This is a genomic window from Klebsiella sp. GW_Kp181, from assembly GCF_040062315.1.
GTDB lineage: Bacteria > Pseudomonadota > Gammaproteobacteria > Enterobacterales > Enterobacteriaceae > Klebsiella > Klebsiella oxytoca.
In genome coordinates this window covers 1-48,600 of sequence record NZ_JBEAFR010000069.1, presented here as the reverse complement: position 1 = coordinate 48,600, position 48,600 = coordinate 1, and the positions used below count along the sequence as shown (strand labels likewise).

The 48,600-nt window shown below is 56.0% G+C and carries 48 protein-coding genes and 2 pseudogenes; 22 read left to right on the top strand and 28 right to left on the bottom strand.

The genetic code is table 11. The annotated features are described in order from the left end of the window. Positions 1–381 precede the first annotated feature (381 nt). The 6 genes from ABLV11_RS18160 (at position 382) to ABLV11_RS18135 (ending at position 4,941) form a co-directional block, all read left to right on the top strand. Positions 382–696, top strand: a complete 315-nt coding sequence (locus ABLV11_RS18160; protein ID WP_004104803.1) for a BON domain-containing protein — start codon at positions 382–384, stop codon at positions 694–696. A gap of 127 nt (positions 697–823) precedes the next feature. Beyond that, positions 824–1,390: a fructose-1-phosphate/6-phosphogluconate phosphatase gene (gene yqaB / locus ABLV11_RS18155; protein ID WP_004104801.1), complete on the top strand. Its 567-nt coding sequence runs from the start codon at positions 824–826 to the stop codon at positions 1,388–1,390. Next, positions 1,387–1,815 carry a YqaA family protein gene (locus ABLV11_RS18150; protein WP_004104799.1) on the top strand — a complete coding sequence of 143 codons (429 nt, stop codon included), beginning with the start codon at positions 1,387–1,389 and terminating at the stop codon, positions 1,813–1,815. The genes yqaB and ABLV11_RS18150 overlap by 4 nt, the downstream gene beginning before the upstream one ends. A gap of 66 nt (positions 1,816–1,881) precedes the next feature. Then, positions 1,882–3,438 (top strand): glutamate--cysteine ligase, encoded by a 1,557-nt coding sequence (gene gshA / locus ABLV11_RS18145; RefSeq protein WP_016809453.1) that lies wholly within the window; start codon positions 1,882–1,884, stop codon positions 3,436–3,438. Positions 3,439–3,603: 165 nt separating this feature from the next. Further along, positions 3,604–4,119, top strand: a complete 516-nt coding sequence (luxS, locus tag ABLV11_RS18140) for an S-ribosylhomocysteine lyase (RefSeq protein WP_126489453.1) — start codon at positions 3,604–3,606, stop codon at positions 4,117–4,119. A 54-nt stretch (positions 4,120–4,173) separates the two neighbouring features. Then, the gene (locus tag ABLV11_RS18135; RefSeq protein ID WP_126489452.1) at positions 4,174–4,941 is read left to right on the top strand and encodes a helix-turn-helix transcriptional regulator; all 768 of its coding nucleotides are present in this window, start codon (positions 4,174–4,176) and stop codon (positions 4,939–4,941) included. Here ABLV11_RS18135 and leuA read toward each other — a convergent pair. The 14 genes from leuA to ABLV11_RS18065 all read right to left on the bottom strand — a co-directional run bounded on the left by leuA (position 4,920) and on the right by ABLV11_RS18065 (position 19,591). After that, the gene (gene leuA, locus ABLV11_RS18130) at positions 4,920–6,596 is read right to left on the bottom strand and encodes a 2-isopropylmalate synthase (RefSeq protein WP_126489451.1); all 1,677 of its coding nucleotides are present in this window, start codon (positions 6,594–6,596) and stop codon (positions 4,920–4,922) included. The two genes, ABLV11_RS18135 and leuA, sit on opposite strands and share 22 nt — an antisense overlap. Positions 6,597–6,740: 144 nt before the next feature. Then, complete coding sequence (gene emrB / locus ABLV11_RS18125) at positions 6,741–8,279, bottom strand: multidrug efflux MFS transporter permease subunit EmrB (protein ID WP_004104788.1); 1,539 nt, start codon at positions 8,277–8,279, stop codon at positions 6,741–6,743. 15 nt (positions 8,280–8,294) lie between these two features. Continuing rightward, a complete protein-coding gene (gene emrA / locus ABLV11_RS18120; RefSeq protein WP_004104787.1) occupies positions 8,295–9,467 on the bottom strand; it encodes a multidrug efflux MFS transporter periplasmic adaptor subunit EmrA in 1,173 nt (390 codons plus the stop codon). Between the two features lie 133 nt (positions 9,468–9,600). Continuing rightward, complete coding sequence (gene mprA / locus ABLV11_RS18115; RefSeq protein ID WP_004104785.1) at positions 9,601–10,131, bottom strand: transcriptional repressor MprA; 531 nt, start codon at positions 10,129–10,131, stop codon at positions 9,601–9,603. 91 nt (positions 10,132–10,222) lie between these two features. Further along, a complete protein-coding gene (gene ygaH, locus ABLV11_RS18110; protein WP_004104783.1) occupies positions 10,223–10,558 on the bottom strand; it encodes an L-valine transporter subunit YgaH in 336 nt (111 codons plus the stop codon). Beyond that, positions 10,548–11,273, bottom strand: coding sequence for an AzlC family ABC transporter permease (locus ABLV11_RS18105; RefSeq protein WP_085955735.1), 726 nt, complete (start codon positions 11,271–11,273; stop codon positions 10,548–10,550). Before ABLV11_RS18105 ends, ygaH begins: the two co-directional genes overlap by 11 nt. Before the next feature lie 299 nt (positions 11,274–11,572). Continuing rightward, positions 11,573–12,568 (bottom strand): glycine betaine/L-proline ABC transporter substrate-binding protein ProX, encoded by a 996-nt coding sequence (gene proX / locus ABLV11_RS18100; RefSeq protein ID WP_016810036.1) that lies wholly within the window; start codon positions 12,566–12,568, stop codon positions 11,573–11,575. 60 nt (positions 12,569–12,628) lie between these two features. Continuing rightward, the gene (gene proW / locus ABLV11_RS18095) at positions 12,629–13,693 is read right to left on the bottom strand and encodes a glycine betaine/L-proline ABC transporter permease ProW (protein ID WP_105890643.1); all 1,065 of its coding nucleotides are present in this window, start codon (positions 13,691–13,693) and stop codon (positions 12,629–12,631) included. Continuing rightward, the gene (gene proV, locus ABLV11_RS18090; protein ID WP_004104775.1) at positions 13,686–14,888 is read right to left on the bottom strand and encodes a glycine betaine/L-proline ABC transporter ATP-binding protein ProV; all 1,203 of its coding nucleotides are present in this window, start codon (positions 14,886–14,888) and stop codon (positions 13,686–13,688) included. Before proV ends, proW begins: the two co-directional genes overlap by 8 nt. Positions 14,889–15,233: 345 nt before the next feature. Continuing rightward, entirely contained in the window at positions 15,234–16,196 is a 963-nt protein-coding gene (gene nrdF, locus ABLV11_RS18085; protein ID WP_004104773.1) for a class 1b ribonucleoside-diphosphate reductase subunit beta, read from the bottom strand. 10 nt (positions 16,197–16,206) lie between these two features. After that, positions 16,207–18,351: a class 1b ribonucleoside-diphosphate reductase subunit alpha gene (gene nrdE / locus ABLV11_RS18080; protein ID WP_126489450.1), complete on the bottom strand. Its 2,145-nt coding sequence runs from the start codon at positions 18,349–18,351 to the stop codon at positions 16,207–16,209. After that, on the bottom strand, positions 18,324–18,734 hold the full coding sequence (gene nrdI / locus ABLV11_RS18075) for a class Ib ribonucleoside-diphosphate reductase assembly flavoprotein NrdI (protein ID WP_016810039.1): 411 nt from the start codon (positions 18,732–18,734) through the stop codon (positions 18,324–18,326). Before nrdI ends, nrdE begins: the two co-directional genes overlap by 28 nt. Next, entirely contained in the window at positions 18,731–18,976 is a 246-nt protein-coding gene (nrdH, locus tag ABLV11_RS18070; RefSeq protein WP_004104766.1) for a glutaredoxin-like protein NrdH, read from the bottom strand. Before nrdH ends, nrdI begins: the two co-directional genes overlap by 4 nt. A gap of 183 nt (positions 18,977–19,159) precedes the next feature. Continuing rightward, positions 19,160–19,591 carry a carboxymuconolactone decarboxylase family protein gene (locus ABLV11_RS18065; RefSeq protein WP_004104764.1) on the bottom strand — a complete coding sequence of 144 codons (432 nt, stop codon included), beginning with the start codon at positions 19,589–19,591 and terminating at the stop codon, positions 19,160–19,162. A gap of 87 nt (positions 19,592–19,678) precedes the next feature. Between ABLV11_RS18065 and ABLV11_RS18060 the strand changes: the two genes are divergently transcribed. Beyond that, the gene (locus ABLV11_RS18060) at positions 19,679–21,040 is read left to right on the top strand and encodes a PLP-dependent aminotransferase family protein (protein ID WP_004104761.1); all 1,362 of its coding nucleotides are present in this window, start codon (positions 19,679–19,681) and stop codon (positions 21,038–21,040) included. 69 nt (positions 21,041–21,109) lie between these two features. On the opposite strand, the gene ABLV11_RS18055 is transcribed toward ABLV11_RS18060, so the two are convergent. Beyond that, the gene (locus ABLV11_RS18055; protein WP_004104759.1) at positions 21,110–21,436 is read right to left on the bottom strand and encodes a DUF883 family protein; all 327 of its coding nucleotides are present in this window, start codon (positions 21,434–21,436) and stop codon (positions 21,110–21,112) included. Between the two features lie 149 nt (positions 21,437–21,585). On the opposite strand from ABLV11_RS18055, the gene ABLV11_RS18050 reads away from it, so the two are divergent. Further along, complete coding sequence (locus ABLV11_RS18050) at positions 21,586–21,936, top strand: DUF2002 family protein (RefSeq protein WP_004104757.1); 351 nt, start codon at positions 21,586–21,588, stop codon at positions 21,934–21,936. Positions 21,937–21,977: 41 nt separating this feature from the next. Here ABLV11_RS18050 and alaE read toward each other — a convergent pair whose 3' ends face one another. Continuing rightward, the gene (alaE, locus tag ABLV11_RS18045) at positions 21,978–22,427 is read right to left on the bottom strand and encodes an L-alanine exporter AlaE (protein WP_004104747.1); all 450 of its coding nucleotides are present in this window, start codon (positions 22,425–22,427) and stop codon (positions 21,978–21,980) included. A gap of 704 nt (positions 22,428–23,131) precedes the next feature. On the opposite strand from alaE, the gene stpA reads away from it, so the two are divergent. Continuing rightward, positions 23,132–23,533, top strand: a complete 402-nt coding sequence (gene stpA / locus ABLV11_RS18040) for a DNA-binding protein StpA (RefSeq protein WP_004104745.1) — start codon at positions 23,132–23,134, stop codon at positions 23,531–23,533. A 46-nt stretch (positions 23,534–23,579) separates the two neighbouring features. Here the strand turns inward: stpA and ABLV11_RS18035 are convergent, their stop codons facing one another. From ABLV11_RS18035 to ABLV11_RS18025, 3 genes are all read right to left on the bottom strand, one after another. After that, positions 23,580–23,759, bottom strand: coding sequence for a hypothetical protein (locus ABLV11_RS18035; RefSeq protein WP_004104744.1), 180 nt, complete (start codon positions 23,757–23,759; stop codon positions 23,580–23,582). A gap of 92 nt (positions 23,760–23,851) precedes the next feature. Continuing rightward, on the bottom strand, positions 23,852–24,373 hold the full coding sequence (locus ABLV11_RS18030) for a rhodanese family protein (RefSeq protein ID WP_126489449.1): 522 nt from the start codon (positions 24,371–24,373) through the stop codon (positions 23,852–23,854). Between the two features lie 9 nt (positions 24,374–24,382). After that, positions 24,383–24,682 carry a metalloregulator ArsR/SmtB family transcription factor gene (locus tag ABLV11_RS18025; RefSeq protein ID WP_004104742.1) on the bottom strand — a complete coding sequence of 100 codons (300 nt, stop codon included), beginning with the start codon at positions 24,680–24,682 and terminating at the stop codon, positions 24,383–24,385. A 180-nt stretch (positions 24,683–24,862) separates the two neighbouring features. Between ABLV11_RS18025 and ABLV11_RS18020 the strand changes: the two genes are divergently transcribed. Beyond that, positions 24,863–25,459: a phosphatase PAP2 family protein gene (locus ABLV11_RS18020; protein WP_126489738.1), complete on the top strand. Its 597-nt coding sequence runs from the start codon at positions 24,863–24,865 to the stop codon at positions 25,457–25,459. 19 nt (positions 25,460–25,478) lie between these two features. Here the strand turns inward: ABLV11_RS18020 and ABLV11_RS18015 are convergent, their stop codons facing one another. Next, positions 25,479–27,254 (bottom strand): sigma-54-dependent Fis family transcriptional regulator, encoded by a 1,776-nt coding sequence (locus tag ABLV11_RS18015; protein ID WP_126489448.1) that lies wholly within the window; start codon positions 27,252–27,254, stop codon positions 25,479–25,481. Between the two features lie 251 nt (positions 27,255–27,505). On the opposite strand from ABLV11_RS18015, the gene ABLV11_RS18010 reads away from it, so the two are divergent. From ABLV11_RS18010 to ABLV11_RS17970, 9 genes and pseudogenes are all read left to right on the top strand, one after another. Next, complete coding sequence (locus ABLV11_RS18010) at positions 27,506–29,026, top strand: aldehyde dehydrogenase family protein (RefSeq protein WP_004114686.1); 1,521 nt, start codon at positions 27,506–27,508, stop codon at positions 29,024–29,026. Positions 29,027–29,689: 663 nt separating this feature from the next. Then, positions 29,690–30,286 carry a fimbrial protein gene (locus ABLV11_RS18005; RefSeq protein ID WP_224330229.1) on the top strand — a complete coding sequence of 199 codons (597 nt, stop codon included), beginning with the start codon at positions 29,690–29,692 and terminating at the stop codon, positions 30,284–30,286. A gap of 160 nt (positions 30,287–30,446) precedes the next feature. Beyond that, positions 30,447–31,106, top strand: coding sequence for a molecular chaperone (locus ABLV11_RS18000; RefSeq protein ID WP_172598522.1), 660 nt, complete (start codon positions 30,447–30,449; stop codon positions 31,104–31,106). Between the two features lie 25 nt (positions 31,107–31,131). Continuing rightward, positions 31,132–33,675 carry a fimbria/pilus outer membrane usher protein gene (locus tag ABLV11_RS17995; protein WP_126489445.1) on the top strand — a complete coding sequence of 848 codons (2,544 nt, stop codon included), beginning with the start codon at positions 31,132–31,134 and terminating at the stop codon, positions 33,673–33,675. Positions 33,676–33,693: 18 nt separating this feature from the next. Further along, positions 33,694–34,788 (top strand): fimbrial protein, encoded by a 1,095-nt coding sequence (locus tag ABLV11_RS17990; RefSeq protein ID WP_142477595.1) that lies wholly within the window; start codon positions 33,694–33,696, stop codon positions 34,786–34,788. Between the two features lie 154 nt (positions 34,789–34,942). Then, a complete protein-coding gene (locus tag ABLV11_RS17985) occupies positions 34,943–35,737 on the top strand; it encodes a CatB-related O-acetyltransferase (protein WP_004104728.1) in 795 nt (264 codons plus the stop codon). A gap of 36 nt (positions 35,738–35,773) precedes the next feature. Then, a complete protein-coding gene (locus ABLV11_RS17980; protein WP_064351580.1) occupies positions 35,774–36,547 on the top strand; it encodes a transporter substrate-binding domain-containing protein in 774 nt (257 codons plus the stop codon). Positions 36,548–36,638: 91 nt separating this feature from the next. Next, positions 36,639–36,833, top strand: a pseudogene (locus ABLV11_RS17975) (SDR family oxidoreductase); the annotation flags it as partial. A gap of 65 nt (positions 36,834–36,898) precedes the next feature. Next, positions 36,899–38,089, top strand: a complete 1,191-nt coding sequence (locus ABLV11_RS17970; RefSeq protein ID WP_126489443.1) for an MFS transporter — start codon at positions 36,899–36,901, stop codon at positions 38,087–38,089. Between the two features lie 56 nt (positions 38,090–38,145). On the opposite strand, the gene ABLV11_RS17965 is transcribed toward ABLV11_RS17970, so the two are convergent. The 8 genes from ABLV11_RS17965 to speB form a co-directional block, all read right to left on the bottom strand. Then, entirely contained in the window at positions 38,146–38,940 is a 795-nt protein-coding gene (locus ABLV11_RS17965; RefSeq protein WP_064372457.1) for an SDR family oxidoreductase, read from the bottom strand. A 74-nt stretch (positions 38,941–39,014) separates the two neighbouring features. Further along, positions 39,015–39,947: a glyoxylate/hydroxypyruvate reductase A gene (locus ABLV11_RS17960; protein WP_016810051.1), complete on the bottom strand. Its 933-nt coding sequence runs from the start codon at positions 39,945–39,947 to the stop codon at positions 39,015–39,017. Positions 39,948–39,952: 5 nt separating this feature from the next. Then, a complete protein-coding gene (locus ABLV11_RS17955; RefSeq protein ID WP_016810052.1) occupies positions 39,953–40,681 on the bottom strand; it encodes a class II aldolase/adducin family protein in 729 nt (242 codons plus the stop codon). Positions 40,682–40,684: 3 nt separating this feature from the next. Beyond that, positions 40,685–42,202 (bottom strand): amino acid ABC transporter permease/ATP-binding protein, encoded by a 1,518-nt coding sequence (locus ABLV11_RS17950; protein WP_004104714.1) that lies wholly within the window; start codon positions 42,200–42,202, stop codon positions 40,685–40,687. Positions 42,203–42,226: 24 nt separating this feature from the next. After that, entirely contained in the window at positions 42,227–43,030 is an 804-nt protein-coding gene (locus ABLV11_RS17945) for an ABC transporter substrate-binding protein (protein ID WP_348855600.1), read from the bottom strand. Between the two features lie 9 nt (positions 43,031–43,039). Beyond that, positions 43,040–44,116, bottom strand: coding sequence for a 2-oxoglutarate and iron-dependent oxygenase domain-containing protein (locus ABLV11_RS17940; RefSeq protein WP_023321475.1), 1,077 nt, complete (start codon positions 44,114–44,116; stop codon positions 43,040–43,042). A gap of 12 nt (positions 44,117–44,128) precedes the next feature. Further along, the gene (locus ABLV11_RS17935; protein WP_126489442.1) at positions 44,129–44,977 is read right to left on the bottom strand and encodes a TIM barrel protein; all 849 of its coding nucleotides are present in this window, start codon (positions 44,975–44,977) and stop codon (positions 44,129–44,131) included. A gap of 10 nt (positions 44,978–44,987) precedes the next feature. Next, positions 44,988–45,938, bottom strand: a complete 951-nt coding sequence (speB, locus tag ABLV11_RS17930) for an agmatinase (protein WP_126489441.1) — start codon at positions 45,936–45,938, stop codon at positions 44,988–44,990. Between the two features lie 115 nt (positions 45,939–46,053). On the opposite strand from speB, the gene ABLV11_RS17925 reads away from it, so the two are divergent. From ABLV11_RS17925 to ABLV11_RS17915, 3 genes and pseudogenes are all read left to right on the top strand, one after another. Next, positions 46,054–46,965, top strand: a complete 912-nt coding sequence (locus ABLV11_RS17925; protein WP_020476661.1) for a LysR family transcriptional regulator — start codon at positions 46,054–46,056, stop codon at positions 46,963–46,965. Positions 46,966–47,262: 297 nt separating this feature from the next. Beyond that, positions 47,263–47,667, top strand: coding sequence for a hypothetical protein (locus tag ABLV11_RS17920; RefSeq protein ID WP_004104699.1), 405 nt, complete (start codon positions 47,263–47,265; stop codon positions 47,665–47,667). A 215-nt stretch (positions 47,668–47,882) separates the two neighbouring features. Then, positions 47,883–48,600: pseudogene (locus ABLV11_RS17915) on the top strand (cell envelope biogenesis protein TolA); the annotation flags it as partial.

Genomic DNA, 48,600 nt, shown 5'->3' with positions numbered 1-48,600 from the left:
GGCTACGAACCGAGCGGTCGGAGGTTCGAATCCTCCCGGATGCACCATATTCTCCATATCTTCAGCAACGAAGGTGTGGATGAGGTGGCGGTATTAGCCGCAAGCACCAGAGAGGATAACGTTGCTTTAGCAACGGCTCGAAGGGCGAACCGAGTGAGTCATCCTCCCGGATGCACCATATTCTCCGCGATAACAGCCGCGCTGCTGTTTCATGATCTGCGAGATAATCGCCAGCCACTCTCCTTGCCTCAAAACCCCTTAAGCGCAATAATTCACCTTATTCTTCAGCACTTTTTTCATTGGCAACTCCCTCTTTCCACTATAATTTATTCCTGTATATCGATCTGATTTTGGGTGAGATAAGTGCAAGGAGAGAAATCCATGAAATGGTTCAAAGCAATAACCGCGTTTTGCGCGACGCTGCTGGTGGCCGTATCGCTGGCGGGTTGTGCCGGTTCGTCCACAAAGGAGAGTACCGGTGGTTACATTGACGATACCGTCATTACGACTAAAGTAAAAACCGCGCTCTTCAATGACAAAGAGATAAAGTCTTCAGAAATTAGCGTCCAGACCTTTAAAGGTCGCGTACAGCTCAGCGGCTTTGTCTCATCCGCAGACAGCGCTAAACGTGCGGTCGAAGTCACGAGAAAAGTGCAGGGCGTTCGCGTGGTTGAGAACGATTTAAGAATCAAATAATCGCAGCAGACTGCACTGTTATTAGCAAGGGCGCCACAGAGCGCCCTTGTTGCATCTACCGCTGGCAGCGACAAACCTGACCTTTTGCGTTACAGTAACACCTCCTTAACCGGTTGGTGAGAAGACGATGTACGAACGTTATGCAGGACTGATTTTTGATATGGATGGCACGATCCTCGATACCGAGCCGACGCATCGTAAGGCATGGGACGAGGTTCTGGGACGTTACGGCATGCGTTTCGATATGCAGGCCATGGTCGCGCTTAACGGATCTCCAACCTGGCGGATTGCTCAGGCCATTATTGAATTAAATCAGGCTGATTTAGATCCTCATCTTCTGGCGCAGGAAAAAACTGCCGCTGTGAAAGCGATGCTGCTTGATAGCGTCCGTCCTTTACCGCTTATTGAGGTGGTCAAAGAGTGGCACGGTCGTCGTCCGATGTCAGTCGGTACCGGCAGCGAGAGCGCCGTTGCTGAAGCGCTGCTGGCTCATCTGGGTCTGCGTCACTACTTCTCGGCGGTGGTTGCCGCCGATCATGTCGCCAACCATAAACCCGCACCTGATACTTTCCTACTTTGCGCAGAGCGCATGGGCGTTGCGGCGGAGAAGTGCGTGGTCTTTGAAGATGCGGACTTCGGGCTGCAGGCGGCGAAGCGCGCCGGAATGGATGCCGTGGACGTGCGATTGCTGTGAGCGACTCGCTGTCGCTGATATCGCTGTTTGCCAGTAGCTTTCTAAGCGCAACGCTGCTTCCCGGCAACTCGGAAGTGGTGTTGATCGCCATGCTGCTGGCGGGGGTTAGCCAGCCGTGGTTACTGGTTTTAATAGCAATAATCGGTAATAGCCTTGGAGGGGTAACTAACGTTATTCTGGGGCGCCTGTTTCCGCTGCGCAAGACATCGCGCTGGCAGGAGAAGGCGACCGGCTGGCTGAGGCGTTACGGCGCGGTCACGCTATTATTAAGCTGGGCGCCTGTTATAGGCGATTTGCTGTGTTTACTGGCGGGATGGATGCGCATTTCCTGGGGACCAGTGCTCTTTTTTTTATGCCTTGGCAAAGCATTACGCTATATCGTCGTTGCGGCGATAACGCTTCAGGGCATGACGTGGTGGCACTAATTGGACTGATTGTTCAACCATTACAATTATGCTAATTCAAACGATTTCGACAGGCGGGAGGTCAAATTGATCCCGGACGTATCACAGGCGCTGGCCTGGCTGGAAAAAAATCCGCAGGCGCTGCAGGGTATTCAACGCGGTCTGGAGCGCGAAACGCTGCGCGTCAACGCTGATGGCACGCTGGCCACTACCGGCCATCCGGAAGCACTGGGTTCAGCGCTGACTCATAAATGGATTACCACCGATTTTGCCGAAGCTTTGCTGGAGTTTATTACGCCGGTTGATGGCGATATTCAGCATATGCTCACCTTCATGCGCGATGTTCATCGCTATACCGCGCGCCATATTGGCGACGAGCGGATGTGGCCGCTGAGCATGCCGTGCTATATCGCGCCCGGCCAGGATATTGAGCTGGCGCAGTACGGCAGCTCAAATATCGGCCGTCTGAAAACGCTGTATCGCGAAGGATTGAAGAATCGCTACGGCGCGCTTATGCAAACGATCTCCGGCGTGCATTATAACTTCTCTCTGCCGATGGCTTTCTGGCAGGCCAGGTGCGGCGTCGAGGATGCTGAAAGCGGGAAAGAGGCCATTTCTGCCGGCTATTTCCGATCTATTCGCAACTACTATCGTTTTGGGTGGGTCATCCCGTACCTGTTCGGCGCTTCCCCGGCTATTTGTTCGTCGTTCCTGCAAGGGAAGCCGACCACGCTGCCGTTTGAGAAAGCCGGCAACGGCATGTACTACCTGCCTTATGCGACCTCATTGCGCCTGAGCGACCTCGGCTATACCAATAAGTCGCAAAGCAATCTCGGAATTACGTTTAACGATCTGCATGAGTATGTGGCAGGATTGAAGCGGGCGATTAAAACGCCATCCGAAGAGTACGAGAATATCGGGCTGGAGAAAGACGGCAAGCGTCTGCAAATTAACAGCAACGTGCTACAGATCGAAAACGAGCTGTACGCGCCGATTCGGCCGAAACGCGTGACCCGCAGCGGTGAAACGCCTTCCGACGCGCTGCTGCGCGGCGGCATTGAATATATCGAAGTCCGCTCCCTGGATATCAACCCGTTCTCACCGATTGGCGTTGACGAACAGCAGGTACGTTTCCTCGATCTATTTATGGTCTGGTGCGTGCTGGCCGATGCGCCGGAAATGAGCAGCGACGAGCTGCTGTGCACGCGCACTAACTGGAATCGGGTGATTCTGGAAGGCCGCAAGCCGGGCCTGACGTTGGGTATTGGCTGCGAAACCGCCCAGTACCCGCTGGCTCAGGTCGGCAAAGATCTGTTCCGCGATTTACGCCGCGTGGCGCAAACGCTGGATAGCATCCACGGATGTCAGGCTTATCAGCAGGCCTGCGATGAGCTGGTCGCCTGCTTTGACAACCCGGAATTAACCTTCTCGGCGCGCGTTCTGCGTTCTATGCTTGAAGAGGGGATTGGCGGTACCGGCAGAGAGCTGGCCGATCGGTATCGGACGTTGCTGCGCGAAGAGCCGCTGGAAATTTTAAGCGAAGCGGATTTTGCTGCCGAACGCGAAGCGTCGGTACAGCGTCAGAAGAAGGTGGAAGCGGCGGACAGCGAGTCGTTTGAAGCGCTACTGGCGAGGCATGCGTAGTTTTACGAGCCGTAAAAAAGAAAACGGCCACATCACTGTGGCCAAACTTTCATCTCTGATTCAGGGATGATGATGATAATAAATGCGCGTCTTTCATATACTCAGACTCGCTGCCTCAAAAAGAGTTCATTTTATTTTTAAAAAAATCACTATCGGAGGTGAAGAATGCCGTTGTTAGATAGTTTCACAGTCGACCATACCCGAATGGAAGCCCCTGCGGTGCGCGTGGCGAAGAAAATGAACACGCCTCACGGCGATGAAATCACCGTTTTCGATCTGCGATTCTGCGTACCAAACCAGGAAGTGATGCCGGAAAAAGGTATTCACACCCTTGAGCACCTGTTTGCCGGCTTTATGCGCGATCACCTGAACGGCAATGGTGTGGAAATTATCGACATCTCTCCGATGGGCTGCCGTACCGGGTTCTATATGAGCCTGATCGGTACGCCGGACGAGCAGCGCGTCGCGGATGCCTGGAAAGCGGCGATGGCCGACGTGCTGAAGGTGAAAGATCAGAACCAGATCCCGGAGCTGAACGTTTACCAGTGCGGGACCTACACCATGCACTCGCTGGAAGAAGCCCAGGAAATCGCTCGCCATATCATTGAGCGTGATGTCCGCGTCAACAGCAACGACGAGCTGGCGCTGCCGAAAGAAAAACTGCAAGAGCTGCACATCTAGTGCTTTCGCTACGGCCCGGCGAACGCTGCCGGGCCGCAATTCATCAACGCCGCAATGTCGACGACTTTAACCCTCAACTTCCAGCATCGTTCACTGGTGCCTTTTGCCCATGATTATGCCCATGGCGATAGCGAACCCTGGCATCAGCACGATTGCGCTCAGCTGTTACATATCCTCAGCGGCGTAGTACGGGTGGAAACCGCGCAGGGTTATTGGGTTGTACCGCCGGGGCGAGGCGTCTGGCTGCCCGCCGGTACGCCGCATACGCTACGGATTACCGGCGCGGCGGCTGCGCGAACCCTGTTTATCGATCCCCTTGCCCGCGCCGATCTCCCTTCAACCTGCCAGATAGTACAGATCACTCCGCTGCTGCGTGAACTGATTGTCGCGTCGCTGACGCTGGCGGAATCTTACGCGCCGGGCAGCCGCGATGAACGAATCTACGAACTGATCCTCGATGAGATTCGCGGTATGGCGGTGCTGCCGTTTGGCCTGCCGGAGCCGCAAAGCGAAGCGCTGCGCCGTTTATGCCAGAAGGTACGAGAAGCGCCAGGAGAGCCGTGGGGCAGCGCCGCGGCGGCGAAAGAGTGCAGCATGAGCGAGCGCACGCTGAATCGCCATTTTCAGCAGCAGACCACGCTCACCTGGAGCGAGTGGGTGCGCCGGGCGAAGCTGATGGAAGCGCTGGTTCGCCTGGCGCAGGGGCATTCGGTACTGCGGGTGGCGCTGGATCTCGGCTACGGCAGCCACAGCGCTTTTAGCGCCATGTTTCGCCGGGTGTTAGGCGTGACCCCCAGCGATTACTTCCGCTCGCCGGAGTGATGGTTTTCGCTCATCGCGTTGCACAGCGCCTGCAGCGAGGCACGCGCCACGTCGTTATCAATTCCGACCCCCCAACGGCTCTCGCCATTCGGGAAGATGCAGCGAATATAGGCCACTGAACGGCTGTCGCTGCGTTCACCCAGGGTGTGCTCATGATAATCTTTAATCACGAAGTTTTGCCTTAACAGGACGCTCAGCCCGGCGGCGGCAGCGGACAGCAGGCCGTTGCCGCGGCTCTGCATTCGCCGCGTTTCACCGGCGATGCGCAGGGTAGCCTGCAGAGAAAGCTGGCCGTCCTGCTGGCTATCGCTTTGGTAATCCAGCAGCGCAAGCGGCGGCTGGGGGAGCAGTCCGTAGCGCGCGCGAAACAGCTGCCATAGCGCATTCTGGGTCATCTCTTTCCCGTGAGCGTCGGTTTCGTGCTGGACGTGCAGGCTAAAATCCTGCTGCAGCGCACGCGGAAGCTTGAGGCCATGATTCTGTTCAATCAGCCATGCGCTCCCGCTTTTGCCGGACTGGCTGTTAACGCGGATCACCGCCTCGTAGCTGCAGCCGATATCCTGCGGATCGATAGGCAGGTAGGGCATTTCCCAGCGTTCGCCGGGCCGGCGGGCATCGAATCCCTTTTTAATGGCATCCTGATGCGAGCCGGAAAAGGCGGTGTAGGCCAGACTGCCCGCCCAGGGATGGCGCGGATGAACCGGGATCTGATTGCAGCTTTCGACGATTTCGACCACCCGCTTCATCCCGGAGAATTTGAGCCGGGGATCGACGCCCTGGCTGTAGAGATTCATCGCCAGCGTCACCAGGCAGACGTTACCGGTGCGCTCGCCGTTGCCGAACAGGCAGCCTTCGACGCGGTCGGCGCCTGCCATCACCGCCAGCTCCGCGCTGGCAACGCCGGTACCCCGATCGTTATGCGGATGGACGCTGATGCACACATCGGCGCGGCGCGAAAAGTGACGGCAAAAATGCTCAATTTGATCGGCATATACGTTGGGCGTGCTCACCTCTACCGTCGCGGGCAGATTGATAATCATCGGCCGTTCGGCGCAGGGCTGCCAGATTTCCGCCACCGCCTCGCAAATCTCCAGCGCGAATTCCGGCTCGGTGAAGCAAAAGGTTTCCGGAGAGTACTCGTATTGCCAGCGGGTCAGCGGATGCTGCTCGCACTGCTGACGGATAAGCCGGGTCGCGCGGGTCGCCAGGTCGATCACCTGCGCTTTGTCCATTCCAAAAACCAGCTCGCGAAACAGCGGCGCGGTGGCGTTATAGAGGTGTACGGTAGCGCAGTGGGCATCGCGCAGAGCGGCAAACGTACGCAGGATCAAATCTTCCCGCGCCTGGGTCAGTACCTGAATCGTCACATCCTGCGGAATGCGCTGCTCTTCAATCAGTTGACGTACAAAGTTGAAGTCGGTTTGTGAGGCGGAGGGAAAGGCGACCTCAATCTCTTTAAAACCACACTCCAGTAGTAAATCCCAGAACTGCAGCTTGCGCGCGCTATCCATCGGCTCGGCCAGCGCCTGGTTGCCGTCGCGCAGATCGGTAGAGAGCCAGCGAGGGGCGCGGGTTATTTGCTGCTCTGGCCAGCGGCGGTCAGGCAGGGCGATCGGCGGATAGGGGCGGTATTTTTCACCGGGTTGAGTCAGCATGATTTTCTCCTTCTTAGCGGATCTTCATCGTGCATGAGGTGGGCAAAAGCGATCTCCAGCAAACCGGACATCGACTAGCGCAAACTGGACAATCTGCGTTTTGGGCAATAAAAAAGGGATCCGCAGATCCCTTCAGGGTAAATCTTAATGCGCGCCGCCGCCGCCGCCCCCGGCGCTAAACGGCGGTCTGGCAAACCATACCAGCCCGAGCAGAAGGATAAACACCGCCGCCGAGAACCAGAAAATTTCGTTGGCGGAGATAATCAGCCCCTGGTTGGTAATCTGCTGCGCTATCCAGCCGGATGCCTGCTGTTGCGTCATTCCTAATCCCTGTAGCTGGTCGTACATCTGCTGGGCGTTGGGATTGTATGGCGTCACCGACTCGGTAAGCTGCGCATGGTGCAGCGCCTCGCGGTTCGTCCACATGGTGGTGGTAATCGAGGTGCCGATAGACCCCGCCAGCGTACGCGTGAAGTTCGACAGGCTCGACGCCGCCGCCAGCCTTTCCGGCGGCAGGCCGGACAGGGTGATGGTGGTCAACGGCATAAAGAAGCAGGCCACCGCGAAGCCCTGGATAAACTGCGGCCACGCCGAGGCGCCAAAGTCCATTCCCGGTTCGAAGGTCCATGCGCGCCAGTAGAAACAGACCGCGTACATGATAAAGCTAAAGGTGACCAGCCGACGCATATCCAGCTTATGCGCAAAGCGGCCGATAATCGGCGACAGGATAACCGGGATCACCCCGACCGGCGCCGAAGCCAGACCGGCCCAGGTCGCGGTATAGCCGTATACCTCCTGCAATAGCTGCGGCAACAGCACGATAGCGCCGAAGTAGAGCATATAGGCGAGGCTGATGCACAGGCAGCCGATGGTAAAGTTTCGCGACTTGAAGAGCGACAGATCGACGATGGGGTTGTCGTCGGTTAGCTCCCAGACGATCAGGAAACTTATCGCCACCACCGCGACAATCGTCAGGATGATGATCTCGTTGGAGGCGAACCAGTCCAGCTCTTTACCCCGGTCGAGCATTACCTGCAGGCTACCGATACCGATAATCAGCAGCGCCAGGCCCACGCCGTCGATCCGCCGCTGTTCGGTGCGGGTTTCCCGGTTGCGCAGCGTTTGCAGCGTCATCACCACCACGGCGATGCCAATCGGCACGTTGATGAAGAAGATCCAGCCCCAGTGGTAGTTGTCGCTGATATAGCCGCCGAGAATCGGGCCGCAAATCGGCGCGACGATCACCGTCATTGACCACAGCGCCAGCGCGATTGACCGCTTGGCGGGCGGGTAGTTGCTGAGCAGCAGACTTTGCGACAGCGGAATCAGCGGACCGGCGACGATCCCCTGTATCACGCGGAAGAAAATCAGCATCGTCAGGCTGTTGGAGACGCCGCAGGCCCAGGAGGCGATAGCGAACGCCACCGTCGACCAGAGGAATAGCTTCACTTCGCCAACGCGCTTTGCCAGCCAGCCGGTAATCGGAATGGAGATAGCGTTCGCCACCCCAAACGAGGTGATAACCCAGGTCCCCTGGCTCAACGATGAGCCAAGGTTACCGGCGATGGTGGGGATGGCCACGTTGGCGATGGTGGAGTCCAGCACCTGCATAAAGGTCGCGAGCGACAGCGCAATGGTCATAATGACCAGCTGCGCGCCTTCCAGCGGTTTTTGCTGTTGCATTACGCTCACCCCGAATTATCCGGCGTTGGCCTGGATGATGTCGTTTATCAGCTTATTGACCGGCTCAAGGCCGATTTCACGGGCATTGCTTTCGTAAACCGGAGCGCTACGTACCTGGCTTGCCAGCATCTCGCCGCCGCGGTCGGTGGTGTTCACTTCAACCAGCGTCGAAAGGCCGATGCGCAGCGGGTGCTCTGCCAGCTGTTTTTCATCCAGCTCGATACGTACCGGCAGGCGCTGAACCACTTTGATCCAGTTGCCGGTAGCGTTCTGCGCAGGCAGCAGCGAGAAGGCGCTCCCGGTCCCCATATCGAGACCGACGACTTTACCGGTGTATTTCACATCATCACCATAAATGTCGCTGATCACGGTGGCAGGCTGACCAATACGCATGTGCGCCAGCTGCGTTTCTTTGAAGTTGGCGTCAATCCACAGGTTGGTCGCCGGAACGACGGCCATCAGCGGGGTAGTGGTGGTGATTTGCGCGCCGGGCTGAACGGAACGGCGAGAAACGTAGCCGCTAATTGGGCTGACGATCTTCGTCCGCTGCAGGGCCAGCCAGGCGTTACGCACTTCGGTGGCCGCTTGCAGGACCGCAGGCTGTTGTTCCAGCTTCGTGCCCAGAACGATCGCCTGGTTGGCGTTGTATTGCTGAATCGCCACGTCCAGTTCGGCCTGCGCGCTGGCAACCGTGTCGCGCGCATGCTGCAGCTCTTCGCGGCCAATCAGGTTGGCCGCGCCCAGCGGAATACGACGGTTAAGGTCGGTTTGCGCCTGGGAAAGCGCGGTTTTTTTCACTTCGATGCTGGCCTGCAGCTGCTTGCTGTTGATCATCTGCTGGCGCGTTTGACGTACGCTGGCGGCCAGCTGGGTTTGCGCTTTTTCAAATGCCTGCTGGGCGTCGGTCTGGTCGAGGGTGACCAGCGGATCGCCTTTTTGCACGTAGTCGGTGTTGTCGGCCCAGACTTTCGTCACGCTGCCGGACACCTGGGCCATAATCTGTACCTGATTCCCTGCCACGTACGCGTCGTCGGTCTCTTCGTAGTGACGCAGTACCAAAAACCAATAAATCCCGTATGCCACGGCAACAATAATAAAGAGCAAGGTCAGCAGCAGGAGGGCGCCTTTACGCTTCCCTTTTTTGCTGCCCGGTTGCTGCGGGGTTTGGCTCTCCGCATTTGCGCTCATGTTATTCTCCACGATCTTATTATTTCACATCGGCTGAGCCGACCTGTTTATCAGAAAGGCCAGCAGAAAGATCTGCTGGCCTGTCCGTTTTCCTTGTCAATCCAGAAAAATTGGTGAGCGGTTGGTTCCGCGCTTAGCGCAGAGACTCCGCAAGCACGCCATCCTCTTCCATTTGGTCAAGGCGACCAAGCAGCTTACGGGTGATGTGCTCAAGCTGATCCTTTTCGCTGGTGCTTAAAGAGGACCAGAGCTGATGCAGGCAGTTGTGCTGCGGCGGTAAGACTTCGCGCAGGAACTGATGCCCTTTTTCGGTAAGCTGTAGATGCAGGCAGCGACGATCGTTATCGCTTTCGCGGCGCTCGATCCAGCCGCGTTTTTCCAGCTCGTCGGCAATGCGCGTGGCGTTGGTTCGCGAAGAGCCCAGCGCGCAGCTCAGCTCGGAAGGCTGAATGCTGTGGTTTTCCTGAGACTCAAGCGTGATCAGCGCCATAAACAATGTCTCGTTAATCCCTTGCGCTTTCAGCATCTTGTTACGGTTTTCCAGCAGTTTTCCCTGCATATGCATGCAAAGACGAGTAAGCAGAATTTCCTGAAAAGGGAAGTCTTCGTGACGGCTGGCGCGGAACTTGAGCATTTGCTCAATGGGAGTAAACGAACTATCCATTTTGGTTATGACCTCATTAATTACAGCCGATATAATAACTATTGTGACAAATAAATCAAATCAATTATTGACAAAAACTTATACTTTAAGCTTATAGCCATACGCTGATTTTCCAGACAACACCGTAGGTTAGCGCGCTCAAAAGCGTAGGCGTAATTATGCTGCGTGTTTTCCAAAACGCCAGGCCCAACGCGGCGAAGCCTGCTAATGTGGGCAGCAGGCGGCGGGCGTCATGGAGGATTTCCGGCACGCTGGAGACAACCAGCAGCGCGCAAATGGAGGCGATGCCGATGGTATCGAGCAGGACGCTGACCGGGCCGCGGCGAGTCGGACGCACGTTTCCGGCGCGCAGGCGCAGCGGCAGATAGCGAAAGAGATAGTTCACGCAGCCGACCACGACGCCGAGAATGAAGACATCACTGTTCATCGGGCATCCCCTGAATGCTGGCCTGCACCAGAGCGGTCAGGCAGCCGCAGACAATCCCGGCAAGGATCGCCGCGGGTATGGAAAACAGAATCATGCCAGCCAGCGCGCCTGCCAGCGCGGCGGTAACGCTCAGCGACTGCTTGCGCTGGAATGAGGCGAGTAAAAAGCTCATAAACAGCGCCGGCAGCATAAAGCCCAGCGCCGCTTCCACTGCCGGAAAGTTAGTCAGCAGGCCGCTGCCCGAATAAGCGCCGATCAGCGTGCCGAAGACCCATGAAGCCCAGGACATAAAAGCGATGCCGATCATCCAGTTATCGCTCCAGCGTCGATTGTCGCGGACCAGCTTAGCGGTGGCAGCGGCAAAAACTTCATCGGTCAGGCCGAATGCCCAGAGCGCGGTTTTTTTCTTGCTCATCGCGCGCTGAATGCGGCTGCGCAGGGACGGGCCGTACAGCACATGGCGAACGTCCATCGCCATGACGGTGAGCGCGGCGACCCATAGCGAGCTTCCTGCGGCCAGCATGGCGGTGATCACGAACTGGCTGGCGCCGGCGTAAATAATGCAGGAGAAGAACAGGCTTTCCAGCGGAGTAAAGCCAAGCTTAGTGGCGTTGAGACCGAAGGCGAAGGCGACGGGAATATAGCTGATGACGATCGGCAGGCTGTCCTTAATGCCTTCAGCCAGCGTCGCCTCGTCAGCGGGGGGAGTGTGCATCAATGCGTCAGGGTTTTCCATAGGAGTTGCTTATTAATAACTCACGTGAAAATCACATGATTAATCAGGTGGATTTACCTTAGCAGAGAGCGGCGCGGCTTAACAGTAACGAAAACGTTGATGGCTAAAGTTATGCAGTTTATTTGCATATCAATCCATCATTTAGAACAGGAGATGTCGTGTTGTGCAGGAGGCCGACTTCCCCGGGGGCGGCGCAAAGCGCCTTGCCCGGGCTACGGGTTTTGTAGCCCGGACAGATGTGTAGTATCGCCTCCGGGAATTGGCTATAGATTGGGAGACTATTTCTGCGCGGCCAGCGCTTCTTCCACCCAGCCGTCAAACTGCTGCTGGTGGGCTTTGATCCAGCCATCGACGTGGCCCTGGATATCTGCCTCAGAACCATGTCCCGCGTGCATCATGGCATTTTCGGCGTTGATATCGGCAATCGGCAGCTTCATGATGCTGAACAGTTTCGCCGCCGCCGGGTTTTTCTCGGCCCAGGCTTTGTTGGCGACAATATGCATTGTGTTCACCGGGAAGCCATAGTTCATGCCGTTTGGCAGTTTGGTATCAATATCTTTCTGTTCGCCCGGCAGGGAAGAGAACGGCACCTGCAGCCAGACGACATCTTTACCCGGCTTCAGCACGTCGCTGACCCAGTAAGGCGTCCAGGTGTAGTAGATCACCGGTTTGCCCTCCTTATAGCGGGCGATGGTATCGGCCATCATCGCCGCATAGTTGCCTTGATTGTGCACTACCGTATTGCTCAGGCCGTAGGCATCAAGCTGATGGTTGATGACCGCTTCACAGCCCCAGCCTGGCGTACAGCCGGTCAGATCGGCTTTGCCGTCGCCGTTGGTGTCAAAAAGTTTGGCGATTTTCGGATCTTTTAGCTGGTCGATAGATTTGATGTGGTACTGCTCGGCCGTTTTCTTATCAATCAGGTAGCCCTGCGCCGCCCCATTCACAAACACGCCTTCGCGGTAGAATTTTTGATCACCGCCGGCGGCAGCGTACATATCGTCATGCAGCGGCTGCCAGTTGGTGGCGATGTAGGTGGTATCACCTGCGGCGATCGAGGTGTAGGCGACGTTATAGTCAACTTCGCTCGGCTTATCGACGGTATAGCCGAGCTTTTCCAGCGCGCGGCTGACCAGCAGGGTCTGGAAGGTCTCTTCCGAAATTGTGCTCTGTGCTGGTTTTACGGTAATGCCTTTACCAGGCAGATCCGCCGCGAAGGCGGTGGTGGAAATGAGGGCGGTAAACGCTGTGGCAAGGATCGCTGTATGTCGCATCGTTGTTCCTTTATTTGTCAGAAGGGAAGTCCATCCCCCCGGCAGCGGGGGGATGTGCTCTTATTTACAGAAAGGGCGAGTAATCAGCCCCAGAGGGCCGGTTGCGTACCAGCGGCGGTTGCCGCGGCTGCGCGAGTCCCGTCCTACGGCCTGAGTCAGACGGTCAAGAATAATGGCGAGGATAACAATCCCGACGCCGCCAACGGTGGCCAGACCCATATCAAGGCGACCGATGCCGCGTAGTACCATCTGGCCGAGACCGCCAACGGCAATCATTGAGGCAATCACCACCATCGACAGGGCCAGCATTAGCGTCTGGTTAACCCCGGCCATAATGGTCGGCATGGCCAGCGGCAGCTGAACTTTAAACAGCATCTGACGCGGGCTGGCGCCGAAGGAGCGCGAAGCTTCAATCAGATCCGCCGGCACCTGGTTAATCCCCAGAATAGTCAGACGAACAATCGGCGGCAGGGCGAAGATAATGGTCACTACCACGCCCGGAACGTTACCGATACCGAACAGCATGACGATGGGCACGAGATAAACGAACGCCGGGGTGGTTTGCATCGCATCCAACAGCGGACGGATAATCTTCGCCGCCCGCGGGCTCCGCGCCAGCCATATCCCAAGCGGCAGGCCGATCAGCATACAAAACAGCAGCGCGGTCAGCACCAGCGCCAGGGTTACCATCGCCTGCGACCAGGCGCCGATAGCGCCGATGGCGATCAGCGAAATCAGCGTCGCCGCGCCCATGCCGATGCTGGAAATCTGCCAGGCAATCAGCGAGAAAATAATAATCGCCACCGGCGCCGGCATGCCCAGCAGCAGCTGCTGGAAGGCGCTCAGGATGTAATCCACCGGTACGCGGATCCCCTGGAAAATCGGACGGAAATGCATCACTACCCAGTCGATGCCGTGCGTGACCCAGCTATCGAGCGGAATCAGCGTTTTATGGAACGGGTCCATTATATTGAAGTGTTCCTGCTGCGGCGCAGGCGCGCTGCTTAGCCAGTCGGCACCGCCGCCATCGGCCGGTGCTGGCGTAGAAGTGCCCCACGCATCGGCGGATTGCGCGGCGCTATCCGCCGCCGGTGCGGTGTCCCACGGGTTAGATTGATCAGCCATTGTTTGCCCCCTCGCGATCTAAAGCCTGCAGCAGCATGCGTTTTGAAATGATGCCGATGTACTGGTGCCCTTCATCGACAACCGGCACCGCGCACGGTGCATGGCCGACGTGAGAGAGCAGCTCGCTGAGCGGCGTTTGCGCATCCACCGCCTGTGGGGAGTCGATTAACGCCGCATCAATTCCCTGACCCTCGCTCAGCGCGGCTTTCAGGGAATCGATGGAAACAATGCCAACAAACTTATTCCCGCGTTCAATGACGTAGCCATATTCGCGGTCTTCATCCTGCAGTAATTTCAGCGCGGAACGCGGGCCGAAACCTGGCGTTTTACGAATCAGTCCAACCGGACTACGGCGGGCAATATCTTTGGCACTGAATACCTGGCTAATATCGACGCCGCGGAAGAAGGTTCGAACATAATCATTGGCAGGATTATTGAGTATTTCATCCGGCGTACCGACCTGAACCACTTCACCATTTTGCATAATGGCAATGCGATCGCCAATTCGCATGGCTTCATCAAGGTCGTGGGAAATAAATACCACGGTGCGCTGATGTCTGGCCTGTAATTTAGTTAGCTCATCCTGCATTTCCGTACGAATTAAGGGATCGAGCGCCGAGAAGGCTTCATCCATTAACAGAATATCGGGGTTGATCGCCAGCGCGCGGGCGAGACCAACGCGCTGACGCATGCCGCCGGAGAGCTCGTCCGGCCAGGCGTGAGCGTAGTTTTCCAGACCTACCTGACGCAGCGCCTCCAGCGCTTTCTCCTGGCGTTCCTGAGTCGGCACGCCGGCCAGCTCCATGCCGAAAGCGGCATTATCCAGTACGGTCATGTGCGGCATAAGGGCAAATGATTGAAAAACCATTGCAATCTTTTTCCTGCGCACTTCGCGAAGCTCGGCCTCAGAGATTTTAGCGATATCGACACCGTCGATCAGAACCTGGCCGCGGGTGGGTTCAATCAGGCGATTGAGAAGGCGAACCATGGTCGATTTCCCCGATCCGGAGAGCCCCATGATGACGAATATCTCGCCTTCTTCAATGGTCAGACTGGCGTTCTTTACGCCAAGCGACAACCCCGTCTTTTCCAGTATTTGTTCTTTCGATAGTCCTTTTTCGATATATTTGAAAGCCCGCTGCGGGTGCTCGCCAAATATCTTATAGAGATTCTTGATTTCTAATTTAATTGCCATGCAATAGAGCGTTTCCTGTTATTTATTAATATCGATATGGTACCCGGTGGTGATAATTGCTTTTTTACACCCTAACATACTGAGAATCTGTGACAACCCTTTATGGCGAATTACTGCGGGAATGCACAAGGGACAATTCCGGTACATCCCCCGTGATATAAGGGCTGAGCGGGAATTGCTCATGGTTGATATTTTTTAGTTATGTTAGCTTAATTCGGGCGGAAATCGATGGCATTCTGTTGAATATGACGCAGTGATGACCGAAAGATATTGAGTGGGATGAAAATGAATAATGTGAAATAAATCACCAGGAAATATGCAGATATATTCCTGGTGAAAGTAAGGCTAAAAGTCCCAATCGCTATCGACGGTTTCTTCCGCTTTTCCCATGACATACGACGAACCCGAGCCGGAGAAGAAGTCGTGGTTTTCGTCGGCATTCGGCGAAAGCGCAGCGAGGATCGCCGGGTTGACGGCAGCCATTTCCGCCGGGAACAGCGCCTCGTAGCCGAGATTCATCAGCGCCTTGTTGGCGTTATAGCACAGGAAGGCGTTAACCTCTTCAACCCAGCCGCTATCGCCATACAGCTCGCGGGTATAGGCCAGCTCGTTGTCATACAGATCCATCAGCAGATCGAGGGCGAAGTTTTTCATCTCTTCACGCTTCTCGGCGCTGACTATTTCCAGCCCTTTCTGGAATTTGTAGCCAATGTAATAACCGTGTACCGCTTCATCGCGGATGATCAGGCGAATCAGATCGGCGGTGTTGGTCATCTTCCCCCGGCTGGAGAAGTACATCGGCAGCCAGAAGCCGGAATAGAAAAGGAATGATTCGAGAAAAACGCTGGCGATTTTTTTCTTCAGCGGTTCATCAGCCTGGTAGTACTCCAGCATCAGCTGCGCTTTACGCTGCAGCGGCGCGTTTTGTTCGCTCCAGGCGTAAGCGGCATCGACGTCTTTAGTCTGGCAGAGAGTAGAGAAAATGGAGCTGTAGGAGCGAGCGTGTACCGCCTCCATAAAGCTGACGTTCGACAGTACCGCCTCCTCGTGCGGGGTGAGAGCGTCGGCCATCAGCGCCGGGGCGCCAACGGTATTCTGGATGGTATCAAGCAGCGTCAGGCCGGTGAAGACGCGGATTGTCAGCTGCTGCTCCGCCGGGGAAAGCGTTTGCCAGGCGGGGATATCGTTAGACAGCGGCACCTTCTCCGGTAGCCAGAAGTTGCTGGTCAGCCGATTCCAGACCTCCAGATCCTTATCGTCTTCAATTTTGTTCCAGTTGATGGCGCTGACGCGCGATAAATGGGTCATCCTGTTCTCCTTACAGCGCGCAGGACACGCAGCCTTCGATTTCGGTACCTTCCAGCGCCAGCTGGCGCAGACGGATGTAATAGAGCGTTTTGATGCCTTTCTTCCACGCGTAAATTTGCGCTTTATTGATATCGCGCGTGGTCGCGGTATCGGGGAAGAACAGAGTCAGCGACAGCCCCTGATCGACATGACGCGTCGCCTCGGCGTAGGTGTCGATGATCTTCTGCGGGCCGATTTCGTAAGCATCCTGATACAGCGCCAGGTTGTCGTTGGTCATAAACGGCGCCGGATAATAGACGCGTCCGGTTTTCCCCTCCTTGCGGATCTCTATCTTCGACACGATCGGATGGATGCTGGAGGTCGCGTGGTTGATGTACGAAATAGACCCGGTGGGCGGCACCGCCTGTAGGTTGCGGTTATAGATGCCGTAGCGCATCACGTCATCGCGCAGCTGCCGCCACATATCGCGGTCGGGCAGGGTAATCGCGGAGCGGGCAAACAGCGCGCGGACTTTTGCCGTTTTCGGCTGCCAGTCGCCTTCCAGGTAGGGCCGGAAATAGTCGCCGCTGGCGTACCGCGACTGCTCGAATCCGGCAAAACGGGTCCCTCTTTCACGTGCTATCAGCATTGAAGTGCGCAGCGCGTGCCAGGTAATGGTATAGAAATAGAAATTGGTGAAATCCAGCCCTTCCTCGCTACCGTAGGCGATGCCCTCGCGCGCCAGATAGCCGTGCAGATTCATCTGTCCGAGGCCGATGGCGTGTGAAGCGGCATTGCCCGCCGCGACCGACGGCACCGAACGGATATCGCTCATATCGGACACCGCCGTCAGACCGCGCACGGCAACTTCGACCGTGCGGGCAAAGTCGGGAGAGTCCATGGTGTGGGCGATATTCAGCGAGCCGAGGTTGCAGGAGATATCCTGGCCGATGCTGGCGTAATCCAGGTTTTCATCAAAGGTGGAAGGCGCGTTGACCTGCAGGATCTCCGAACACAGGTTGCTCATATTGATGCGCCCGGCAATTGGGTTCGCGCGGTTAACCGTGTCTTCAAACATGATGTACGGGTAGCCGGATTCAAATTGAATTTCCGCCAGCCGCTGGAACAGATCGCGGGCGCGGATCCAGCGCTTGCATACCCGCTCGTCGGCCACCAGTTGCGCATACATTTCGCTTACCGCGATATCGCCGAACGGTTTACCGTACAGACGTTCGACGTCGTAGGGTGAGAACAGCGCCATCTGCGCGTCTTCCTTCGCTAGCTGAAAGGTAATATCCGGAATGACGACCCCGAGCGAGAGCGTTTTTATGCGGATTTTTTCATCGGCATTCTCGCGTTTGGTATCGAGGAAACGCAGGATATCGGGATGATGGGCATGCAGATAGACCGCGCCGGCCCCCTGACGCGCGCCGAGCTGGTTGGCATAGGAGAAGGCATCTTCGAGCATTTTCATCACCGGTACGACGCCGGAGGACTGATTTTCGATACGCTTGATCGGCGCCCCGGCTTCGCGAAGATTAGAGAGCAGAAACGCCACGCCGCCACCGCGTTTCGATAGCTGTAGCGCCGAATTCACCGCCCGGCCAATCGATTCCATATTATCTTCGATACGCAGCAGGAAGCAGGAGACCAATTCGCCGCGCTGCTGTTTACCGGCGTTGAGGAACGTCGGCGTAGCGGGCTGGAAACGCCCGGAGAGGATCTCATCGGTTAGCTGGTGGGCCAGCGACTCGTTACCCTGCGCCAGGCTCAGGGCCACCATGCAGGTGCGGTCGGCAAAGCCTTCAAGGTAGCGCTTACCATCAAAGGTTTTCAGCGCGTAACTGGTATAAAACTTCCATGCGCCGAGAAAGGTCTGGAAGCGAAAACCGCCGTTTTGCGCATAGGTAAACAGCTCAAGAATAAACTGACGATCGTAGCGCGCCAGAACCCTGGCATCGTAATAGCCTTCGGCGACCAGCCACGTCAGCTTGTCGTCCAGACTGGCGAAGGGCACGGTATTCGGCTCAACGTGGTTGGCCATAAACGCCGCCACCGCCTGGCGATCTTTGTCAAACGGGATGCGACCATTGCTGTCGTAGAGATTCAGCATCGCGTTGAGGGCATGGAAATCCGGCGCCTCGGTGGTTATACGTTCTGCGGTTGTCGTTGCCAAAATTCGCTTACTCCTTTACGCACGTTGTCGACATCTTGCGGGGTGCCCATCAGCTCAAAGCGATAGAGGTACGGTACGCCGCATTTCTGCTTGATGACGTCACCCGCCCGACCGTAGGCCTCGCCGAAATTGCGGTTGCCCGCAGCGATGACGCCGCGAATGCGCTGGCGGTTATGCGGATCGTTGAGAAAACGGATCGCCTGACGGGGGACTGCGCCCGCCGTGCCGCCGCCGCCATAGCTGGGGACGATAAGAATGTAGGGTTCGTCTACCTGAATGCGCTCGCGTTCGTTAAGCGGTATACGCACGGCGGGCAGCCCCAGACGCTGGACGAACCGATGCGTGTTTTCGGAACTGCTGGAGAAGTAGACGATCAGGCTCATAGGCTGGCCGCTGAGGCTGTTGGACGCAGGCGGTTAATCATATCGGGACGGAAGCCGGACCAGCGGGTCTCCCCGGCAATCACCACCGGTAGCTGGCGGAAGCCTTGCTCGCGCAGCATATCGACGGCTTCAGGATGATGGTCAATATTGACCATGTCGAACTCAAACCCGCGGGTTTCCATGGCCCGTTTCGTGGCATGGCATTGCACGCAGTCATTTTTAGTGTAAATAGTAATGCGCATGATTCGTATTTCCATTTAAGATAACAGCACGACGCAAAAACTGGCGCCGCGTGCTATGGGTTATCGTTGAAGGAAATACTAGATGTAGTTATTTAAAAGTTCAACAACTCAATATATATGGTTTTTGTAAAGACTGGCCCCCGAGGAAAGATCCGCCGGGGGACGGGATTTCTTACCGAAAAATTACAGACGCATGCTTACCGCCAGGCGGTTAAAGGCGTTCATCAGGCTGATGGCGAAAGTCAGATCGCTAATCTGCCGGGCGTTAAAATGATCGAGGAGCGGTAGATAAACAGCGTCTTCCGCATGGCTTTCGGCGATATGGGTGACCGATTCAGCCCACGCCAGCGCCGCGCGTTCCGCATCGCTGAAATGGGCGCTCACCCGCCAGCCTGCCAGGGCGTCCAGTTTGTTTTGCGCCACGCCGGATTGACGCAGGGCTTTGCTGTGCATCTCCAGGCAGAAGGCGCAGCCGTTGATTTGCGATACCCGCAAATACACCAGTTCTATCAGCGCGCCGTCCAGCTCGCTTTTTTCCAGCGTAATCTTGGCCTTAACCAGAGCGTTATAGACTTCCGGGCTCAGTTCATTGTACGGCTGACGTAGTGTGTTCATTTTACTCTCCTCATTAAGACGCGAGGAAAATAGCACTATAATGGACTGCATAAGATAGCCATATTGTGATGAAAAAAGCAGACCATGATGGATGCCAAAAAAATCCCGCATTACCAGCGTATCGCCCGACAGCTCAAGCAGGCAATTGAGCGCGGCGAGCTGGCGCCGGGCAGCAGGCTGCCGGCGAGTCGGGTCTATGCTCAGGAGCTTGGCGTATCGCGAGCAACGATTGAAAACGCCTGGGGAGAGCTGGTAGCGCAGGGCTGGCTGGAGCGGCGCGGGCAGGCGGGAACCTTTGTCAGCGATCGCCTCAGCCCACAGCAAAGCGTGCCTGAACGCTCTGTTACCGGCGATGAACCGACGGCGCCGCTGCCGCTTCAGCTTGGGCTGCCCGCGCTGGATCTGTTTCCACGCGGTCTGTGGACGCGGATCATGGGGCGCCGGCTGCGTACGCAAACGCGTTTCGATCTCGCGCCCGGCGATCCCTGCGGGGACCCGACGCTTCGGCAGGCGATCGTCGATTATTTGCGCCTGTCGCGCAGTATAGAGTGTCGTCCTGAGCAGGTGCTGGTGACGGGTAGCTACGCGGCGTCGATGAGCCTCATTCTGCGAACCCTGTCCCGGCCGGGCCAGCAAATGTGGATGGAGGATCCGGGATTTCCGCTTATCCGGCCGATCGTGAGCGGCGAAGGGGTGGCGATCTGCCCGGTTCCGGTTGACGAAGACGGAATGGATATTGGCTGGGCGCAGCGGCATTACCCAAACGCGAATTTTGCGCTGCTGACGCCGGCTCATCAAAGCCCGCTCGGCGTTGCGCTCTCATTGACCCGGCGCAGACAGCTACTGCTATGGGCGGCGCAGAATAACGCGTGGATTATCGAAGATGATTACGATAGCGAATTCCGCTATCGCGGCAAGCCGCTGCCGCCGCTAAAAAGCCTCGACGCCCCGCAGCGCGTCATCTACGCCGGTGCGTTCAGTAAAACGTTTTTTCCGGCATTACGCGCAGCGTGGCTGGTGGTGCCGGAACCGCTGGTGGCGCAGTTTCGCCAACAGGCGGCGCTGATGAGCTGTAGCGTGCCGACGTTGTGGCAGCAGACGCTGGCTGATTTTATCCGCGAAGGCCATTTCTGGCGCCATCTGAAGAAAATGCGCGCCAGCTATGCTCAGCGTCGTCAGTGGCTTGAATCGGCGCTGCGGGAGCACGGTATCGCGGTGGTTCCGCAAGCGGGCGGCATTCAGATGGTCGTCAGGGTAAGCGGCGACGATCGTCAACTGGCCCTGCGCGGCAGACAGGCCGGTCTGGCCATCCAGGCGTTAAGCGACTGGCGAATGGATAGCCGGGGAGAAGGGGCGCTGCTGATGAGCTTCACCAATTTAACCTCAGCGGAGATGGCGGGCGAGGTGGTACGAAAGCTGACTCGGGCTCTCGCTTCTCAGGACAAATAAAAACCCCTGCATACCGGAGTAGGCAGGGGGGGACGCGTATTTGTTATCTTCATTGGTCTGGCAGTTTTATTATCGACGTAAATTCAACAATACGCCAATAAATACCCCAACGGCTGCTGCAGCGCCAACGCTTTGCCACGGTTTGTCGCGCACGTAGCTGTCAGCGCAGCCCATGGCGTCGCATGCCGCCTGCTGTACGCGGTTGTTGCCGTTAAGGCGCGCGCGGGTCTCTTTCAGCAGCGCCTGCGCTTTTTTACGCGCGGCATCCGCTTCGTCTTTGGCGTCGCTGCCCCATGATTTCAGCACCTCTTCCAGCGTATCCGCTAATTGGCTGACATCGTTATGGATATCTTCAGCGCTCTCTTCTACGTTGTTGCGGTTTGCTCGGTTGGCCATTGGTTTCTCCCTTTATTCCATTGAGTCTATAAGTGTAGGACAAGATTTTGCTTTATGCTGTAAATCGCCCTTTATGGAATATTCCGAAAGCGTTGGCTTTAATGAATAAGGTAAGGTTAACGTGCGGTAAAAGATAATGAGGAATTAGTATGTATTTAAGACCCGATGAGGTGGCGCGAGTTCTTGAAAAAGCCGGCTTCACCATGGATGTTGTGACGCAAAAAGCCTATGGCTATCGCCGTGGCGATAATTATGTTTACGTGAACCGTGAAGCTCGTATGGGGCGTACCGCGTTAATTATTCATCCGGCTTTAAAAGAACGCAGCACTACGCTTGCGGAGCCCGCGTCGGATATCAAAACCTGCGATCATTACGAGCAGTTTCCGCTGTATTTAGCGGGAGACGCTCAGCAGCATTATGGTATTCCACACGGGTTCAGTTCGCGCATGGCGCTTGAGCGTTTTCTGAGTGGCCTGTTTGGCGAAGCGCAATACAGCTGACAAAAAGCGGCTGGCGGAACCAGTCGCTTTTTTGCATTAACTCAGGCTTTGGCCTGCTGGTAGGGACTGACGCGGAAAAGGCGTCGGCAGTAGTCGAGGAAGTAGCCGTACGCTGCGCCCATCATCATCGACACCACGATATTTGAACTTACCGCCGCGGCAATCTGATGCCAGTCAGCGCCGACAACCAGCAAAATCGCCACGTAGACCGGCGACTGGAAAGTCACATAGGCCACCACATCCGCAATGTTCTTCATCCAGCCTGATGTGCTGACGCGGCGCGCCTGGCGCATCGCAAAATCGCGATAAAAACCGTAGGGGACGGCAATAATAATGTTCACCGGAATCGCCACCAGTCTTGAAGATAACGACTGCTCGAAGCTCATTCCGGAGAGAAAGATTTCGATCATCATGTTCACAACGGTGCAGTAAACCACCATCGCAAAGGTGTCTGCTACCGCATGACGCAAGCGGGACTGCGCAGAGAACATCTGTGTGCTCCTCGAAAATGAAGTCGATAATGCCAAAAGATTCGCTTTTGTTTAGCGTTTTGGGTTGCCTGTTTTGATGTGCGTAGAGTATATCTCTGCATTAAAAGTGGCAACTAGCTATAAATTTTTATTTAAAGGCTTTTTGTCGATAAAATACTCTGCAACTGGCTGTTTTTTGTTCATTACGCTACTTTTGTTGTCATTGCTTCATTTTTTATTATTTATCAATGATTTGATTTTATTATGCGCAGAATGGACGATACCTCTGGCAATGGGTAACAGCGTCGTTTCGCGACAGAATCGGGTTCTGATGTGAACGGGGTCACTTTTGGAGTTTTTTACGTATCAAAGAGCATAAAACCAGCATGATATGCTGTATAACTCTCTGGGTGGCTATTCATAACTCATGCATGAATATTCCGTACAGACGCCTGCCGCATTTTGCCTGGCTAAGCGGAATATTCTGATAACTCGCTGAGCCTACAGGTATTACATCAAAGAATGGCCGCTATTCATATTGACCTATCTTTCAGCGCTTATTCATTGCTAATAATTACCCTGTTATCGGTTTGTTTATCATATTTGTTGTCGCTAAGTGAGGATGGATATACAGAATTATCCAGGGCTGGAAATAAATAATCGAATCAATTAAACTATTGCCGTCACTTTTGTTTTATTTGCTATTTGGGAATTTTTTGAAATATATGTCATTACTATTAGAGAAACTGAATAATATTCGTTCACTCCGCGCCATGTCTCGTGAATTCTCCATTGACGTGCTTGAAGATATGCTGGCAAAGCTAAGGACCGTCACTGAAGAAAAACGCGCTGAAGAGCAGGCTGCTCAGGCACAGCAGGCGGAATATCAGGAAAAAATAAACACCTGGCTGGAATTAATGACCGCTGACGGTATCACCCCAGAGGAATTAGTGGGCCACGCGACCGCGACTTCAAAAGGCGGCAAAAAGCGCCAGCCGCGTCCGGCTAAATATCGTTTTACCGATCATACCGGCGCCGAGAAAACCTGGACCGGGCAGGGACGTATGCCGAAGCCGCTCGCTAAAGCCGTCGCTGAGGGTAAATCCCTTGAGAGCTTCCTGATCTAATATTCAGAACGGTGGGGAAACCCACCGTTATTTTTACCCGGCTTAATCAGCACACGCCAAAATCGCCGTCTTCTTTATAAGCCGTTACCTCGGTTGCTTTCAGCGTATATTTCTCCCCCTGCTCGTTACCGGCCTGAACGGCAATAATGCTGTCGCCCTGGACTTCAACGACTTTGAGTTTTGGTCCGCCTGCGCGCGGCTGTACCAGGTCACCGACTGTAAACATACTTCTTCTCCTGTGTGCTGATAAAAATTATCGCTGACAATAACCATAGCTCAGCAAAAGCGTTATCAACAGCTGACCGAAAGAGGTAGGGGTTAACGACGATTCCAGGGCATCAGCGCCAAAAGCCGCGCCATGCCGCAAAAGCCGGTGATACCGGCGAAGGCGAGTCCGGCGCCGACGAATGCGCTAAGCAAAAAAAAGCCGCTGTTAACCGTATAACCTAAAGCGACGCCAAGCAAAATCAGGACGCCTGCGGCGATTTGAACCTGACGCATCAGCGGTAGCGGCTGTGATTTATCCTCTTCCACCGGCAGACCTGCCGCTTTCCAGGCCTGTATTCCACCAGCCAGCAGCCTGGCCTGCGCCGGCGCGGCGGAGGCGGCCAGACGGGCGGCCTTATTCTGAGTGCGCGAACCTGCCTGACAGTGAAAAACAATCGTCTCCTCGGGGCTGGCGTGCAGCGCTGCGCCTTTGTTCAAGGTTTCCAGTGGGACGAGTTGTGCGCCGGGAATATGCTCACGGGCGTATTCATCGGCATCGCGGATATCGACCAGCCGGGCGCCTCTGGCGATGAGCGCCCGGGCTTCGGCGGGAGAAAGTGTAGCGATAGTCATAGACGCTCCTTAAGGACAGTAAATTGACTTTAGCGCGGTGACGATTTGTTGCACCGCTGGCCGCGTAATGAAGTAGTGGATCCGCTGCGCCTGGCGCTCGCAGCCGATCAGCCCTTCATCGCGCATTCGCGCCAGATGTTGAGATGTGGCGGAGGGGCTTAATCCGGTGATCCGCGCCAGCTCGCCGGCGCTGGTGCCCGGCGAATCGCACAGCATGCACAGAATCAAAAGCCTGCTGGGATGGCTCATGGCTTTCAGCAGCGCGGCGGCTTCGCCCGCGCTGGCCTGTAGCTGTTCTGGTGTATTCATTTATTTTAGCTTTTTCTAAATTTAGTAAATTCTAAAATAAAAAAGCGCATTACGCCAGTCATGAATGTTGTGAGGCTAAATAGCCTGGCTGAATCCATGACGATTCTTTGGCTCCGTGTTAAGCGTAACTTAAGCCAGGTCAGCGATAATGACGAAAATATGACCGCACGAGCTACCGCCATGAACGCACTGGAAACCTTAAATCAAAGCCTCTTTTTAGCACTGAATGCCTCGCCCGGCTCACCGGACGCGATCCTGTTATTGGCTCGGGTTGCTGCGAGCGGAACGATCTTCATGGTGCCGGCCGTTCTGCTCTGGCTGTGGTTTTCCGGAGGGCACCAGGGGCATCGACAGGCGCTGTTTTGTAGCTTGAGTATTCTTATCGCGCTGGGGCTGGGAGCCATCTGCGGAATACTGTGGTTTCATCCGCGTCCGTTTATGATCCCTCTGGGCCATACCTGGATAACTCATCCGGCGGATAACGGTTTTCCGAGCGATCACGGTACGGTGATGTTTAGCGCCGCTTTGGCTTTATTGTCGGCGCGCGCACGGGCAGTTGGGATACTGTTGCTGCTGGCGGCGCTGGCCGTGGCCTGGGCGCGGATCTTTCTTGGGGTACATTTCCCGCTGGATATGGTGGGGGCGGTATTTATTTCAGCCTGCGGCGTCGGTAGCGCGCAGCTTGTCTGGCAGGGCGTCGGGCGACGATTAACCTCCCTGTGCGAAACGATAAGTAAACGCCTGTTCGCCTGGCTACCGCCGCGCTTCACGCCCTGACGTAATCTCCATGGCTGGCTCACTGGCCTCCGCGGCGAGCGGCGCGGCGATAGAGCGTACTGCGTGCGACGCCTAAAGCCTGCGCGGCCTTACTGATATTGCCGTTATAGCTTGCCAGGGTGTCGGCAATCAGCTGCGCATCGTGCTGCTGTAGCCCACCCGGCGCGGCGGTCGGGGTTCGGTACTCATGAGGCAAATCATCGACCCCCAGCGTTTCGCCATCTTCGGCAAGCGCCAGCAATACTCTCATCAGGCTTTGCAGCTGGCGCACATTGCCTGGCCAGGGCTGAGCCGCCAGCCGTTGTATAACCTCCGGGGCCAGCGTGATGCGACGTTTCTCTCCGCCCTGCTCGCGCCACAGCCGCTGAATAAACGCAGGCAGTTCAGTCCACTTGCGCAGCGGCGGCAGCGTCAGGGCAAACTCACGCAGGCGGTAGAGCAGGTCTTCGCGGAAGACGCCTTCGGCCACCCGCTGCGCCAGGTTGCGATGGGTCGCGCAAATGACCGCGAAGTTCACCGGCGAGCTCCGGCTGGCGCCTAGCGGCGTGACCTCTTTCTCCTGCAAGACCCGCAGCAGCCGGGTTTGTAGCGCTAACGGCATATCGCCAATTTCATCAAGAAAAAGAATGCCGCCATCGGCCTCGCGGATTTTGCCGATATAGCCGTTTTTGTTTGCCCCGGTAAACGCGCCGGGCTGGTAGCCAAACAGTTCTGATTCAATTAGCGATTCCGGAATAGCGGCGCAGTTGATGGCGACGAATTTGCCGCTGCTCCAGCGGCTGTGCCGGTGCAGCGTGCGGCTGACGTACTCTTTGCCGCAGCCGGTCTCTCCTTCGATACATAAGCCAATCCCGGCATTAAGCAGACGCAGCAGCTTTTCTGATTCATGCGGGCTGGAGAACGGCAGATCGAGTGCCGGGCGCGCGGTCGTCGCCACGCTGGCGGTCGCGGGAGCACGCAGACGGTAATAGTAGTTGTGCCCTCCGACGGCGACCGGCAGCGGGATACTAACGGCGGTTTGCCGCAGCTGCGAAAAAAGCTGCTGGAAAGTGAGATGACCAAACCGGGCGGCGTCGAGGTCGAATTCGCGCATCGCCAGCCGGTTAGCCGCCGTCAGCACGTTATCGGTAAAGACCAGCAGCCGTTCGTCTACGCTGTCGAGTTTTTCCGCCCGGGGATGCAGGCTCATCAGCCACTGCTGCGGGTGCAGACTCTGTTTCACCCATAGATATTCTATTTGCTTCGCGGCGCCTTTTACCCACGCCAGCGTCCGGGCGTGCGGATAGTGGGCCGGGCCGGAGATATCCAGCACCCCGGCTATTTTCCCCTCGGGATTTTGCAGCGGTACGGCGGCGCAATACAGGCCCTGGTTGCTGGTGAGGAAATGCTGACGGCCATCAATTTCGCAGCTGTCGTCTATCGCCAGCGCGGTGCCGATGGCGTTGGTTCCGCGTCCGCTTTCGCTCCACAGGTTGCCCGGGGCTAAAGCGAAGCGCTGCGCTTTCTGCATGGCCTGCGTCTCACCAAAGGTTTGCAAAACCAGTCCGCTGGCGTCAGAGAGGATCACCACCGATTGCAGATCGTTGACCTTGCTGGACAAGGCATTAACCACCGGCTGGGCCAGCTTTTGCAGACGACTATGGCTGGCGAGCCTGTCGGCCAGCTCGCTGGCGTGCAGGCGAGGGAAGTCGTCAGTAGCGGGGTCGATGCCATAGCGCTGGCTGCGGCACCAGGAGTCGCTCAGCAGCGGGCTCGCTTTGATCTCTGGCGTCAGGGCAAATGGATTTCCTGGCACGGGACACCTCGTCATCTCACTAGTGTTGCAATATTGTAGCTACAAGGTTTTGTTAGTGTTGCGATTTGCAACACATAAGGAACATTCAGTGCAACAGAAAGCGAGATTTATAGGCTATCAATATGAAAAATAGAAATATTTTTGGTGGCGAAAAAGGTGGCACGCCCCCTGCAATGGTCTGAAGACGCAGCGAGCCGCCGGACAAAACTAATACGCCGCTGCGCTTCAACCCTACATGAAGGAGATTCGCGATGCGTTATGCACATCCTGGCACGCCGGGCGCTTTGGTTTCACTGAAGTCTGCTTACGGTAACTTTATTGATGGTAAATTTGTCGAGCCGATTGGCGGCGAATTCTTTATGAACACCTCCCCGGTCGACGGTAGCAACATTGGTCAGTTTCCACGATCGGATGCCAAAGATATCGACTTCGCCCTGGATGCGGCGCATCGGGCCGCCGACGCCTGGGGCAAAACGTCGGCTCAGCAGCGCGCCAATCTGCTGCTGCAGGTTGCCGACCGTATTGAGGCCAACCTCGAGTATCTGGCGGTGGCGGAGAGCTGGGATAACGGCAAACCGATCCGCGAAACGCTCAACGCCGACCTGCCGCTGGCGGTCGATCACTTCCGCTACTTCGCCGGCTGCCTGCGCGCGCAGGAAGGGAGCACGGCGGAGATTGATGAAACGACGGTGGCTTACCATTTCCATGAGCCTCTTGGCGTGGTCGGACAAATTATCCCGTGGAACTTTCCGCTGTTAATGGCCGCCTGGAAACTGGCGCCGGCGCTGGCGGCAGGTAACTGCGTGGTACTAAAACCGGCGGAGCAGACGCCGCTCAGCATCACGCTGCTGCTGGAGATTATTGGCGATCTGTTCCCGGCGGGCGTCCTTAACGTGGTTCAGGGTTTTGGCAAGGAGGCGGGCGAAGCGCTGGCCACCAGTAAACGCATTGCCAAAATCGCCTTTACCGGCTCGACGCCGGTTGGCCGCCATATTATGGCCTGCGCGGCGGAAAACATTATCCCTTGCACCGTTGAGCTGGGCGGTAAATCGCCGAACATCTACTTTGCCGACGTGATGGAGGGGGAAGAAGAGTATATCGAGAAGGCGGTGGAAGGCCTGGTGCTGGGCTTCTTTAACCAAGGGGAGGTTTGTACCTGCCCGTCCCGCGCGCTGATTCAGGAGTCTATTTACGAACCCTTTATGGCGCGGGTCATGGACAAAGTGGCGCAAATTCGCCGCGGCGACCCCTTTGACACCGGTACGATGATCGGCGCGCAGGCGTCACGTCAGCAGTTCGATAAAATACTCTCGTATATCAAGATCGCTCGCGATGAAGGCGGTACCATCCTGACCGGCGGCGAACGCGCCAGCATCTCTGCCGAACTGGATAACGGCTACTATATTCAGCCGACGCTGATTCAGGGACGCAACGATATGCGCAGCTTCCAGGAAGAGATTTTCGGCCCGGTGATTGGCGTGACCACCTTTAAGGATGAAGCTGAGGCGCTGTCTATCGCTAATCAGACCCAGTTCGGCCTTGGGGCTGGGGTGTGGACGAGGGATACCAATCTTGCCTATCGCATGGGGCGCGGCATAAAAGCCGGCCGGGTGTGGACCAACTGTTATCACATCTATCCTGCGCACGCCGCATTCGGCGGTTACAAACAGTCCGGCGTAGGGCGTGAAACGCATAAAATGGCCCTCAACGCCTACCAGCAGACGAAAAACCTGCTGGTCAGCTACGGTACCGCGCCGCTGGGCCTGTTCTGATCGAAGCCTGCTATTTATTCATTTTTCAATACCGCCCGCAATCTTGTTTGATTGCGGGTTTTTATTCCATAAAAAAAGCACTGTTATTGCTTTTGCGTCCAGCCGCTTACCGCTTAAAAAAGCTTCTTCCATATTGATTATTAATAATTACTCACGTGATTATTGATTATTCGTTTACGAAAATAAGATCGAACGCAACCTAAGATTAATCCTAATATTTAATAAATGCCGCGCGTGCTCACGGATTTATTGCCGCAAAATAGCGGCTAAATTCGTTGTGTTTGTTAAATTGTGCAATCCAATGTTGCGATTTGATGTTGTTGTATCGTGATTTTTGGTTGCGTTAATTAACAAAATGCGCAATGTCTTTAATATTATTTTTATATGTGAAATAAAACAGCATTTCATTAACATAACAAAATATTGCGATTTGTAATGGGTAGGGATAGTATTTATTTGTTCCCTGAATAAATGGTTAGTCAATTTCGCTAAAAGCACTTTTTATTTTATTACACATGATCAATTGAGTGGCACAGGTTTTTTCCTGATGGCCTGCGGACGGAACGCCAATACTATTAACATGGAGGATCTGTATGCAGATTTGCGCGGCCTTAAGCCTTAGCGCGGAATCTGTAAAAATATAAGTTAGAGATGAGATAAATAATGAAAACGCAATTTCGTATTATGGCAATGTTTGTCGGTGCTCTGGTGTCTGGCAGCGCATTATCCACGCCTTCACAGCCGGCCAGTTCGACAATGACCGTGAATCCCGGCTCGAATGCGGGCACGCAAGGAACGGGCGGTCAGGTGGAATTTACCGGCTCCATTACCGACTCCTCCTGTAATGTTGATAGCACCAGCGCGAATCAAAGCGTCGATCTGGGAAAATGGGCGAGCAGCTATTTTACCGGCACGGGTTCAGAAACCACCAAAACCTCCTTTCATATCAAAGTCAAAGATTGTCCTTCCACCGTCACCACCGTCTCGGTGCTGTTTGACGGTACCCGCGATAGCAACAATAGCGATCTACTGGCGATTAACGGTACCGCAAAAGGGGTAGCGATTAAGCTGTATGAAGATGACAAATCGACGCCGGTTGAGCTTGGCGACGTTTCTCGCGGCCATAGCGTTACCGCCGGTGCCAGCGGCACCACTACCGGAACCGCCGATCTCGAATTCTTTGCTGACTATGTCTCGACCAGTGCGGTTACCGCGGGTTCTGCCAACGGTACAGCTAACTTCAATATGGTTTACAACTAATAAAATAAGAGCGGGTAACGCTACGGTTATTAAAGCTTGCCCGGGCCGGGCAAGGCGTTAGCTTCTGCCTGGCTGAAAGACGGGCGCCCTGGTTTATCCATATTTATTATCAGGCTTTGTTACTGATACCCGCTTTTATTATTCCCGGACGGTAATGATTATGAAACGAACGATCGCCGCGCTAGCCTTGTTAATATTATCCACCGCGGCCCACGCCGGTATTGTCATGGGAGGAACCCGGGTAATCTATCAGGAAGGGAAGCGAGAGGCCGCAATATCAGTTACTAATGCAGATAGCCATTCGCCTTATCTGGTGCAATCGTGGGTGGAAAATTATGCGGAGAATAATAAGAGCCGGGTGCCGTTTATCGTTACGCCGCCGTTATTCCGGCTCGATCCAGAACAGCAGAACGTGTTGCGTATTAATTTCATTGGCGCAACGCTGCCCGCGGATCGGGAATCGGTATTTTGGCTCAATGTAAAAAGTATTGCGCCAACGAAAAAAGATGAAGTGAATAAGCTACAGGTCAATATTAAATCAAAATTTAAGATCTTCTATCGCCCGAATGGCCTGACGGGTGAACCAGCCGATGCATGGCGCAAGCTGACATTTAAAATTGACGGCTCACGGCTGGTAGCACAAAACCCGACGCCCTATTTTGTTTCATTTTTTACCCTTTCGGTGGGCGGCAAGGAGATTACTGAACCCGGCATGATTGGACCCTTTAGCCAGCAAGAGTGGCCGATTCATCGCACCGGCATTATTAAGTGGCGCGCCATTAATGATTTCGGCGGGATGACGGATTTCGCGCAACAGTAATTTTGCTTCGTCTGGTCAGGATATTGTGAAAAATAACCCCTCTGGTATGACTTCCGGTTATACGGCGATCGCTGCGCCAACCGGCGGGATTTCATTATTAGCGACGGTGCCGACGGCGCTTTTCCTGCTTTGTCAAAGCGGCATCGCGCGGGCGGATGAGTACTTCGATCCGGCGGCCTTAGAATTTGCCAATCCGCAGCAAAAGACCGCTGACTTACGCTATTTTGCAAAATCAGGCGGCCAGCAGCCGGGGACTTATTCAGTCAGCATTTGGGTGAATAATCAGGAAATAACCCGGGGCGAGGTGACGTTTATCGACAGCAACGGCGCGCTGCAGCCGCAGTTAACCCCGGCGCAGCTGGCGGAATATGGCGTGAACGTCAGCGCTTTTTCTGCCTTTCAATCGCTGCATGAGGGGCAAGCGTTCACCCACATCGAGCGCTACATTCCTGATGCCAGTAGCCGTTTCGATTTTGCCGATCAGCGCCTGATCTTAAGCATTCCCCAGGCGGCAATGAACGTCCAGAGCCGCGGATACGTGGATCCAGCGCGCTGGGACGACGGTATCCCGGCGGCGTTTGTTAACTACAACCTGACCGGGTCGCAAACCCGGCAGTCGGATGACAATAGCCAATCCAGCTATCTGAACCTACGCAGCGGGGTTAACCTTGGGGCCTGGCGCCTGCGCAACGTATCGTCGATGGAGTACGATCGCACCCGGCGCTGGAATTCGCAGAGCACCTGGCTACAGCGCGATGTGAAATCCCTCAAAAGCCTGCTGCGAATGGGCGATACCTTTACGACCGGCGACGTTTTTGACAGCGTGCAGTTTCGCGGTATTCAGCTAATGTCCGATGATGAAATGCTGCCGGACAGCCAGCGCGGCTTCGCTCCAACGATCCGCGGGATGGCGCATAGTAATGCGAAGGTGACGATATCCCAGCATGGCTACGTGATCTATGAAACGTTCGTCTCGCCGGGGGCGTTTGCAATAAACGATCTCTATCCGACGGCGCAAAGCGGCGACCTCGAAGTCCAGGTGAAAGAGAGCGACGGTTCGGTGCGAACCTTTACGCAACCTTTTTCAGCCGTACCCTTTATGCTGCGCGATGGGCGGGTTAAATACAACCTGAGCGCCGGGCGCTTCCGTTCAGCGCAGCGCCAGGGGCAGTCGCCGACGTTTTTACAGGGCACGCTGTTTTATGGGCTACCGGCTGAATTCACGCTCTACGGCGGTAGCCAGCTGGCGCAGGATTACCAGGCGTGGGCGCTTGGCGTCGGGCGCGGTTTGGGCGAACTGGGGTCGATCGGAGGCGATGCGACGTGGGCAAACACCACAGCGCCGTCGGGAAAGCGCTCGGCAGGTCATTCGGTGCGCGTGCAGTATCAGAAGGATTTTGCCGGCACGGGGACTTCATTCAGTCTCGCCAGCTATCGCTACTCCTCCAGCGGCTACTATGACTTCAGCGAAGCGAATACGCTTGAAAGCCGCAACGGGCTGCTCGACAACAAGCGCAGCCGCGAAGAAATATCGCTTTCTCAGGCCTTTGGCGGTATCAGCAGCCTGGCGATATCTGCCTGGTCGCAGGAGTACTGGCACAGTCATAGCCGCGATGAAACGCTGCATCTCGGATTTTACAGCGCCTGGCGAGGCGTGACGTGGGGCGTGGGTTATTACTACACCCAATCATCCGATCGACAAAAAGCCGATCGTTCGTGGTCCTTTAATCTGAGCGTTCCGCTTTTCGGCCCGCTATCCGAGAGCGCGATCAGCTACAGCACGACCTCCGACAATAGCGGACGTACTTCGCAGCAGGCGTCGCTGTTCGGTTCGCTTCCACATCATCCCAATCTCTACTACTCCCTCCAGCAGGGCTACGTTAACGGCGGCCAGGGCAGTAACAGCAGCGCCGCACTGGATTACCACGGCGGCTACGGAACCGCGCAGCTCGGCTATCGCCACGATAGCGCCAGTCAGCAGCTTACCTGGGGCGCATCGGGCTCCGTTGTCGCCCATCCTCATGGCGTGACGCTCGGGCAGACCGTCGGCGAAAGCTTTGCCATCGTGCGTGCGCCGGGCGCTGCTGAGGTGGCGATTCAGAACGGCAGCAATGTGCATACCGACTGGCGAGGCTATGCGGTGGTGCCTTCGCTGACGGCCTATCGCAAAAATACCATTACGCTTGATACCGAATCGCTGGCCGACGATGCCGATGTCGAACTTGAAGGACAGACGGTGATCCCCGGCGGCGGGGCGGTGGTGCAGGCGAACTACCAGACCCATATCGGCAGCCGCGTGCTGTTTACCCTCAGCGATAGTCACGGGCCGCTGCCGTTCGGCGCCAGCGTTCGCTTGCGGAAAGCTGAAGACGATCCTGGCGGGGCCCCGGGCGGCATGGTGGCCGATGGCGGGCAGGTCTATCTGAGCGGCATTCCGCAGGAAGGGACGCTGGATGTTGCCTGGAATGCCGACAACATCTCACGGAGATGCGCGCTGCATTTCCATCTTACCGATACCGTACAGCAGAGGCAGAGTCCGGTTAAAACCGTCTCTGGCTTCTGCCAGTAGGTCTGCACAGAGGTGATTTTGCGCATAGTATCGTTTTTATTCCTGCTGATAGCGGGCATCTATAGCCACAGCGGCTGGGCGGAAACCTGCAAAGGGGATATCGGCCAGATGACCGTTAACGTCCAGAATATCAAGTACCTGCCAACGCTGCCGCTGAATACGCAGATGACCGGCGTGATGGCGGATAACGGCAGCGGGATTCATTTCTCCTGCGATCTTCAGGTGCCGAAAGCGGCGGCAAAGCGTCTGGTTTATCGGCAGCTAAAAACGGCCTCATCGCCGCTTTCCATCGGCGGTCAGCACGTGTTCCCCTCGGCGCTGGAGGGTATCGGATACTCACTGGGCTTCCAGTGCAGCGGCGGCGCGGTTCGCTTTATTGATGGCAGCCACGCGGCCGATAGTGCGGAATCCGTGACGGTGTGTGACAGCCAGGAGATGGCTAACCTACTGAACCAGCAGCAGATTGTGGTGAAAGTCTTTGTGACGTTTTATAAGACCGGGGACGTCGCCCTGGTCAGCGGTAACCACGCTAACGTTCCGGCGCAGCCGCAGATTGGCGAACTGACGATCCAGCAGCAGGCCGACAGCCGCGCCGGTTTTGTCGCCAGCTCGCCGGTCACGCTCGATATGGCGGCGCTGAACGTCGATATCGGCAGCAGCGGCAGCTGTCAGGTTTCAACCACAAATATTCACGTTAGTTTGGGGACGGTGAATAAAGCGGAGTTCAAGGGCAAAAGCACCACCGGCGGCAGCGCGAAAAGCTTCTCCATACCGGTCTTTTGTTCCACGCCAACCGATATCCGCATCGGCTTTTTTGGCGTCACCTCACCAGGCGGCGGTACGGATACCCTCGCGTTAAGCAAAGCCAACGCCTCTGCGAGCGGGGTGGGCGTCAGGCTCACGTACGGCAATAACAGCGCCCCGGCGCCTGCGGCAGGGACCAGCGTCAAAATCAACGAGGCCAGCAATCTCCCGGTGCTAAAGCGGATTAACGCCAGCAGCGCCGGCAGCGCGGAGAATATCAACTTCAACGCCCAGTACGTCCAGACCGATGATGCGGTGACCGCCGGCACCGCCAATAGCATGGTGACCTTTGCGCTGGAGTATAACTGACGATCGCAGGCGATAACGGCCCAACGCTTTCGCGTTGTAGCTCACAAAAAAGAGATGTCATAGTGATTTTTCGCGCGGCGAGCGGATCGGTACGCTATCAATGATCGAGAGATGAAGCGGCTGACCGGGAATACTTTGGTGCGGGAAATCGATCATGAAAATCACCTTTGGGGAGCTTAAACCCCTGTTGCAGGCGCAGCGAATTTTTGTCGGCGGGCAGAAGCTGGTCTGCGCCCACGCCTTTTACCGTGACGATCTGCCGATCGAGATACCGGAAAATTTAACCACCGAGGCGTATACCACCTACTGGGGGCGCTGCGGCGAACGGCTGGCCTCATTGGGCGCTTTTAGCTATACGCGAACCCTGCTGCCGGCGCTGATTAAAGTGGGGCGCTACACATCGATTGCCGACCGGTTACAGGTACTTGGCGATCGGCATCCCCTGGAGTGGGCCAGCGCCAGCCCGGTTTTTTATGCCCATCACTCCGGCGTGATGGCGACGCTGGCTGCCGATAGCGGCAGGCCCAACCAGTTTTACCCTTTTGAAAAAACTCCCCGACCGATAACCATCGGCAACGATGTCTGGATTGGCCAGAACGTCACACTGGCGCAGGGCATCACTATTGGCGATGGCGCAGTTGTCGCCGCCAACGCGCTGGTGGTCAAAGATGTCGCGCCTTACGCCATTGTCGGCGGTAACCCGGCGAAAGTTATCCGCATGCGCTTTAGCGAGGCGATTATCGAGCAGCTGCTGGCGCTACGGTGGTGGCGTTTTTCCGCCCAGGATATTGCCGGCTGTCCGGTTAATCAGGTTGAGCGCTTTTGCGAGCAGCTCGCCGGGCAAGCGGCCGACGGAACGATCTCGCGTTTTTCGCCGCCGGTATTGACGGCATCCATGATTAAAGATTTTATGAACGATAAACAGAATCCGCTGCGCAGCGCAGGATAATCATAAAACGGTTCACATTTGAACAAGGATATAAAGATGAAGTTGAAGTCAGGTATTGCTTTCGTCATCGCTGCTGTCGCCTTCGGCGCCCAGGCGCGCGACATGAACAGCATTCAACAAAGCGGCGAACTTAAAGTCGGCGTACCGGGAGATTACGCGCCGCTGGCGTTTCATAATAAAGCCGGAGAACTGCTGGGATACGATGTTGATATGGCGAAGGATCTCGGCAAGCGGCTTGGGCTAAAGGTAAGCTTTGTGCCGACCAGCTGGCCAACGCTCTCTGCGGACCTGAAAGCGGATAAGTTTGATATTGCTATGGGCGGGGTGACGGAAACTGCGGCCCGGGCGAAGGAATTTGCCTTAAGCCAGCCGGTCGTGCCGAACGGCAAAATTGCGCTGGCTAACTGCGCGGCGGCGCCCGCTCTCGGCAGCCTGGAAAAAATCGACCAGCCAAACGTGAAGGTGGTAGTGAACCCGGGCGGCACCAATCAAAACTTTGTGGATGAACATCTCAAGCAGGCGCAGATTATTCGGGTGAAAAATAACGTGGATAACCTTGAAGCGCTGCGGCAGAAAACGGCGGATATGATGGTAACCGACCTGATCGAAGGCGTGTATTACCAAAGCAATGAACCGGGCGTGTTTTGCGTGGCCAATGAGCAACCCTTCCCGGGCACCGCCAGCTTCAAAGTCTATATGATGAATAAAGATAACCCGCAACTGCTGGAAAAGGTAAATCAGTGGCTGGATAGCCAGGACAAAAATGTGCTCAAACAGAAGTGGCGCATCCATGACCAGGTCAACCCATAAAACAACAAAGGTTTTCTATGGCGGAGCCAGCGGCAGAAAATCAGCGTTCCCGCTCTCCGCCAGCACATCGTGAAGCAGCCAGTCATGAAACTATCAAGCCTTTATATCTGAAGATGCTGTGAAGGATGTGATGAATAGCTTCGACGGCTTCCATCCTATTGGCCGCGTCGGTACGCCTGACGATATCGCGCAAACCGTAGCGTTTCTGCTTAGCGATAGCACCCGCTGGGTGACCGGCGCGGTATGGGATATTGATGGCGGCGTGATGGCTGGTCGAAATGCCTGATTACGTTCATTATGTCATCCTGGGCGTTGGCATAACGAAAAATGAATTCAGGATAATGAGAATCTATGAGCGCTGAAATGACGTTGCCCGTCAGGCAGCAAAACCAGAATATTGTTCGCCTGGCGACGGCGCAGGCGCTGGCAGGGGCAAACTCGGTGGTGTTCTACGCTACCGGGGCGATTGTTGGCAACGCCATCGCGCCCTCTCCAACCCTGGCCACGCTGCCGATTACCATTTTTGTGCTGGGCATGGCGGCCTGTATTTTGCCGTTTGGCGCGCTGGCCAGAAGGCGCGGACGCAAAACGGTGTTTATGGTCGGGACCGGGGCCGGTATGTTGACGGGGCTGCTGGCGGCGACGGCGGTGGTCATGAGTTCGTTCTGGCTATTCTGCATCGCGGCCTTTTTCGGCGGCGCCTATGCGGCGGTGGCGGTTTCCTTTCGCTTTGCCGCTACTGACGGCGTCAGCGGCGAACGGCGCGCGCGTGCGCTCTCCCTGGTGATGGGGGGCGGAGTGGCGGCAGGGGTCATCGGTCCGATGCTGGTGACCGGCACCATGAATCTTTGGCCGCCGCACACCTTTGCCATGACCTTTATTGCTCAGGGGCTGGTGGCAGCGGTATCGGCGTGGGTATTACTGGGAGTAAAAACCGCCGAACCGGCGGCGCAGGTGAAGTCCGGCGGGCGTCCGCTGGGCGAAATTGTGCGCCAGCCCGGGTTTTCCCGAACGGTATTTAGCGGCGCAATCGCCTACATGGTAATGAACTTCCTGATGACCGCCGCACCGCTTTCCATGCATATGCACGGCCTGTCGCAGCAGGCGTCGAATCTGGGTATCCAGTGGCACGTAATCGCCATGTACGGCCCCGGATTTTTCACCGGCAAATTGATCGCTCGTTTCGGCGCCCGGCGTATTAACGCTGCCGGGTTGATTCTGCTGGCGCTCTCGGTGATGGTTGGCCTGGCCGGTATTGATGTTATGCACTACTGGCTGTTGCTGATCCTGCTGGGCATCGGCTGGAATTTTGGTTTTACCGGCGCGTCGACGCAGATTATGGATTTCCACCGACCGGAAGAGAAAAACCAGGTGCAATCGCTGAACGATTTTATCGTTTTCGGCGTCATGATGATTGGCTCATTTTCCTCGGGCGCGTTGATGAACCTCTTTGGCTGGAACGCCGTATTGTGGGGATCGCTGGTGCCGGTTGTGGTTGCGCTGGCGCTGCTGGTCGGCGAAAGGGCAGCGCGCAGGCGCTAACTTTGCTCAAGATAAACGCCTGCGCGCTGAACGTTTTGTTATCCGCGCACAGTGCGTCAGACGATATCATCCACTACGCCGCCATCCACGCGCAGCGCCGCGCCTGACGTCGCCGAAGCCTGAGTCGAACAGACGTAAACCACCATGCTGGCGACCTCTTCTACCGTGGCCGCGCGCTGAATCACCGAACTGGGGCGGTTTGCCATCACAAACTCTTTGGCCAACTGCTCCAGCGATTTGCCGGTTTTAGCGACTTCGTCTTTCATCATCTCGGCAAAGCCATCCGAAAGGGTCGGTCCCGGCAGGACGCTGTTCACGGTGACGCCGCTGCCGGCAACATATTTCGCCAGCCCGCGGGCCAGCGATAGCTGAGCGGTTTTAGTGACCCCGTAGTGAATCATATCCGCCGGGATGTTGCGTGCCGATTCCGAAGAGATAAAAACCACCCGACCCCAGCCTTTCTGTACCATGGCCGGTAGCAGCGCGCGCGAAAGACGAACCCCGGACATCACGTTGGTTTGCCAGTATCTTTCCCAGGTTGCATCGTCGGTGGCATAGAAATCCTGCGGGCCATAAATACCCGCATTATTCACCAGTATGTCGACGCCGTTTACCGCTTGTATCAGCTGATTCACGCCTTCTGCGTCGCTCAGATCGGCTATCGCCGGTCGGGTCTTCGCGCCGGGAACCTCGCTCTGCAGGCGGGCAATGGCCGCATTCACGCTACGCTCGCTGCGGCCATTCACGATCGCTTCCGCGCCGCTTGCCGCCAGACCTTTGGCGATGGCGAAACCAATGCCGCCGGTGGAGGCGGTAACCAGTGCAACTTTCCCCGATAGATCAATATTCATGCTGCCAGCCTTATTTTTTATTGGACAGACCATTAAGCGTAGCAGCGGATATTATGCTTTTGACGTTTTCGGGCTTAATAACCACTCTGTTTGTTCACCCGGTTTTTCAGCGGCAGCGCCCGATGTAGCCGCTGGATGTTATCCAGCAGCTGGCGGGCAATCACCTCCGTCTGGGCGATGGAGGCCATATGCGGCGTAATTGCTACCTGCGGGTGTTGCCACAGCGGGTCTTCCTGGGGAAGAGGCTCGACGGGGAAGACGTCGAGCACCGCGCCGGATAACTTGCCGCTATCCAGCGCCCGGATCACGTCCTGGTTCACCATATGCTCGCCGCGGCCGCAGTTTATCAACGCCGCGCCGTTGGGGAGCCGATCCAGTAAAGGGTGGGCGAGGATACCTCGCGTCTGCTCGGTTAACGGCAGGACGTTGATAAGCACATCCAGCTGACCAAGAAATTCACCGGCCTGCGCGTCGCCGTGAAAGCAGCGCACGCCGGCAAAGGATTTCTCGCTACGCGCCCAGCCGGAAACCCGATACCCCATCCCGGCGAGCTGCGAGGCGATATAGCCGCCAATTTCACCGAGGCCCATGACGCCAACGTGATAATCGGCCGCCGCGCGCTGCGGATACATCTTCCAGATGCGCTTGCGCTGGTGAGCCAGCGCCCGGTCAAAGCGGCGCTGAAACCACAGCACGCCCCACAGCGCGTATTCAAACATGCCGTGGCGAAAATCATCGTCAACCACCCGGCAGAGCGGAACATCGCTGGCGAAAATGCTGGCCGGGAGATGATCGACGCCGGCGGACGCTGCCTGGATCAGCTTTAGCTGCGGCGATCGCGCCAGGATCTGCGGATCGGGAAACCAGCAGCAGGCGTATTGCGCCTCGCGAGCGGCGGGGTGGTCAGGCAGGACCGCTTTTGCCTGCGGAAATGGCGCGAAAGCGGCGCAAATCTCCTGGGCATATTGAGGATCGTTACAATCCACGACGATAGTGAACGGAGTCATAGGCGTTAACTCTTATAAGAAGTATCAAGACGGTCGAGGCGACGCAGCCACGCCTGCCACACCAGCTGGCGTTCATGTTCGACTCCCATCAGCTGCTCGCAGGCGTGCTGGCTCAGGCGATCGGGGATCGTATGAATGGAGCCGAGCGAAGCCAGCTGCGCGGCGGCCATCTGGATTTCACAGGCGCGGTTCAGGTAATACATGATGTAAAACGCGTCGGCGACGGTGCGGCCGACCGACAGCAGGCCGTGGCTTTGCAGGATCAGGGCGATATTCTCGCCGAGCGAGCGCTGGATCCTCACGCGTTCATCGAGATCGAAGGCCACGCCTTCATAAGGATGATAACCGACGCGTTGATAAAACTCGGTGCTGATCTGGTTGAGCTGCAGCAGCCCTTCCGCACAGGCGGCGACTGCCATCCCGGGCAGCGTGTGGGTATGGATCACGCAGTGGGCGTCTTCGCGAGCCATATGGACCGCGCTGTGGATTGTAAAGCCCGCCGAGTTTGCCGGCGCGCTGCCTTCGACGACCTTGCCCTGCATGTCGACCACGATTAAGTTGCTGGCGGTCACTTCATCAAACATCATGCCGAAGGGGTTAATCAAAAATCGCGGCTCGCCGTCGCCGGGCAGGCGAACGGAGAAGTGGGTATAGAGCGTGTCTTCCCAGCCGAACAGCGCCGCCAGACGATAGGCGCCCGCCAGCTGCTGGCGTAATTCCAGTTCAGTTGTCATTTATTACACTCCCATAAATTCACGAATGCGGGCCAGGGACGGTTCGGCGGCATCGCTGCGAATACGCTGCGGCGGCACATCGCTCTGCACGACGCCGTTTTCCATCATCACCACCCGATCGGAAATCGATAAGGCGAAGTCCATCTCGTGGGTCACGATCAGCATCGTCATGCCTTCACGGGCGAGGGACTGAATGACCTTGAGTACTTCGCCAACCAGCTCCGGGTCCAGCGCCGAGGTGGGTTCATCAAACAGCATGATGTCCGGTTTCAGCGCCAGGGCGCGGGCGATGGCCACGCGCTGCTGCTGACCGCCGGAGAGCTGGTACGGGTATTTTTCGGCGTGCGCCAGCAGACCGACGCGATCCAGCAGCCAGAGCGCCTGCTCTCTGGCAGCGGGGCGGTCAAGGAGCTTGTGATAGAGCGGGGCGAGCATCACGTTATCCAGCACCGTACGATGAGGAAAGAGGTTGAAGCCCTGAAAGACCATGCCGATGCGGCGCACGCCCGCGCGCATTTGCTGTTTATCGATAATGGAGGCGCCCTTCAGATAATCCTCGCCGTAAAGAATGATCTCGCCGCCATCAATGCTTTCCAGAGCGTTGATGGTACGGATCAGGGTGGTTTTGCCGGAGCCGGACGGGCCGATGATGCTGATCACCTCGCCGTTTTCTACTTTCAGGTCAATCCCCTTCAGGACGTGGTGCTGGCCCCAGGATTTTTCGATGCCCTGCAAATCGAGCGCCGGCGGGTTGCCGCGGGCGGACTGCGCTTTTGTTGTCTGCACCGGCGGCTTCAGGTTTTGACGCAGGGTTTCGCATTCCGTTTCATTGAGCGTTTGCGGACGTTTGCGCTGAATATCCAGCAGGTTTTCCAGCGCCCGGAAGAGCCAGGTAAAGGCCGTGACCACCATGACGTAATAGACCGCGACCGCCAGCAGCGTCTCCATTACGAGAAAATTCTGCGCGTACAGGCGCTGGCCGGTCAGCAGCAGTTCCGGCAGCGAAATAACCGACAGAATCGAGCTGAGCTTAATGATAGTGATATATTCGTTGATCAGCGTGGGCAGGGAGATACGAAACGCCTGCGGAATAATAATTAAGCGCTGAATTCCGATAAAGCTAAAGCTTAAGGCATGCCCGGCTTCGCTTTGCCCTTTAGCGACCGAAAGCAGGCCGCCGCGATGGATTTCCGCCATATAAGCCGCTTCGGTCACCGTCATCGATACCAGCCCGGCGATAAACGGAATGCCGAGCAGCGGCTGGGTGGCCGGAAACAGCTGTGGCAGGTTATAGACAAAGACCAGCAGCACCATCAGCGGTACGCTGCGAAAAAACCAAATATAGAGTTCGACGGGAACCTTCAGCCAGCGCGGGCCGGAGAGCTTAGCGCAGGCTAAAAGAAAACCTAATATCAGGCCAATAAACCAGGACAATGAACTGACGACAATGACGGTAATGCACGCCTGCCAGAATGCCCCAACGCTAAATAATGAGAAAAAATATCCCCAATCGAACTCCATAGCGACTCCCGTTTAATTATTGTATTAATTGATGCTTTCTAAGCTGTATTTCTTGATGATGGCGTCATATTTGCCGTTGGCTTTAAGGGTGGCTAACGTTGATTTAATGGCCTCGGCCAGCTCGGTATTGCCTTTGGCGACGTAGATCCCCAGCGGCAGCGGATAGACCAGACGATTTGAGCTAATGGCCAGGCGGCCGCGGCTTTTCTCGACGATAATTTGCGCCGCCGGGGCGATTTCTAACTGGGCGTTGATATTTTTCGACAGCAGGGCCTGGGAGGCTTCCGGCGCGGTGGGGAACTCCTGAACGCTAATCGCCGGTTTACCCTTTTTCAGGCAGTACTCGTCGGAGTGTTTTTTGAGACTGGAAACCCAGGCGGTACCCGCCTGCAGACCGACCTTCACGCCGCACAGCTCATCTTCGGTTTTGGGCTGAATGGTGCTGTTTTTCAGGGCAATAATGGATGCGCCGGACAGGGCGTAAGGAATCGCATCCGCCTGCTTCTGACGCTCGGGAGTCACGTACATTCCGGAAATCACCGCATCGTATTTTTTACCGATACCTAAAATCAGGCTGGTGAATTTCGTGTCGATAAGCTGCGGTTTGGCTTTCAGCTGTTCGGCGATCAGCGCTGCAAATTCCGGGTCGATGCCGACGATATTATTATTGCTGACGTAGGACTCAAACGGCGGATAGGTCACCTCCATCCCGACCTTAAATACGCCCTCGGTCAGCAGCTCTGCGGCCTGAGTCAGCGGTGAAAAACAAGCGGTGACGGCGATGGTCAAAGCCACACGGCGCGAGAGTTTTTTTAGCGTTCTTTTCATCATTTATCCTCACGGGTTATTAACGGTTTTTTGCTGGGCTTGTTTTTTCAGATGGCCAAAGGTGTTGGTGCCGCGGGCGCGTTCGGGGAGCTGGAGCTCGCCGCGGGTGACTTTCTCGCGCAGGTAGCGATAGGTCTGTAACGCCTGGCTCCACATATGTTCACCAATGCTCAGTTCTTGATACTCGCTGGCTTCGCCCGCCTTAAGGAAGCCCGGCAGGGGGCGGATCAGCGTGTGGTAGTCGCAGGCGAAAAACAGCGGGAAGGAGTAACGTTCCTGCGGCACCTTACGTACGCGGTGTGCTGTTGCAACAAATGTGCCAGCGCTCAGCACTTCCAGCATGTCGCCGATATTGATCACGAAAGCCTCTTCTCCGGTCGCGTTCTTCAGCGGTGGGGCGTCGATCCAGGCGCTATCTTCGTTCAACACTTCAAGGCCCGGCTGGTCGGCGAGCAGCAGAGTGAAGCACTCATAGTCGGTATGTGCACCAATACCGGGAACATCTTCGGCGCTGGCGTCAAAGGGGTAGTGGATCAGGCGCAGCTTTGACGGTGGGCAGGTGACCATCGACCTGAAATAACCTTCCGGCAGGCCAAGCGCCAGAGCGAAGGCGTCAAACAGGCGATGTCCAAGGGAGAAGACCGCGTCATACCAGGCCAGTACCCGGGATTGAAATTCGGGTATATCCGGCCATTCGTTGGCGCCAATCAGCGGCGTGTTAGCCACGACCAACGGGTGGTCGTCGGCGGCCTGGAAGCCGATATCAAACGCCTCTTTGCGATCCGGCTTGCCGGAGCCGTAAATCTCTTCGCCTTCGGGAACGTAGCCCTTATGGCTTTTCGACTGTCCGATGTAGTACGCCATCTTGCGCTCCATCGGCAGGGCAAAAATCTCTTTCGCCGCCGCGCGGATGCCGGCAATCAACTCGGGCGCAATGCCGTGTCCGGTGATATAGAAAAAGCCGACCTCGCGGGCCGCCTGACCGATGGCGTCGGCCACCGCCTGGCGTCGGGTGAGATCGGCGCAGGTCAGGTCGCTGATGTCGATGGTCGGTAATTCAGTAAAAGAACTTTTTGCAGCGGTCATCTCTTCCGTTCCTTATGCAGTTAGCGAGGTGAATTCGACAAAATGTTGCTGTTCACGCCGGGCCATCCAGGCGTTCAGCGACCAGAGATCGGCGACCGGAACGTTGGTAAACGGCAGGTGATGCAGATAGCCATCGGGACCAAACTCCGGGGTCAGCGTGGTGTGCTGGTAGCCGCGCCGGCGCTGCGATTGCCAGATTTGCTCCCAGAAGCGCTGTTGAAACCGCAGGGCCGCCTGATATTCCGGCGCGGCCGGGTGTGGCACCTGCGGCCCCTGGTCGTATCCGGCGCGGGCCTGAATATGGTGGACCCGTTCGATAAAGGCGCTGAAGTCATCGTAAGGGTCATCCAGCAGGCGTTCGCTGACCACGATCCAGTGGCTGATATCGGCGGTAAAGCGCAGCTGCGGCAGCTGTTGAATAATCTCCAGCGTCAGCCACGGGCTATACAGCGAGGTGGCGCGATGGGTTTCAAAGCTACAGAGCAGCTCATACTCGGCGGCCAGTTCATGCGCTCTGCCGAGAAAATCCACCTGCTGCGCTAGCGGCCAGCGGTCGTTACCGGCCAGTAGATTGACGAAGCGCGGATTAAGCGCTTTTGCCGCCGCAAAACGTTCTTTTAAGCGCTCCAGATGCTGCGCGGGCGTCTCGGCCTGGGCCGGAATGACGCCGCCGCCGCTGAAGACAATGGCGATATACTGAAGCGCGGACGCTTCGAGGCGCCGGGCCAGCGTTCGCTGCTCTTCTGTCGCCAGCGGCACTCGCGCTTCGATGCCGCAGCAGCCGACGCTCTGGAGTTCGCTAACCGTTTGCTGCCACGGGGTGGTGACGCCCCACAGCGTGCGAAAGACGTTAAGCTGCATGGTTTTTCCTCTATGGATATTTCACGCCCGGGAGAACGCAGAGCATTTCATACAGCAGGTTGGCGGCCAGCTGGGACGTGTTGCCGCTGACGTCATAGGGGGGCGAGACCTCGACCAGGTCGCAGCCAATCAGGTTCAGACCGCGGCAGCCGCGCACAATTTCCAGCGCCTGAATTGACGTCAGGCCGCCTACTTCCGGGGTTCCGGTGCCGGGGGCCCAGATCGGATCGAGGCTATCGATATCAAAACTGAGATAAACCGGGCCATCTCCCATTTGTTGACGCACTTCGGCCATCAGCGGTGCCAGGGATTTGTGCCAGCACTGCTCCGCCTGAACCAGACGAAAGCCCCGATCGACGCCCCACTGGAAGTCGCCGGCGGCGTAGCCCTGCGCGCGCTGGCCTATCTGAACGACGCGTTTAAGATCCAGCAGCCCCTCTTCGACGGCGCGGCGGAAGGTGGTGCCGTGGGCGATCTTTTCGCCGAACATTTCATCGTTGGTATCGGTGTGGGCGTCGACGTGAATCAGACCTACCGGACCGTGCTTTTTGGTCAACGCGCGCAGAATCGGCAGGGTAATGGTGTGATCGCCTCCGAGCGTCAGGGGGATGAGCGAAAAACTATTCAAACCGGTGTAGTAATCCTCGATAATCTGCACCGATTTGAGCAGGCTATAGGTGTTAATCGGTACGTCGCCGATATCCGCCACCGACAGTGAATCAAAAGGCGCGGCGCCGGTAGCCATGTTGTACGGGCGAATCATCACCGATTCGGTACGAATATAGCGCGGTCCGTAGCGCGTTCCGGAACGCTGCGAGGTCCCGATATCCAGAGGGATGCCGACAAATGCGGCATCAAGCTCCTGTAAATCCTCAATAAATGGCAGGCGCATCATCGTGGCGCGGCCGCCAAAACGCGGCATCTCATTGCCACCCTGCGGTTGATGAAAGACGTTATCCATTTCTGCTCCTGAATCTGATATTCAAAACTCAACAGCAGGGATAGTGCGCAAGATGTGCTGGACTTTAAATCGTCCGCCGCAAATACTTAGTTCATTTATCAGTGAAGTAAACGCCATGCTTAACGACGCGACGCTAAACATTCGACAGCTCCAGGTTTTTGAGGCGGTGGCCCGCCTTGAGAGCTATGGCCGGGCCCAGCAGGAGCTGGGGATTTCCGTTTCCGCGATCAGCAACGCGATGTCGCAGCTGGAGGGCCAGCTGGGCTTTAGCCTGTGCCAGCGCGGACGCGGCGGCTTTGCGTTAACGGAGAAAGGGCAGCATTTTTTACAGCAGGCGATCCGCGTGCTGAGTGAACTGAACGAGCTGGAGCGCCAGTCGGCGCTGCTGAAAGGCGAGCATAGCGGCACGATTTGCATCTCAACGCTTGACTCCATCGAAACGGAAACCGCGCTGTCGCTGCCGGTGGTGCTGCGCAGCTTTAGCGATAAGTTTCCTAACGTACACATCAAGCTGATTATTCGCACCCCGGCGGAACAGCTGAACGGCGTACTGAATAACCATATCGATCTCGCCATCGGTAGCTACAATTCGCGGGTGCATAACATCATCAGCGAACCGCTCTACCGTGAGCAGCACTGGCTCTACTGCAGCGACCTGCATCCGATGTTCTTTAGTCGCCAGCTCGATAAAGATCTCATCAGCCAGTGTCCACTGGTGACGCGCAGCTACTGGAATACCAGCGATCTGCGGCGGCGCGGGTTCAGCAAGGGCAGCGCCACGGTTGAAACCGTCGATGCGCAGCTGCTGTTGATCCTGTCCGGGAAATACATCGGCTATCTTCCAGAACACTACGCCTGGCCGTGGATTAAAGAGAATCGCCTGCGCGTGCTGCTACCCAATGAGTTTGGCTTTCAATCTCCCTTCTCGGCGATCTGCAAGCGCGGGCGCAGCAATGAACCTTATCTCAAGGAGTTTCGCAATCTTCTGAAGAAGAATACCGTAGCCAGGCCGAAGTGGAGTGCATGAGTTTAGTAATGAATGAGAAACAGCTTATGCCTGATTTTATTGGGAAATAGACCGCTTAATATCAGGCATATAGCAGACGGCACATCATTAACTATATGTTATTAAGAAAAAAATCAGATAAAAATATCGCCTGGTACCAGGATAATTCCCACTCTGTAATTGGTCAAAAAATAACCTTTTTATGTGTTTTTTCTGAATTACGAGTAAATCCAACCTGTAACGTTGTTTGTTAATTTTTTTTCTGCTGGAATCGAGAAATATATTTTTTTGTGCACTATTTTTCTAATGGATGGGAAAATGATAAGAAATAGCTTATTGGCATTGGTGTGTATTTCTGTGGGTGTATTGCAGGGGTGTACTAATATTAAAAAAACAGATAGCGCACTAATAAAGAAAGATGTGAGTCAAACCGAACAGCCTGCACAAGTTCCTGCTTTACAGCAGTGTATCCAGGATGCGGATGCTTTAGTTAAGCTGGATAACAAGTTCCAGAAAGATTCAAGTGAACTCTATGGCTTAATTAACGACGCTAAGTTTTATGCCTCTGTTTCTGGGCAAACCTCGGCCAGCGTAAAATCAACCATTACCCCGCTTTTTGAATATAAGATAAATGATAAGTGTAATAGTATTTCTCAGAAATTAATCAAAGAGTTCGAAACCCGCGCCCGGAAAGCCGATCTTAAAGATGGGCTGACCAGATGATGAGCCTTAAGGGGAAACTGAAATTATACGATCTCAGAGGTCCTGCGATTGTATTTGCTCTCTCTACCCTTTTTGTTATGCTCCCTGCTCGTTCCGAGGGGGGAGACTTCCTTGATAATATCAAGAAACTTGAAATTAAGAATCCGCCGGCCTCAGGCGCCGCTAGCGCGGAGTCGGCCTCGTCTAATCAGAATAACGAGAGCCGTGATAAAAAAATGCCGCCGAAGCAGGATGGCGTCAGCAAAAGAATAAATCAGAGCAATAAAACGCAAAGTACGATTAACGCTCTGCGCAAACAGAATGCGGAGCTGAGCGCGGCAGCCAAAGCGGCGGAGAAAAAACTCGCTGAAACAACGCGCGAACTATCGGCGCAAATCGCCGCGCTGAAGGCGCAGAGTAGCCAGGGTGTACAGAAAGAGAGTGGCGATCCTGCCGCGGTGAGCGCGCTGACTAAAAAGAACGTCGAACTGGCCGCCACTGCCGAAGCGGTGCAGCAAAAGCTGGATGAAACCACTCGCACGCTGTCGGCGCAGATTGCGGCGTTAAAGGCGCAGCGTGCACAGGACGAAAACGGGCATAAGAGTGCTCTTGAAGCACTGCGCAAAAAGAACGCTGAACTGAACTCCGCTGCCGAAGCGGCGCAGAAAAAGCTGGATGATACGACCCGCACGCTGTCGGTGCAGATCGCCGCGTTGAAAACTCAGAAAGGGCAGAGTGAGAACGCTCAGAAATCAACGATAGACACGCTGATGGGCAAGAATCTTGAACTGGGCGCTGCCGCCGCAATGGCGCAGAAAACGCTGGATGAGACCACCCGCACGCTGTCGGCGCAGATTGCCGCGCTGCAAAAGCAGAACGCCCAGGATAAAAGCCAGCAGAAATCCGCGCTCGACGCGCTGAACAAAAAGAATGGCGAACTGACCGCCGCTGCCG

Bases quoted from the DNA above. Each gene is read 5' to 3' on its own strand.
- stpA (WP_004104745.1), top strand. From the start codon at position 23,132: ATGTCATTACTATTAGAGAAACTGAATAATATTCGTTCACTCCGCGCC.
- yqaB (WP_004104801.1), top strand. From the start codon at position 824: ATGTACGAACGTTATGCAGGACTGATTTTTGATATGGATGGCACGATC.
- ABLV11_RS17950 (WP_004104714.1), bottom strand. From the start codon at position 42,202: ATGGAGTTCGATTGGGGATATTTTTTCTCATTATTTAGCGTTGGGGCA.
- luxS (WP_126489453.1), top strand. From the start codon at position 3,604: ATGCCGTTGTTAGATAGTTTCACAGTCGACCATACCCGAATGGAAGCC.
- speB (WP_126489441.1), bottom strand. From the start codon at position 45,938: ATGGATAACGTCTTTCATCAACCGCAGGGTGGCAATGAGATGCCGCGT.
- ABLV11_RS18065 (WP_004104764.1), bottom strand. From the start codon at position 19,591: ATGAACACACTACGTCAGCCGTACAATGAACTGAGCCCGGAAGTCTAT.
- ABLV11_RS18010 (WP_004114686.1), top strand. From the start codon at position 27,506: ATGCGTTATGCACATCCTGGCACGCCGGGCGCTTTGGTTTCACTGAAG.
- ABLV11_RS18005 (WP_224330229.1), top strand. From the start codon at position 29,690: ATGAAAACGCAATTTCGTATTATGGCAATGTTTGTCGGTGCTCTGGTG.
- emrB (WP_004104788.1), bottom strand. From the start codon at position 8,279: ATGCAACAGCAAAAACCGCTGGAAGGCGCGCAGCTGGTCATTATGACC.
- proW (WP_105890643.1), bottom strand. From the start codon at position 13,693: ATGGCTGATCAATCTAACCCGTGGGACACCGCACCGGCGGCGGATAGC.
- emrA (WP_004104787.1), bottom strand. From the start codon at position 9,467: ATGAGCGCAAATGCGGAGAGCCAAACCCCGCAGCAACCGGGCAGCAAA.
- ABLV11_RS17925 (WP_020476661.1), top strand. From the start codon at position 46,054: ATGCTTAACGACGCGACGCTAAACATTCGACAGCTCCAGGTTTTTGAG.
- mprA (WP_004104785.1), bottom strand. From the start codon at position 10,131: ATGGATAGTTCGTTTACTCCCATTGAGCAAATGCTCAAGTTCCGCGCC.
- leuA (WP_126489451.1), bottom strand. From the start codon at position 6,596: ATGCTGACTCAACCCGGTGAAAAATACCGCCCCTATCCGCCGATCGCC.
- ABLV11_RS18035 (WP_004104744.1), bottom strand. From the start codon at position 23,759: ATGTTTACAGTCGGTGACCTGGTACAGCCGCGCGCAGGCGGACCAAAA.
- ABLV11_RS17935 (WP_126489442.1), bottom strand. From the start codon at position 44,977: ATGCAGCTTAACGTCTTTCGCACGCTGTGGGGCGTCACCACCCCGTGG.
- ABLV11_RS18025 (WP_004104742.1), bottom strand. From the start codon at position 24,682: ATGAATACACCAGAACAGCTACAGGCCAGCGCGGGCGAAGCCGCCGCG.
- ABLV11_RS18135 (WP_126489452.1), top strand. From the start codon at position 4,174: ATGTCGACGACTTTAACCCTCAACTTCCAGCATCGTTCACTGGTGCCT.
- nrdF (WP_004104773.1), bottom strand. From the start codon at position 16,196: ATGACCCATTTATCGCGCGTCAGCGCCATCAACTGGAACAAAATTGAA.
- ABLV11_RS18160 (WP_004104803.1), top strand. From the start codon at position 382: ATGAAATGGTTCAAAGCAATAACCGCGTTTTGCGCGACGCTGCTGGTG.
- ABLV11_RS18050 (WP_004104757.1), top strand. From the start codon at position 21,586: ATGTATTTAAGACCCGATGAGGTGGCGCGAGTTCTTGAAAAAGCCGGC.
- nrdI (WP_016810039.1), bottom strand. From the start codon at position 18,734: ATGAGCCTGATCGTCTACTTCTCCAGCAGTTCCGAAAACACGCATCGG.
- alaE (WP_004104747.1), bottom strand. From the start codon at position 22,427: ATGTTCTCTGCGCAGTCCCGCTTGCGTCATGCGGTAGCAGACACCTTT.
- ABLV11_RS18105 (WP_085955735.1), bottom strand. From the start codon at position 11,273: ATGCACACTCCCCCCGCTGACGAGGCGACGCTGGCTGAAGGCATTAAG.
- ABLV11_RS17920 (WP_004104699.1), top strand. From the start codon at position 47,263: ATGATAAGAAATAGCTTATTGGCATTGGTGTGTATTTCTGTGGGTGTA.
- nrdH (WP_004104766.1), bottom strand. From the start codon at position 18,976: ATGCGCATTACTATTTACACTAAAAATGACTGCGTGCAATGCCATGCC.
- ABLV11_RS17980 (WP_064351580.1), top strand. From the start codon at position 35,774: ATGAAGTTGAAGTCAGGTATTGCTTTCGTCATCGCTGCTGTCGCCTTC.
- ABLV11_RS17985 (WP_004104728.1), top strand. From the start codon at position 34,943: ATGAAAATCACCTTTGGGGAGCTTAAACCCCTGTTGCAGGCGCAGCGA.
- ABLV11_RS17965 (WP_064372457.1), bottom strand. From the start codon at position 38,940: ATGAATATTGATCTATCGGGGAAAGTTGCACTGGTTACCGCCTCCACC.
- ABLV11_RS17955 (WP_016810052.1), bottom strand. From the start codon at position 40,681: ATGACAACTGAACTGGAATTACGCCAGCAGCTGGCGGGCGCCTATCGT.
- ABLV11_RS17960 (WP_016810051.1), bottom strand. From the start codon at position 39,947: ATGACTCCGTTCACTATCGTCGTGGATTGTAACGATCCTCAATATGCC.
- proV (WP_004104775.1), bottom strand. From the start codon at position 14,888: ATGGCAATTAAATTAGAAATCAAGAATCTCTATAAGATATTTGGCGAG.
- ABLV11_RS18030 (WP_126489449.1), bottom strand. From the start codon at position 24,373: ATGACTATCGCTACACTTTCTCCCGCCGAAGCCCGGGCGCTCATCGCC.
- ABLV11_RS18060 (WP_004104761.1), top strand. From the start codon at position 19,679: ATGGATGCCAAAAAAATCCCGCATTACCAGCGTATCGCCCGACAGCTC.
- proX (WP_016810036.1), bottom strand. From the start codon at position 12,568: ATGCGACATACAGCGATCCTTGCCACAGCGTTTACCGCCCTCATTTCC.
- ABLV11_RS18055 (WP_004104759.1), bottom strand. From the start codon at position 21,436: ATGGCCAACCGAGCAAACCGCAACAACGTAGAAGAGAGCGCTGAAGAT.
- ABLV11_RS17945 (WP_348855600.1), bottom strand. From the start codon at position 43,030: ATGAAAAGAACGCTAAAAAAACTCTCGCGCCGTGTGGCTTTGACCATC.
- ABLV11_RS18000 (WP_172598522.1), top strand. From the start codon at position 30,447: ATGAAACGAACGATCGCCGCGCTAGCCTTGTTAATATTATCCACCGCG.
- ABLV11_RS17940 (WP_023321475.1), bottom strand. From the start codon at position 44,116: ATGACCGCTGCAAAAAGTTCTTTTACTGAATTACCGACCATCGACATC.
- ygaH (WP_004104783.1), bottom strand. From the start codon at position 10,558: ATGAACAGTGATGTCTTCATTCTCGGCGTCGTGGTCGGCTGCGTGAAC.
- ABLV11_RS17970 (WP_126489443.1), top strand. From the start codon at position 36,899: ATGAGCGCTGAAATGACGTTGCCCGTCAGGCAGCAAAACCAGAATATT.
- ABLV11_RS18020 (WP_126489738.1), top strand. From the start codon at position 24,863: ATGAACGCACTGGAAACCTTAAATCAAAGCCTCTTTTTAGCACTGAAT.